Consider the following 56798-nt stretch of genomic DNA (forward strand, 5'->3'; position numbering starts at 1 on the left):
GCCAGCAGTTGGCCGGCCGGGTCCATCGCGACCTCGTAGCTGGCCATCACACTCGTGGTCTCGGGGATGCGCTCCAGCTCGACGACCTCGACAGGCCGGTTCGTGTGCCCGGTCCTGCGCGGACGGCGAGGCGCTGCCCGCAGCGTGGTTGGCCAGACGGCGGAACAGCTTGCCCGGCCACCAGAACCACCGGCCCAGGTCCAGGGCAAGGGCCGGGACCAGGACCGTACGGACGAGGAAGGTGTCCAGCAGGACGCCGATACCGACGAGCACACCCATCTGCGCCATGGTCACCAACGGCATCCCCGCGAACACCGCGAAGGTGGCGGCCAGGACGATGCCGGCCGAGGTGATGACACCTCCGGTGCTGGTCAGGCCCTCCAGGACGCCGCGGGTGTGGCCGAGGCGGACTGTCTCCTCTTTCACGCGGTGCATGAGGAAGATGTTGTAGTCGATGCCGAGCGCGACCAGGAAGACGAAGCCGAGCAGCGGGATCGACCAGTCCACGCCGGCGAAGCCCAGGACGTGCTCGAAGAGAACGTTCGAGGCGCCCAGGGCCGCGAAGTACGACAACACCACGGTGGCCAGGAGCAGGAGCGGGGCTACGAGGGCCCGTAGCAGCCAGACCAGGACGCCGAGGACGACCAGGAGCACGATCGGGATCACCGTGGTCAGGTCGCGGTCGGCGGCCCGCTGGGTGTCGAGGGTCTGTGCGGTGGTGCCGCCGACCAGGGCATCCGCGTCCTCGACCTGGTGTACGGCGTCACGGAGGTCGTCGATCGTGTCCTTGGCGGCCTGGCTGTCCGGGGCGTACTCCAGCACCACGGAGAGTGTGGTGAGTTGGCCGTCTGGGGTGCGGTCACCGCCGTCCTCGACGCGTGCCACGCCCTCGACCGCGGCTGCGGCCGTACGGACCTCCGCGGCCTGGTCGGTTCTGGTGATGATCTCTGCGGGGTCGGAGGCGCCCGACGGATAGTGCGCCGAGATCCGCTCCTGTGCGACGACCGACTCGGGCTTGTCCTGGAACATCTCGGCCTGCGTCAGGCCCATGCTGATCCCTGTCGCGCTGAGGGCGAGGACACCGGTGACGGCGACGGACATCATCCACGACCAGCGCGGGCGGCGGGCGACGGCCGTTCCGATGCGGGACCAGACCGTGCGGGGCTTGCGGGCCGGCGTGCCGTGGTGCGATACGAACGGCCAGAACACCCACCGGCCCGTGATGACGAGCAGCGCCGGAAGCACCGTGACTATCGCGAGGAAGCCGCAGATGACGCCGACCGCGCCGACCAGACCCAGCGAGCGCGAGGAGTCGATGTCGGCGAAGGCCAGACAAGCCAGGCCAACGGCGACGGTGCCGGCCGAGGCGAGGATGGCCGGGCCGGAACGGGCGAGCGCGATGCGCATCGCCTCGTGACGGTCGGCGTGGCGGTGCAGTTCCTCGCGGTAGCGGGCGATGAGCAGCAGCGCGTAGTCGGTGCCGACGCCGAAGACGAGCACCATCAGCACACCCGCGCTCTGCGGATTGACCGGCAGTCCGGCGTGCTTGGCCAGCAGGTAGGCGGTGACCTGGGTGAGGACGGCCGCGAAGCCGACGGAGAGCAGGGGGAGCAGCCAGAGGATCGGACTGCGGTAGGTGATCAGCAGCAGTGCGGCCACGACCAGGGCGGTGGCGATGAGCAGGGTCGAGTCGAGGCCGTCGAAGACCGCGACCTGATCGGTGAGGGAGCCGGCCGGCCCGCCGACCTCGACCTCCACACCCGGCGGGGCATTCGCTCCGGCGATCTCGCGCAGCTTGTCAATCGTGTCGGTGATCTCGTCCTCGCTGTCCAGCGGGACGACGGTCATCAGGGCCTCGCCGTCCTCGGACGGGATCGGCTGCGAGACCTCCTCTCCCGCCGGGGCGAACGGCGCGAAGGCGTTTCGGTCGGCGGCCGCCTTCGCATCCGCACCGTCGCCGGTGTAGACGACGACGGCGGGCATGACCGTGTCCGTACGGAACTTCTCCAGCTCGGTGTTGACCCGCGCGGACTCGGCGCCGCGCGGCAGGAAGGCGTTGGCACTGGAGTCCTCGACGTCGCCGAGCTTTCCGGCGAGCGGGCCGAGTGCGACGGCCACGATCAGCCAGGCCGCCAGGACCAGCCATTTGCCGCGCCGCCCTCCGGGCGCACGGGTGACGCGCTTGAGCAGCGCACGCATGAGTAGTCTCCTTCGTGGGAGCGCGCCGCCACCAGCCGCGTCGGCGACCGGCACAGGGCGCACGGGCCCGGCACCACGACGTATGAGGTGTGACGACCTGCCGTGGCGTACGGGATGGGTGTGTCCGGGGGCGTGCTTCTCGGTACGGCCGGGAGTTGGCGCTCCCGGCCGTACACCTACGCCAGCTGCTATTCGATCTCGCGCATCATCTTCTCCATCGAGCCGACCGCCAGCCGGGTCTGCGTCAGCTCGTCCAGGGTCTGCCGCTGTTCCTCGACGGTACGGCGCTGCAACTCCACGGTGTCCTCGAGGAGATGCGCGTACTTCGCCGCAAGCTCCTTGTACTGCTCCTCACGCGCGGCCAGCATCCGGGCCCGCCACGTCGCGGCGAGCTGCCAGACGATCACGATGAGCAGGGCGAAGACCCCGGCCGCACCGACAGCGCCGACCAATGCCTCCACCTCGGATCCGTCGGCGGCGAGCCTCACCAAATCCTCATTCACTTCGCTTCCTCTTTCGCGGTCCGGTCAGCGGTCTCGGTGATCGTCGCGGCCGCCCGTGCGATGACGGTGGGTGTCAACTCGTAGAAGAACGGGGCGACTTCGAAGTACTTCATCGCCTTGCCGTCCTCCGCGAGTTCGAGCGTGCCGACGACCAGGCCGGCGGCCTCCAGCCGTTGCAGGTGCATGTGCAGCAGCGGTCGGCCCATGCCAATCTCGCGGGCCAGCGCGCTGACGTAGTTCCGGCTCTCCATCAGCGCCGCGACGATCCGCATGCGGTGCGGATTACCGAGCGCGGAGAGCACCTTCAGCAGCTCGTCGCCCGTCCCTGCCGGAGGCGGTACGCCGTTGTCGTCGGCGACCTCGGGCATCGCGGCCCCCTTTCCGTCGCACCTGTCAGAAGAGGCTGACAGCTGCTTCGGGCACCTGTCAAAGATTCCTGACACGTCTCGGGGTGAGATGGGGGACGTCTCAGGGTCGGTTCGGGGATGCGCGCGGGCACTCCCGCTGTCGTATGCGCCCACTTCATCGAGACCGACTCCCGTACCCATACGCTCGTCCGCTCCCCGGAGCCGGAGAAACTGAGCGAGATGCTGCAGGCTCTTTGGGGAGTCTCTGATGGGCCTGGAGCGGTGGCCGTATCTCGTGCTGTGTGAGGTATGCGGATGGGGCGAGTTGACCGTTGCGGGGCGTCAGCGCCGGAAAACGGGACGGATGCGGGCGGCCGAGCTGTTCGAGCAGAAGGAAGACGCCGAAGCGATGCAGCGCCTCATCGTTCCACGAGCATCGGTGACGCTCAGTAGCTGTCGGTTTCGCTGGTGAGCTGGGGCTGCCGCGCCAGTCGATCCACCGGTCGTCGTCCAAGATGCTGCCAGGAGCGTGAACGCTCACCTTCTCAAGGAACACCCCAGGTCGTGGTCGCTGTAAGCGGTGCCAAGGATCGCGTCCACACCGCAGGAATGCACAGTGACTCTCCGGCCCCCCCGAACCGGAGAGCGGTTGTACGACGATCGGCGCGCTACTCACGTGACCCAGCGTGCACCGCCTACGAAGGTGCGGCGAGCCGACTGCAACTGCCCATGACGCTGGTCCGGGTGTATCGCCGGAATAGTAGAGACGGCACAGCACGCCGGCCCAGGCGCGCGGGGCTCGCCGGGGCGCGGCCGCCCGGCCACCGCCCGAGCTCGGTCGACTTCTTCGGCTGGCCAGCCGTGAATGTCCAGCAGCAGGCCGTCCACGGCCCGCCGACCAGATCAGCGTTGGTCCGGTGCGGGAGCGAGCCGGGGTTAGGGTCGTCGTGCTCCACGTTGTAGAGGCCGCGCAGCCGCTGCTCGTCGCCGTTCATCCGAACAGACTCGCAGCCGCCACCGACAACCCGGGCTTGCCCAGGTTCACCTTGGGCTCACGTGCGGCGGCCGCGGCTTGCCCGGGTCAGGTGCGGAAGGAGGCCAGCCAGCCGCCGGCCTTCTGCTCGTCAGGCTGCTCCGTCGCTAAGTGACAGCACTTGTGCACGGGTTCCGACGGCAGTCGATGATCAGCTCGCCCCAAGTTGTTGACGGAAAGGACGGCACTGCCAGCCGGTCCCCGGCCTGCGTCAACTCTTCGCTGTGGCGGGATAAGGACCGTCCGGACGCCGGCGCCGAGGGCGAGGCCCTGGTTGGCGGGCGGCCCCCGGTGGGAAGCCGTATGGATGTCCTACGATGCGACTGGTGAAACACAAACGTCGCGTCCGAATGCTGCTGGCCTGCTGCGTCGTCGCCGTCGCTGCGTTCGGGTGGTACGCCAGCACGGCCGTACGTCCTCCTGACTGCGAGGTCGCTTTTTCCGCATTCGCCGATGGTGATGGACAGCCCCTCCCCGAGAACGGGAGGAAGTGACCTGGGATGAACTGACCGAACGTGCCTACCAGGACATGGTCGCGTCAGGACGTTGCGAGCCGCCGGCAGCCCGCTGGCGCCACTGGGTCAGCTGAACCGACGTGCAGGACCGATCTGCGTGCGGCTCCACCGCAATGCAGGACGCTCCAGGCACACAGTCCGCCACCGTCACGCCGTGCTTGCGCTCCATCTGGGCATGACCAGTACCTTTCACCAGGACCATCCCGATGCTGCCAACTCGACTTTGCACAGCACCTGCAGCTCTGCAGAAAGCGAACAGTTCATGACTTCAGGCAGCACGAAGGCCCCTGCCGAGAGTTCAGCAGGGGCCCCGCTGTGGAGAATCGCAGTGGGGACCTGTCCTCCATGAGCGGCATGCCGCCGACATCAGCTACCGTCTGCTGCCGGTCGACGGCCCGGCCTCACTTCAGATGTCGGGTGAAGAACTGGGCCGCGGCGTCTCCCGCGAACTGCGGGACGCCGGTGTGCCCGCCCATGCTGGCGTGCAGGGACTTCTCCTTCGAGCTGAAGGCGTCGAACAGGTCCAGGGCCGCCTGCCTGTCGTTCCCTTCATCGTCCCACTGCAGTAGGACGTGCAGCGGAATGGTGACCTGGCGGGCCTCCTCGAACATGGCGCGAGGCACGAAACTCCCGGCGAAGAGACCGACGGCCACGATGCGCGGCTCGACCACCGCCAGCCGGATGCCGACGGAGATCACTCCCCCCGAGTACCCGACCGGACCGCCGATCTCGGGCAGCGACAGGAGGGCGTCCAGGGCGGCCTGCCATTCCGGGACCGCCTTGTCGACCAGCGGCAGGATGAGGGCGTCGACGATCTCGTCGCTGACAGGCTCGCCGGCCTCCATCGCCCGGCGCAGGTCGGCGCGGGACTGTTCGGCAGCCGGCCAATGGGGCCGGTCGCCGCTTCCCGGGAGCTCGATGGTGGCCGTGGCGAAGCCCTCCGCCGCGGAGTGCCGGGCTCGGTCCACCAGTCGGGGGTACATCCTGCGCAGCCCAAGGGGAGGGTGGCCGAGCAGGATCAGCGGCACCGGTGCGGAAGCGGATGCGGGTGTCCACACGATGCCGGGGATCTCGCCGAGGGTAAATTCCCGTTCGAGGACGCCGTCGTCGAGGCGCTGCTCGGAAGTGAAATGCATGGTCGTGCCTTTCGGGAGTGCGCTGGAACGGCGCTCCCGGACGACATGTCTATCGCCCGACCGTGACCCCGAAGGGGAGCACCCATGTCGATACTGCGTTCACGGGTACCACCTCCTCGATCTCTCGCACGGCCTCCGGAAATGTAGCAATGGTCGCCTCGTCCGCCTAACGGCTTTTTGCGGAGTCTCCGTGGCCGGATGCCACAGAGGTGTCACGCAGAGCTGCTTCGGGTGTCGTCGCGACCTTCCGAGTGCGGCTCTGCGGCGGCGGGGGTGCACTGGCGCTGTCGTTTCTCAGGTCTGGCTCACTTTCCGTGTAGTTGTTACGGAGAGTTGGTGCGCGAGGTCATGCCGAGTTGGCGGCCGATCGCCCTCCGCCTCAGTCCGGAGGCCAGCAGTTCGTGGACGGTCGCGTGCTTGGCGCGGGTGCGGTCGGCAAATCGATGTCCCGTAGGCCACGGCGAGCCGGACGGGTCTTCGAACTTCTCCAGTTCGGGCGCAGGCTGGGCTGGATCTGGCGCCAGCACCCGCGGCGGTCTGCGACACAACGCTCGGCGGCTTCGCTCAGGTTGTGCCAGAGGTGCCACCTGTCCGCCACCTGCACCGCCCGGGGGGTGCCCCGGCTGTGGCGCCTTCGGCGAAGAACGGTGCCCGATCGCGGCATACCACCTCCCGCCATGAATCTCGTTGCCGTCCGCAGCACTGATCGCGCCGGCACTGTGGGCCGCTTCGCGAGTCAAGCGGCCGGGCTGGATGCCTCCCGGTCGGGCAGTAGGTCCACCGGCCTACGGCTTTCGACGTCGACCGGGACAGTCCAGTATCGGCAGCGCCACCACACCGCCGCTCGAGGACCGTGTGCCTGGAGCCGTTCGAGGGTGGTGAACAGGATGAGAATGGCGTCGGCGTAGTTGTAGTAGCCGGCCAGGTTCCCGACGCCGATGCCCATGCGCTCAAAGCTGCCGGACCAGATAGCGCGGGTCTCGGTCATGACCGCGTTCGTGCGGTTCTTCAGCGCCTGCGATCCCATCCTGGCGCCCGGATTGAAAACCACGACGACCGGAAGGCGGCTCTCGCGGCCGGTCGGCGGGAGCGCGCCCGAGGAGCGCGTCGCCGTGAGGGCGGCCCACCGGGCGTCAAGGCCTGCCAGGACTCGTGCTCTCCCGGATGATTAGGTCATGGCGTGCGGTCACTTCGCGGGGAGCCGCGCGCCGTTGAACAACCGAACGGGCGCCGTGGATCTGGATTTCGAGCATCTCGACGGCGACCCGCGCGACCTGTTCCTTGTCCGGGCGGATCGTGGTCAACGTCGGTGTGCTGTAGCGACCGTCCTCGATGTCGTCAAATCCCGCGATCGCCACGTCTTCCGGAACCCGCAGCCCCGTCGAGAGCGCTGTGCGCAGTGCTCCCAAAGCCAGGAGATCGTTGCAGCAGAAAACGGCGTCCGGGGGCTGCGGAAGATCGAGCAGCTGCCGCATCAGGCGTGCGCCGTCGGCACGGTGGTAGTGCGACGTCGCGGGTGCGAGACGCTCGTCGTAGGCGATGCCGGCCGTCGCGAGGGCCTCTTGGTAGCCCGCCAGGCGCAGATGGGCGGTGTTCGCGTTCGGATTGTCCTGCTTTCCGATTGCGGCGATCCGGGTGTGGCCGAGGGAGAGCAGGTGCTCGGTAACCTCTCGGGCGGCCCGCTGGTTGTCGACGGCCACATGGTGGGTAGGGCCGTCCAGTACGCGCTCGCCGAGCAGCACTAGCGCGGTGCTGTCCTTGCGGGCGGACAGTTCGTCCGCTCCCACGGTGATCGGGCTGAAGATCAGTCCGTCGATGCGTTGCTCGCGTACCCCGTCCAGCACTTCCCGTTCACGGGCGGGAAGGCCGTCGGTCTGCTCAATGAGGACGGTCCAGCCGCGTTCCGCCGCCGCCTCGATCACGAAGCGGCTCAGCTCCGCGAAGTACGGCGCGTCCAGCTCGGGCAGGGCGAGCGCGATCACGCCTGTCCGCCCCTGCCGGAGGTTGCGGGCGGAGAGATTGGGCCGGTAGTCGAGCTGGTCCAGCGCTCGCTCCACCTTCTCGCGCGTTTGCGGCGTTACGTATGTGTAGCCATTGACCACATTCGACACCGTCTTCACGGACACACCGGCCAGCGCGGCGACGTCCTTGAGACTCGCCCCCACCCTCATCACCTCCACCGCGCCCCTGCAGGCGCCCTGAGCCTGCGTGATCGCGTGCATGTCCCACCGTTGCTCAGTGCCTGCGGGGGCCGCCGAAAGCCCCACCGGCCATGGTTTGAAAATTTTCCGGAGAAGTCTTGCCGCTGCCTATTTACGACGCTGTTTCAACGATGTAATCGTACCAGTGCGACGGCAGCCGACGCCTCCTCGGTCTCTTCGGCCGGCCGTCGCCCTACCCTCTCGCGGCCCTTCTGCCTCACCGCACCTACGTCCAGGAGTCCAGCTTCATGCCCACCGCCCGCCTCACTCTCGATCCGGCTTTCCGGGTCGGCTCGGTCGACCGGCGACTGTTCGGCTCGTTCGTCGAGCACATGGGCCGGTGTGTGCACACCGGCATCTACGAGCCCGGCCACCCCACAGCCGACGAGGAGGGTTTCCGCACCGACGTGCTGGAACTGGTCCGCGAACTCGGGATCACGGTCGTGCGCTATCCGGGCGGCAACTTCGTGTCCAACTACCGCTGGGAGGACGGCGTAGGCCCGCGCGAGGACCGCCCCCGGCGACTCGACCTGGCGTGGCGGAGCGTGGAGTCGAACGCTGTCGGCCTCAACGAGTTCATGGCCTGGGCCGCTAAGGCCGGCGTGGAGCCGATGATGGCTCTCAACCTCGGTACCCGCGGACCCGCCGAGGCTCTGGACCTGCTGGAATACGCCAATTACCCCTCCGGCACCGCCCTGTCGGACTTGCGCCGCTCCCACGGCGTCGAGGAGCCACACGGCATTCGCATGTGGTGCCTGGGCAACGAACTGGACGGCCCCTGGCAGATGGGCCACAAAACGGCTCACGAGTACGGCCGGGTCGCCGCCGAGACGGCACGCGCGATGAAGCGGTTCGACCCCACTCTCGAACTGGTCGCCTGCGGCAGCTCCAACGCCCATATCGACACTTTCGCCTCCTGGGAGGCGACCGTGCTGGAGCACACATACGACTTCGTGGACCACCTATCCCTGCACGCCTACTACGACCCCGGCGACGGGGACATCGACTCCTTCCTCGCCAGCGGTGCCGAGATGGACCGGATGATTTCGGCGATCACGGCCACCGCCGACCACGTCGGCGCCAAACTCCGCAGCAAGAAAAAGATCAAGCTGTCGTTCGACGAGTGGAACGTCTGGTACCAGAGCCGATTCGGCGGGGAGGACTCGCTGGACTGGCGGCCAGCCCCAGAACTGATCGAGGACGTCTACGACGTCACCGACGCCGTCGTGGTGGGCAGCCTCCTGATCACCCTGCTGCGGCATGCCGACCGGGTCGGCGCCGCATGCCAGGCACAGCTGGCGAACGTCATCGCGCCTATCCTGACCCGCCCCGGCGGACCCGCCTGGCGGCAGACGATCTTCCATCCGTTCGCCCGCACCGCACGGCACGCGCGGGGAACCGTCCTGCGGGTCGAGCCGGACTCACCGTTGATCGAAACCACCAAGTTCGGCGACGTGCCCGCCCTGTGGTCGGCGGCGACGTACGACGAGGAGAGCGGCAACGTGGCGCTGTTCGCAGTGAACCGGGGACGCGGCGAGGAACCGCTTCGCCTGACCGCCGACGTCCGGGCCTTCTCCGGCGCCCGGGTAGTGGAGCATGCAGTCCTGGACGACGCCGACACCTCGGCCGTCAACACGGCCGAGCAGCCTGACCGGGTCCGCCCACGTGAGGTGGCGGGGACGAAGACCGATGACGGGACGCTCACCGTCGACCTTCCCCCCGTCTCCTGGACCATGATCCGCCTCGCCACCCGCTGACCACGATCCGACCGTCCCCGGGCCCGGCCTCGGGCCCACCCCTGAGGAGCAACGAATGCGCACTTCCTCTTCAGCCGGAACGCCACTCCCCCGCAGAACCCTGCTGGCCGCCTCGGCAGCCGCCGCGGCCGGAATGCTCACCGCGTGCAGCGGAGGCACCAAAATCGGGGCCGAACAGGGTGACGGTGACTCGGCACCGAGCTTCAGCGGCGACGAGTACAAGGGACCCAAGGTCACGCTTGAGTTCTGGAACGGCTTCACCGGCGGCGACGGACCGCACATGAAAGCGATGCTCCGTTCATTCAACGAGCGCTACAAGGGACGGATCGAGGTCCGGAACACCACCCGTCAGTGGATCGACCTCTACCCGGCCCTGCCCACCGCGATCGCCGCAGGCAAGGGCCCCGACGTCGCGGTCATCCACAACGAACAGATCGCAACCTTCGCGGCGCGCAACACCCTCATCCCCCTCGACGACGTGACCTCTGCCCTCGGCCTCAGCGAGAGCGACTTCGTCCCGGCCGTCTGGCAGGCCGGGGTCTACCAGGGCAATCGGTACAGCGTGCCACTCGACGTGCACTGCTTGGCCGACTACTGGAACGCCCGGCAACTGTCGAGGGCCGGCATCGAGGAAGCCCCCCAGGTCCGTTCCGCTTACGAGGACGCCCTGCGCGAGGTGAAGGCATCCGGTGTGGCGCACCCGTTCTGGATGCCCAACAAGTGGCCGGCCCACCTGATGTTCATGACCCTGCTGTGGCAGTTCGGCGGCGAGATGTACAGCGAGGACGGCTCCAAGGCGCTCTGGGGGTCCGACGCGGGCGCCGAGGCGCTGAGCTGGATGGTGCAGCAGATCCGCAAGGGCTACAGCCCTGATCAGGTGGCGCAGGACGCCCAGTACAACGCGTTCAAGAACAACAAGGTCAGCTTCACCTGGGACGGCATCTGGCAGATCAACGATCTGAAGGAGAACGCCACGAGCGTCGACTGGCGCATGTCCGCCGTGCCCCGCATCGGCGACCGGGAAGCGGTGTGGAGCGCGAGTCACAACTTCGTCCTGACCTCCCAGGCCGGACGGGACAAGAACAAGGTGCAGGCCGCCAAGTTCTTCATCGACTACATGAGCGAGCGCTCCACGGAGTGGGCGAAGGCGGGCATGATCCCGGCCCGCAACAGTGTTCGCGCCGAGGCGGAAGTGGCCGGACTGCCGCAGACGCAGCTCGCGAAGAACGTCGACGTCTTCCACTTCCTGCCCGCCCTCCCCGGACTCGGCGACGTGCAGACCAAGGCGCTGGAGCTGGCCGTGCAGCAGGCGGTGCTCGGCAAGGCCTCCGTGACCAAGGCCCTGGAGGACGGCGTACGGACCGCCGACCAGGTCCTGGCCGAGAACAAGCAGAAGTACGCGAAGTGAGGCAGTCCCGGTGGAACAGCGGTTGACCGAATCGTCCACCGAACGGCAGCCGCGACGGGGCTCGGGACGTACCACGGCCCGAGCCTCCGCCCGGCACCAGTGGTGGACGCCCTACGCGTTCATGGCGCCGTACTTGGCGCTCTTCCTCACCTTCGTCGTAATGCCCATCGGCTACGGCCTGTGGATCAGCCTTCACGCCTGGGACATCAACGTCCCTGCCAAACCGTTCGTCGGCCTGGACAACTACCAGGAACTGTTCGATCCGAACGGCGTCGACGGCCCCCGCTTCTGGCAGGCCATGCGCGCCACAGGCATCTTTACCGCCCTGTCCCTGCCATTCCTGCTCGTCGTGCCCCTGTTCGTGGCCCTGCTGATGAACCGCCGGTTCCCCGGACGCAACCTCTACCGCACGGTGTACTTCGCCCCGTACGTGCTGGGCGTGGCCGTCATCGGACTCCTCTGGCGATTCCTGCTCGATGGCAACATCGGCATGGTCAACCATTACCTCGGGCTGATCGGCATGGCCGACGACATCCAGTGGACCACCAACACCCCGGCGGCATGGTGGGCGCTGGTCCTGGTGACTGTCTGGTGGACGCTCGGCTTCAACGCCGTGATCTACCTGGCGGGGCTGCAGGACATTCCCGCCGAGCTCTACGAGTCCGCCCGCGTCGACGGGGCGGGCGCCTGGCACCGGTTCGTGCACGTCACCCTGCCAGGACTTCGGCCGGTCGCGTTGTTCGTGGTCAATTCGACGCTGCTCGCCTCGGCCAACATGTTCGGCCAGTCCTATCTGATCACCGCCGGCGCGCCGGCGGACGAGACGAAGACCGCGATCTTCCTTATCGCTGAGACCGGACTGCGCCGCTTCGATATGGGTTCGGCGTCCGCGATGAGCTTCATCCTCGCCCTGGCACTGATGGCGGCCAGCGCCCTGGTCTTCCGGGTCTTCCGTGAGCGACAGGAGGAACGATGACCGAGACGGACATCCGTCCCGCCGAACACCCACAGGCTTCGGCGCACGACCGTGCCCGGCTATTCAAAGCCGCCGACCCCACGTCCGCCGCCCACCGGCGCCGGCTACGGCGTTCGCTGCTCCATCTGGTGCTCGCCGTGGTCGCGGCGCTTTACGTCAGCCCGCTGCTGTACATGCTGGTGACGTCGTTCAAAACCGGCACTCAGGCGGGCATGACCGATCCCCAGTGGATTCCGTCACCGGTGACGGTCGACGCCTACCGCACCGTGCTCGGCGCGACCGACAGCCCCGTGCTGCGCTGGTTCCTCAACAGCGTGCTCGCCGCCGCCGCGCACACCGCGCTGGTACTGCTCACGGCAACTCCCGCGGCGTACGCCCTGGCACGCATGCGCTTCAAGGGGCGCACCCTCGTCTTCGCAGCGGTAGTGGCCACGCTCTTCGTTCCGCCGATGGTGCTGCTGATCCCTAACTTCCTCGTCGTCAACGAACTGGCGTGGGTGGACAGCCTGCCGGCGGTGATCGTCCCTGGGGCGGCGAGTGCATTCGGCGTGTTCTTCCTCAGGCAGTTCTTCCTCACCCTGCCCGCGGAACTGGAGGAGGCAGCGGAGTTGGACGGCTGCAACCGCTGGCAGATCTTCCTCAAGGTGGTCCTGCCGCTGACCAAACCTGCCCTGGCCACCCTGGGTCTGCTGTCCTTCCTGGCTAACTGGAACGACTTCCTGTGGCCCCTGTACGTGCTGCTGAGCCCCGAGGCACTGACTCTCCCGGCTGGCCTGGCCAACTTCCAGAGCGCGAACAACATCCGCTACGACCTGCTGATGGCCGGCGCAGTGATCGCCAGCCTCCCGGTACTGCTGCTGTACCTGGTGGCCCAACGATGGGTGATCGAAGGAGTGTCGCGGTCCGGGCTGAAGGGGTGAGTTGATCAAGGCAGCTGCACGGCACGAATCGGCGTCGCACCCCATCGGCGGTCCGAGCAGCCGTAGACCCACTCTCCACCACCTTGTTCGACCCAGAAGGTCTGCCCTCGATACAGCGTGCCCATCCACGCTCCGTGGGCGGCGGTGACCCGGACGAACAGTTCTTGGGCGCAGACGGTTTCGCACCGTACGCCGACCGGTCAAGTGATCGCCGGCGTGGTCCCGTCAGGCAGCGCGCCGGCATCGCCGGCGTAGAGGAGACGGGCCGTACCTGCCTCCGACCGGTGCCCGCCCTGACGTGGGGCCCTCCTGCACCGCGGTCCGGGAACACTTGGCCGCCAAGCCCTTGACCAGCAATGGCCGCAGTTCTCCGTCAGCAACCGGACCGTCTCGCAGGACCGGGCGGCCCACCCACCCCGAGCCATCAACGGCAGGTCGCTATCAGTCGCACCCTGTCCTCCGGGACCACCAGCATTGTTGCGGGGTCACCTGCTCGTCGTCACCGGGGAGGGCGACCGGCGCTGCGCACTCCGTCCGTCTCAGCGTGCGCTGGTGGGGCTGGTGCACCTGCGTGAACACACCACCCTGGCAGGGGTCGCGGCTGGGTTCGGAAATGAGCGAGTCCACCGCCCACGCCTGCACGAACGCGGTCTTCCACCTGCTTGCCGGGCGGGCGCCGGGCCTGCTAAAGGTCCTTCGCGAGGTCGATGCGGACTTCGTCCTAGCGGACGGAACTCTCGCCGAGCGTGCCGAGCCGCGCGGGCGGTGGCTGGGGCTCTCACCCGCGCTACCGGGCCGCGCCCACGGTCTGACCGCGGCCCGCACGCACCGGACCCTGCGCATCTGCGAGCGCCAGGGCGTCCCATCCTGGCCGACCTCGCCTACCAGGGCGGCGGCCCCTGGCTGACCACGGGTATCAAACGCAAGTGCTTACGGAAGTCTCCGCCACCGAGAAGACCCTCCACCGGGCCCTGGCCGCGGCACGGCACCGGTCGAGCGCGTCGTCGCACGCCTGAAGTCCTGGCGCATCTTCCGCAGATCCGGGTGTAGCCCCTACCGCATGCCGTCAAGCGCCAAGGCAGTGCCCACCTGCAGCGGCACGGCTGAAGAAGCTCAGTAGAGCTCATTGCGTAACACTGCGCGGGGAGATCGGCGGCGCGAGTTTTAGTGACTGGTGGGGGTATCGGCGGAGTGGGGACGGCGCTCATGCGGCACCGGCAGCGCCACACGGTCACCGCGTTCGAGCAGGACGCACGGCAGGCCGGCCAGGACCTGGTCACTTGCGCCGGTCCACCGGTGGCTGCGGACGGCTCGCGGGTGGCTTGCCTTCGTACGGCGGGTGCTGTCCGGGTCCGGTGGAGTTGTCGGCCAGCGGGGTGGGGGACAGCGCAATGTCTTCTTCCCCGGGTTCAAGGAGGGTGTCGGCTGCGCCGATGATCAACGGGTCGGGTCTGCCGACCGCTTCAGGGTCCTTGCGGGCGTAGTCGATGCGGGTGAGCAGGTGACGGATGGCCTCGAGCCGGGCACGTCGTTTGTCGTTGCTCTTGACCACGGTCCAGGGTGCCTCCGTAGTGTCCGTGGCGCGGAACATGGCAACCTTGGCCTGCGTGTAGGCATCCCACAGGTCGAGTGAGGCGACATCGGTGGGGGACAGTTTCCATTGACGGACCGGATCGACCTGGCGGATCGCGAAACGCGTCCGCTGCTCCGCTCGCGAGACGGAAAACCAGAATTTCACCAGGCAGATACCATCCTGTGCCAACATCCTCTCGAATGCGGGGCATTGTGTGAGGAAAAGGTCGTACTGCTCGCCAGTGCAGAACCCCATGACCTTCTCCACGCCGGCCCGGTTGTACCAGGACCGGTCGAAAAAGACGATCTCACCCGGGCCGGGCAGATGGGCGACGTAACGCTGGAAGTACCACTGTCCGGCTTCCTGAGCGGTTGGTTTGTCGAGTGCCACGACACGGGCCCCGCGCGGGTTGAGACGTTCGGTAAAGCGCTGGATCGTCCCGCCTTTGCCGGCGGCGTCACGGCCTTCGCAGATAACGATCAGCCGCCCACCAGTGTCCTTGATCCATCGTTGCAATTTCAGCAATTCGATCTGCAAGATCCGCTTGGCTCGCTCGTACTCACCGCGGGGCACCTTGCGGCGGTAAGGGTAGTTCTCCTGCCAAGTCCGGATCGGCATGCCCTGGGCGTCCAGCAGCACCGGCTGCTCGGGACGCCTGCCGTCCACGCTCAGCCCTGCCAGCAAGTCCCCTTCATCGCCCACGGCTGACCTCCTGCCCGGCCGACACTCCCTGTCACCATACGCCCGCGCCGCCACGACTCGCGTGTTGTCCAGGCCTTCCCGGAGATCGAAACCGTCGAGGTGACACACCTGTCGGATCACGGGGAGGAAGACGATGATGCCGCTGGTGGGCCCATCCGGATCTCTCGGGACGTCCGGACGGGATCCTGGTGCGCATGGCGGCACCTGCTGGTCAGGAGTTCTTCATCGAAATATCCCGGACCGAGACCGAGCCGAAGAATTAACCGAACTACTTCGCCCGTGAGGTTCTGTGGCTTGGGCAGCTCCTGCCGGTCTGGCAGGGGGCCTCGTGCCCGTCGCCGATCGGGGGCGATGCCGCGATCTCTTGCTTTCGTGCCAGTACGCGACGTGACCCTCTCTCGGGTAGTGACAGTGGACAGCCCCCTCTCTGCTCACACGGCGACACGAGCCGGGCAGCCACAACGTCCCTCCGCCCCGCAGCGCTCTGAGACGGCCTCTGGCCACTCCCCGCACCGGACCCCGGCCCTGCAGAGGCCCGGGGTCCGGTGCGTTCACCGGGTGAGGCGGTGCCAGAAGACACAGCTCTCCAGGCTGGCCAGTGAGGGCCGGCGCAGCACGGACCGGGTCTGCTCGGGTCCCACCAGGACGACGGGCATCCGGCGTCGCCTACAACCACCACCGGCCCGGGGCGCCGGGCGAGTTCGTTCTCGACAGCCTGCTGCGCGTCGGCCAGCTGTTGCGGCCGGACACCGAGGTGCAGAGCGGCGTGAAAGGCGTCCAAGAGCGCCGCGAGGTTGCCCGGCACTGCGGTCCTGACCACTACGGGGTCGGCCTCCTCGCAGCAGCTGAGCGCAGCCTCCACCACGGCCTCATCCTGGACGTCTTGTGGCGCGATGACGCAGAGCAGTAGTGCACGAGTCTCAAGGGTGTAACCCAGGTTGTCGTACGACGCGGCCGGCGTCCGCTCCTCTCGGGCATCAAGCGGTGGATGACGTTCCAGGCGCGTCGTCGGTGAAGACATCGCGCGACTCCCCGGTATGCGCGAGTGCGGGGCCCGGGCGCGCCGTGTTGCCCCGGCCCCAGCCCCGCATCCCGACCGGTCCCAGGGACTCCACCCCGGGGCCTGTGCAATCCTGCGGGGTCTTTACGGTGGCCGGGCCCTTGTGGGGGGCGTCTGGTGGTCAGTTACGGCGCTTGGACAGCGTTGTGAACCGACCGGGTGCTGCCGGGACAGGTCCGCCCGGCAGCCAGAGCAGTGGCGGCCGTCTTCTGCGGGGACGTCGTCGTAGCGGATTCCCGGCTGCCCGGCCTGAGACTGCCCGCACCTCTCGCACAGCTCCGGAGCGGGCGGCACAGGCGGCTTGGGCAGCGCGCGGCGGGCAGCTGGTCCAGGCGCTCCTGCAGCGGCACCGGCTGCGGCTCGGTGGCCGACTGACTCCCGCTCACTGCACGCCCCGGCTGTCGGCGCTCGTGTTCGTCGCCGCGTTGACAGCGGCGTTCCTCGGAGCGCTGGGGCCAGCCGCCCACGGTCGTGTGGGTCTGCCCGAACGTGGGCGGATGGGGTTCGGCGGTGACTCTGGAAGGAATTCCGGCGGCGTTGCGCTCCTTGCGCTCGCCGGCCGGGAGGTCCCGGGCCGCGCTCGCGCGCGGGGTGCCGGGGTGCCGGGGCTCCGGTGTGAGGGTGCGGGCCGGTCGGTCAGCGGTCGAGGAGAGCGATGCGGATGGCGCGCTCCACGTGGGCGGCGGTGCTGGCGTGGCCTTCGGTGTTGGGGTGGACCAGGGTGACACGCTTGTTGATGGGTGCGCAGTTCAGCAGCGTGCCGGGGAGCTTGGCGGGCCAGTAGTCGGCGGCGTCGCCGCAGATTCCCTCGACCCACTTGGTGTCTGCGCTCTGGCAGGCGTCGTGACCCACACTCGAGGAGTAGACGTCGACGTAGGAGTCGCCGAAGAACGACGTGACCCGCTGGATCGTGCTGTTCAGCGGCCCCAGGACGTCGTCACGGAGCCAGTCGACGTCGGCGTGGGTGATCGAGCCGAGCTCGGTGAGAGCGAGGCGGTTGCAGTCGCTGCCTTCCTCCGGCAGGACGGCCGGGTAGCCGACCGTGATCACCTTGGCGTTGGGCGCGGCCTGGTGCACGTTGGCCAGCATCTCGATGTACTCGTCCTGGACCCGGGCGAGCTTGTCCTGGAGGCTCTCCTCCCCCTCCGGGGGGTTGGTGTAGTGGTCGCGGCAGGATTTGCCGCTCGCGCCCTGTTCGAGGCACTTGAGGAGCATGCCGCCGAAGGGCAGGCTGTTGCCGCCGCCACCGATGGTGACGACGTCGGTCTGGTCGTTGAGGCCGGCCCGCTTGATCTGCGGGTCCACCGCGGGCCAGCCGTCGGCGGGGGGCTGGACCGGGCTGATCGGCGTCTGCTCGGTGTGGGCGATGTTGTCGATGGTGGCGTTGCCGCAGCTGACGTTGATCAGGTTGACGTACCTGCCCGGCGGGAAGTCGGCGAGCTCCCGCTCGACGACGCCGGGGTAGGCGTCACTGGTGCGGTCGCAGCCGTCCCGCGACGCAGCACCCAGCGCGGGCTGCGGATCACCGGCGAAGCCCCCGGCGGTGTACGAGTCGCCCAGCGCGGCCCACTCGTACTGATCGGCCGCACCGGCAGAGCCCGCGGGCACAAGCGCGGTCGCAGCCAGCGCGAGCCCGACGGCCATAACTCGCGTGCGCAGGGGGGAAACGGGATAACGCATGGATCCTCCAGGACTGGCCGGCAGCGGGGCTGTTGAGGCGAGGGCCGCCAGCCGGCGCATGAATGCCGGACGCAACGCATCCTCGACCATCCCTCACCCCATGTAGTAGCGTGACTACTCTTTGAAGCTAGACGAGGGCATACGGCCGCCCGGCAGGTGCACCGGGTAAACCACCCGCTCGTATAGCGCCGAGGCTCCATGCCGCGGCGAGTGCGCCGGGCGGCCACCCCAGACATCACCTGAACGGCCTACACGCTCCCGCATCGAACAGGCGCCGCTCCCCTCACGCCAACCCCTCCGGACCAGGAAGTCTGCGCCACCGCATTCCCGTGATCACCGACTGGGTCACGCCAGGCTGCGGGTGGCGGGGCCTCGTTCGGTGCGGTGCAGTCTTCATCGTCGGTGTGGGATCTCACCATCCGTTTCCTCATTCCCCGTTCATGCGCGCGCCAGTACCCGCTCGTGTCCTGCCGCGCATGCCGTAAGGGTGGTGTTCGGCACGTCTGGCCGGTGCTTTTAGCCGCGCTGGTGGGGCAGAATCGTCCGCGCACGCCCCGCCCCGCCCCGCCCCGCCCCGCCCCGCCCCGCCCCGCCCCGGGGCAAGCCTAAGCGCAGTCGAGGAGACGGTGACCGACATCGAGAACGCCAGCCAGCCCGCCCGGCTTTTTGCCGAGCACCGCGTGGTCGACGGCATCCGTGTCGTGGTTCTGTGCGGCGAGATGGACCACGACGTCAAGGCCGTGCTCAGCGAAGCTCTGCGAGTCGGGGTCGACGCTCAGCGGCCGCGGATCGTGGCGGACCTCAGCGAGGTCTCCTTCCTGGACTCCAGCGGCATCAACGTCTTCGTCGCCACCTACCAGCAGGTGAGTGCGGCGGGCGGCTGGGTCCGCATCGCCGGGGCTCAGGAACCTGTCCTGCGGGTGCTGCAGCTGGTCGGCATCGACGCCATCATCCCCTGCCGTCCCACCGTCGAGCAGGCCCTGGCCGACTGACCGCGTCAGCCAAACCGCTCAGCGCCGGCCGGGCCCGAACGCCGGGGCACGGCATCCTGGAGCGCGCGGTCCCTAAGCCTTCGCGAGAGCCTGGGACATTTCACCGTCGATACGCATCTCAAATCGCATCGACTTGGCTGCTCCCACCGCGTCCGGCTATGCCATCCCGACCTGTCCTGACCATTGCCACCATGGCGTTCGCCGCCCCTTCGAGCATCACCCGGAGCAGGTGAAGACCACTTATGGCCAGACGGCCAGCACGTGGTCGGTGTCGTCGGCGAGCGTGATGCGGGCGTCGGGCATGCTGCCGTACTTGCCGACCCACCGCCGGAACTTGTCACGCGCGGTCTCCTCACTCCCCCATCAGCCGTGCTGCACCGGCCGGCCCCCCGAGGCGAGCAGCACAAGCAGCAGCCCGCCGAGGTCGCCCGCACCGCTACGGCCCCGTACTGGAACGGCGAACTGACGGACGACGCACTACAAAGTCGTGTACCGCAACAACGACGAGGACTGACCGAATCAGGAGGCTATGACGCGTTTTATCACTATCTTATGGGTACCTGGTGATCGAACAACGGGCTCTCACACAGGAGACGATCGTGACTCACACCCGTCCCACCATGGAATCGCATCCCGACATCCTGGAGATGCGTGCTCGCCACGAACGGGCAGCCACCACCCCACGCGCACAAGCCATCGAAGCCATGGGCGTGATCACCGGCCTGTACCTGGCCGCTTCACCCTGGATCGCAGGCTTCAACAACCTCTCCACCCTGGCCGTCACCAACTTGATCACAGGTCTGGCCTATGCGCTGCTCATGGGCGGCTTCGGCCATGCATACGAGCGCACCCACAGCATGGCTTGGGCTGCCGCCGCACTCGGTGCCTGGACTGTCATCGCACCGTGGGTCGTGGCCGGTGACGTGGACACCACACGAACCATCACCAACAACATCATCACCGGGTTGATCGCACTCGTGCTGGCCCTGGCCGCCGCCTCCAGCGCGAGCATGCGATCCGATCGCGGGACGCGCGGTGCCTCATCCGGATACGGCGGTCGCACCTCTTCCTAGGGTGGATCCCGAGGTGGCGACGCTCACTTGGTCATCGAAGAACCACCAGCCGGCGCCGACCGAAGGAACGCCGCCTTGCCATGAGCGCCGCCTAGCATGACGAAGTCGAGCGTCGCCGTCGAAGTCGTCGGGCAGCTTGCGGGCCGCCGTGCCACGGACCGTTAAAAGCGGACTGCCGCGACGGCCACGGCAGCGGCGAGTGGCGCGCTTGATCCTGCGTGGTGGTGGACGACCTGTGAGCGACCTATTGAGCTGGTCGACTTCGCTCTACGACGCGCGGCGGCGGAAATCGCCGGTCTGGCACGCTGCCCTGCGCCCCGGCCGCCGGTCCGCCTCGGACCGCGGGGAAGCGGTCCGGCCTCGGACCGCTTCCCCGCGGAGAGGCCAACGGCCGGTGAACTGCGGCCGCAGGACGTCGGCCATGGCATCACGGTGCGGGCAGCAGCCTCCGGGGGAAGTCGGCCCGCTGAACAGAGGAACGACTCATGGGGAAAGTGAGCACTCCAGCACGATGGGATCCGCTTGGGGTCTCACACGGCGTATTCAACATCGTCGGCGGACTGTGGCCGTTGGTGCACCTGCGCAGCTTCGAGTGGGTCTTCGGACCGAAGACCGATGTCTTCCTGCAGAGGACGACCGGTGGCTTGCTGGTCTCCGCAGGGGCGGCGCAGCTCGCCAGTGCAGCGGGGCCGCAGGGACGGGCCCATGCCCGCCGCATCGGCCTGGGAACGTCTGTGACCTTGCTGGTGATCGACCTCATCTATGTGCCCAAGGGGCGGATCCGGCCCACATACCTCCTCGACGCCGCGATGGAGACCGGTTGGATCGCGTCCTGGGCGCGCTCGGGCCAGGGGGGATCCGCGGAACGTAGATGCTGCAGACGCTGAAGCATCCGTTGCGGTCAGTCTTCATTCCGCTTTCTGGCCCGATCGCGTGGGGGACCCGGCATTGCATCCGCGCGGATTGACGTGCGCGGCGGCGTGATGCCGGCCGCTGCTTCGTCGTGGCTGCGTTCTCGAGCCTTGTGCAGAGCTCAGTTTGGGGATCACGCCGCTCCGGCTGCCCCCGCACGTGCGGCTCAGAGGGCACCCGCGTGAACACGTCCTTCGCGTCGATGCTGCGCCGGATGTGTGTGAACTCGTAGCGTTCCTCCGCACGGGCGTGTTCCTGGACGTCCGTGCGCAGCGCCTGCAGCCGGGGCAGGAACTCGGGGTCGTCGGTGTCCATGCCGTCCAGCTCGGAGAGGGTCTCCTTGGCCGCGCGTTCCTCGGCGAGGCGGTCATCGACGACCTGCTCCCCACCTGCCAGAGCGCGCCGGGCAAAGGGGGGACGACTTCCTCCTCCGCGGTCTCGTGGACGGCCAGCAACCGCACCAGGCGACGGAAGGCGTCCCGCGCCGGTCGACGCCGCACGAGGAGTGCCGCCTGATCCGACGGGGCACAGTCGCGAGGTTGAGTCACAGGCGTCAGCTGTCTCAATCCGCGGCGGCGGCCGTCGGGTTCGTCGAGTCGGCAGTGCGGCGGTATTCGGCGTTGAGGCGTTGGGCTTCTTCGAGCTGGTCTTCCAGGATCACGATGCGGCAGGCGGCCTCGATGGGAGTGCCGTGGTCGACGAGTTGCCGGGCGCGTGCGGCGATGCGCAGCTGGTAGCGGGAGTAGCGGCGGTGTCCGCCGGCGGAGCGCAGCGGGGTGATGAGGCGGTGTTCGCCGATGGCGCGGAGAAAGCTCTGGGTGGTGCCGAGCAGTTCGGCGGCCCGGCCCATGGTGTAGGCGGGAAAGTCGTCGTCGTCGAGACGGCCGAAGGTGTCGTCTGCTGTCATTGCACCTCTCTGATGGAACGTGTGGAGGGGCCCTGGCGCCATTGGCGCCAGGGCCCCGAAGGAACAACTACACCATCTGCCGGCCCTGGTACTGCGCCGGCCTTCTGTTTCCGCTGACCCGACCAGGCTGCTGCCGGGGGCGCGGGGATCGCGGTTGCTTGACCGGAGACCACCTCACTATCGATGTCCTGCGGTACCCGGGCTCAACACTCCGCCCGGGCGATCCTGATGGCGCTCGGCCCCTCCGTTCCTCCCTCTTGATCAACACCTGCCAACTGCGTACTGCCGGTACTGCGCACTGCTCTGTACTGCTGGTGATGCGAACTGCTGGTGACCTGACCAAGCGTCACCTTTCGGCAGCCAGCCCCGTTGCCTGTCCTGCGTCTGTTCTGGCTTGGAACCCCACTGCCGAACTTCCCGGTGCGCGCGCCCGCAGCCGACGCCTTCACCGAGGTGCTGCTCACCGACTTCACTGCTGGGTTTGGCGAACTGCACTTACTGAACTGCTCCTGCGGTACTGCTCACGGCAGCCCCTGATCACTGCGGGCCACCCGGTCCGGTCGTCAGTCCCGTCACCTGTCCAGCAACAACCCTGGCTTCGGAACTCCACCACCGCACCGTCCTGCGCACTGCACCTACGGGTACTGCGGATACTGCTGCCGGCAGTTCATCTCTGCCAGGCCCTGCTGTCTTCCTTGGCTACGACGGAAACCATAACCACACCACCGCCCAATGTCTACTCCAGCCAGCATAGATTTTCTTCGGGTTCGAAGGGGAGGTAATCGACCTCGAACAAGGAGTGGGGGTGAGCGTGCGAGACGTCATCCCCGGACAGCGGGCCACGACAAGGGCACAAGCATTCCCGCAGAACCAGGCGTCAGGCGATCCGGAGAGCGGGGTGACCCGATGGACACGATGAGCATCGACATACTGCTCGCGACGACGCCGACCCGGCCTGCCGGCAGAAGCGTTTACGTTCAGAAGGCGTCACTGTGTGGCGCTTTACGTCACGCTATGAGTCGTCCCTGCCAGGCCGAGGAGCCTGGCCGGCCCGGTTCACATCAGACGGCCCGTCGGATATCCGCCGGGATCATCGGCCAGCACTATGGAGACCTTGACGCGCTTGCCCACCGTTTCACGCCGCAGCTCGAAACTGCGGCACACCGCCGTCACGATCTCCAGACCGTGCTGCCCGACCCGGCCCGATCAGCAGGACAGGCCGCCGGCAGCGCCGGATCGGTGTCCCACACAGTGCACCTCGACGGGGCGTTCCTCGGCACGGCCTACAGTCTCCACGACCTGACCGTTTCCCTGCAGCACGCAGGCCTGGAGGGCTGGGACGACCTTGACGTGGCGGCCTGGGAGCAGATCGAGTGGCGCGCAGGCGGGCCCGACATGTGGACACCCTGAACAGCGAGCGCCCGTTGCCCGACCCGGCACTCACGTCGTGCGAGCCTTGGCCTTGCCGCATGAAGAGGCAATCTGCTCTCTGTCGGGGTCGGGGCGGTCGCGTGAGGGTGGCAGGCGACAAGCGTGCGGCCCTGCCCGGCCCCCTATGGCGCTGCGCTGACAATGCGGTCCACGCCTGTTCCGGCTCGGCACCGCTAACGCGCTGATCGCATGCAGCGCGTCGCCGCAGGTCCTCACCTTATGGGCGGGGACCCGGCGAGGGAGACGCTGTGGGAGTGTGGGCGTCGCGGGCGGCGCGCCGTGCAGCGTCGTTTCCGCTCGGTCAGTCGGCGCGGGAGGCTTGTGGACGGTCGGGCAAGGACGTGGCGGGGGCGGCGGCCGACTGCTCGAGGCCATGGCGCGTGGTCATCTGTACCTCCGCTACTCTTCGCTGCGCCGCCTGCAGCGCTTCGGGGTCCTCGACCAGTGCCGGAACTCCTCACATGAGGCGGCAAGGGCCTCACCTGCCGGGCGCTCATCGGGATCGGGCTGCGGGGCACTGGGGGCAGGGCTGTCGTCCATGCCTTGATGCGGCTCACTGTCCTGCGGCGTTCCGTGTTGCGGGTTCGGTGCCGCGCCTTTGTGCTTTCAAGCACCACCAGATACCGGCGGACCGCACCGAGGACCTGCAGCAGCGCCCGGTCACCGAAGGGGCGGACGGACTTCGCCTGACGGGGCCGCGCCTGCGGCAGCAACGTGCGCCCACGATCGGGGGCCGGACCCCTGCTTCCGGCCGTCGGGGTGGCTCCTTCGCTTCGGGCCACCCTTGAAGGGTGGCCGAAGCGAAGGAGTAGTGTGCACGGGGCCTTTGTCCGCATTCTGACCGGTCGCCGGTAACAGGCGTGGCCAGAGGGAAGCACGGTCGTGGTCGGAACGTGGCCCGACCGCGCTTGGACAGGGGCATGGTCGGGGCGGACCGTGCTCGACAGGGGCCCTGCAGCACCAGTTCGCCCAAGCCTGGAGTGCAGAGGGCCGATCTCCAGGCCTACGTGTTATCCCGTGATGGCGACTGGGGCATCCCAGGCGTTGCGGTCGACAGTGATGGTGTGGCCGCCACGGGTCTCTTTGCTGTTGGCGGCGTACTGGTGGGCGCGGCTGTGGGTCGTGTACAGGTTTGGGTCCCAGGGCCAGTCGGCGGTGGTGGTGTTCTTGTTGTTCCACTGGGCGTACCAGAGGTTGCCCGGCAGGTCGGTGCGGTTGGTGGCGGTGGCGATGGCCTTGGCGCTGGAGCTCGCAAAACCGTAGAGGCCGGCGCGGTACGTCTTGGCCCGCAGGGTCTTGGTGAAGGAGCGCACGTATGTCAGGGTGGCGTCGTTGCACGCCTTGTTGGTGATGTCGTACGACTCCATGTTGAGGTAGATAGCACTGCCGGGCTTCATGCCGAGCGCAGAAGCCTTGGCGACGGCGTCGTTGGCGTTGCTCACCCCGACAGAGGCCGCCGTGGAGGCGGTGAACCTCTCCGGGTTCCTGCTGGTCTGACAGGGCGGCTGAGCTCCGACATAGAGCGGGATCAGCTTCCAGCCGGCAGCGCTGACCGACTTCACCCACGGCGCCGTGAGGTTGGGCTGGGCACAGCCGCGGTTCTTGCCGCCGATGTAGACGGCGACGGCACCGTAGGCACCGGTGTTCCAGGCCTTCATCGCGGCGAGCGAGGGCGCTGTGCAGGTGTCGAACGCCCGTCCCGTGTACGTCTTCTGCGCCGGCCAGCTCGGGGCGGCCATGGAGGTCTGCGCCGCGATGCCGGCGCCGGCGACGACTACGGCGCCTGTGGCGCCCCACGCGATGTAACGGCTTCTCTTGGACAGCCGGTGTCTGGACATTCCCCACCCCATTCGGATCGCGGCCCCGCGGCCGCATCAGTACGCCGCCGACGGAAGATGCGCGAGGCCGGTGCACGCCAGAAGTCGTGGCCGCACGGCTCGACGTCCTCCGGCGACGGCGCGATTCAGCTCCTGCAAGCGGAACGCACCGCACCTTATCCAAAAAATGACGCATGTCAGTGCGCGATCTACTGCCAGGACGACGGTGACGTGGTGCGGATGCCGTGCCGGTCGGAGCCGCGGTGTCGGGGGGCACGATGCGCCAGAGGGAGGGGAAGCGCCGGCGTTCCCGCGTCGTCTATGGAGCCGGAAATGCGACTCCGATCGGACTGAACCGCCACGCCGGAACATACTCTTCCGTATTCGTGACGTTACGTATTGTGTTCAAGATCACGCAGCTGTGGCCGCGCAGCAACTGTCCGTATAGGGGCGTTAGGTGATCTTGATGATCTTGTGTCCTTGGATACTTTGCCATTCGTTCACTGTTCTTTTGCATATGACAGACAGGGATGATTCGTGAGATCGGAAAGAGAGCTGCCTCCTCCGGATGAGAGAGGGTGGATCTGGCATGAGAAAAGCCCTAGTTTGCGATGGATCGCGGCTGGCCTTGCCGTGTTGATGTCGGTGTCGCTGATGCAGGGCGCAGCCGCAGCCGCTACCCCTGCCCAGACGCCGACGGTGCAGGGCAAGCCGAAGGGGACTTCGGCAGCGGTGGACGTCGCGTCAGCCAAGGCGGCGGCCCGCTTGTCAGGGCACCGCGTGGAGGCGCTCAGCGAGCGCACAGAGACTTCGACGACGTGGGTGAATAAGGACGGCAGCCTGACGACGGAGCTGTCGGCGGGGCCGGTACGGTTCGAGCGCGACGGCGCGTGGGTGAATGTCGACGTCGACCTGCGCGCGGTGCCGGGCGGCGTCGAGCCGGTTGCGCACCCGGGCGGGCTGCGGCTGGCGGGGCGGACGGGGACCCCTGCGAGGTCGCTGGCGGCGGCGCGGCAGTCGAAGCCGGTCGACCTGGTGACCCTGGGCGAGGGCGACCAGCAGATCCAGCTGCAGTGGAAGGGCGGTCTGCCCGAGCCGAAGCTGGACGGCACGCGCGCGGAGTACGTCAACGCGGTGCCTGGCGCGGACGTCGTGGTGGAGGCGACCCGCACGGGCTTCGAGCAGTTCGTGGAGATCAAGCAGCGTCCCGCCACGGACAACTATTCCTACACGCTGCCGTTGAAGGCCAAGGGCCTGAAGGTGAAGCAGCTGGCCGACGGAAGCGTGCTGTTCACCGACCGCAAGAACCGCAAACAGGCTGTCATGCCCGCGCCAGTGATGTGGGACGCGACCGTCGACGAGACGTCGGGTGAGCACACGCGCCGGGTGCCGGTCGCGATGAAGGTCGTCAAGAAGGGCTCCGGGGTCGATCTGGTCATCACGCCGGACGCCGAGTTCCTCTCGGACCCCAAGACCAAGTTCCCGGTCACGGTCGACCCGTCGACGTCGGCGCTGAGCAACGTCTTCGATACGTACGTGCAGCAGGGCGAGACGGTTGACCTGTCCACGGATACCGAACTGGACTGGGGCAACCCGGGCACGACCAACGGTGACGGCACGCCGCGAACGGCGCAGTCGTTCATCTCGTGGAACTCCACGCCTCTCCAGGACGCGCTGGTGACCAGCGCGAAGCTGAGCCTGTGGAACTTCCACTCGGGCAACCCCGACTGCAAGGCCTACCCGTGGGAGGTGTGGGCCTCCGGCGCCGCGTCCACCTCCAGCCGCTGGACCAACCGTCCGACGATGACGGTGAAGAAGGCGACCTCCAGCGAGACCCGCGGCAACGCCGGCTGCGCCGCCCAGCCTGACGGCTGGATCAACGCGGACGTGACGACGCTGGTGCAGGAGTGGGCGTCGGCGAAGGCCACACGCGGGCACATGGGCCTGCGGGCGACGAGCGAGTCGCTGACGACGCAGTGGAAGCGGGTCAACTCCGCCAACGCGGCGTCCAACCCGCCCAAGCTGGTCGTGAACTACAACTTCCGGCCGAAGACGGGGACCAAGCAGGAGGCCGGTCCGCCGTTCTTCTCCTACAGCGGCTCCTACATGGTGAACACCACCACGCCGACTCTGCGCGACACGTTCGTCGATGCTGATGGCGACAAGGTCAACGGCACTTTCCAGATCTTCGACAACGCCACCAACACGCAGGTCGGCGACGTCATCGTCTCCAAGTACGTGGCCAGCGGCTCCGCGGCGTCGGTCACCGTTCCGGCAGGTGTGCTGACGAGCGGCAAGACCTACAAGTTCCGCACCAGCCCCTACGACGGGACGCACTACAACAACGGCTGGTCGGCGTGGAAGACCTTCACCGTCGACACCGCCGCGCCCTCCTCCCCCGCCTCCATCACCTCCACCGACTACCCCACCGGGCAGTGGGTAAAGGGCGCAGGCCAGGCGGGCACCTTCACCGTCACCCCACCGGCCTCGGACCACAACTGGCTGGAGTGGTCGCTGGACGGAGTGGCCTGGACCAAGGTCGCCACCGGCGGTGCGAGCACGGCCAGGAGCATCAGCCTCACGCCGCCGAAGGACGGCACGCACACCCTGCAGGTCCGCTCGGTGGACAAGGCCGACAACAAGTCGGAGCCCAGGGAGTACATCTTCCACGCCGGCCCAGGCGGCTTTCTTCAGCCGCTCGAAGGCGAGCGCACCGCGCGCCGCCTTCCGCTGGCGGTAGAGGCCGAGGCAGGCAAGTTCGACCAGGTGTCGTTCTCGTGGCGGCGTTCGGAGGCCGATGCCTGGGCCAGGATCCCCGCCGCTGACGTCACCTCTGGCGGCGAAGTCCTGGGCGCGTGGCCCGTGCCCCTGGTGAGCGGCAAGAACGCGCCGCTGGTGTGGAACGCCACCAGCACCGTCGACCCGGACGGCACGGTGCAGATCAAGGCTGACTTCACCGGACCCGATGACGCCTCACGCAGCACCGACCCCCTGACCGTTGTCATCGACAGCAATGCGGACGCCGCGGCAACGACGGAAGTCGGGCCCGGCTCCCTGAACCTGCTGACCGGCGACTACACGCTTTCCGGCGAGGACGCCTCCTTCTTCGGCATGAGCGTGACGCGCAGCATCTCCTCGCGCACGCCGGGCGAGGGCGCCAAACAGGAGGGCCAGGCCGCGATCTTCGGCGCCGAATGGGTGTCCGGCACGGTAGCCGAGACGTCCCAGTCCGACTACACCTACCTTGAGAAGGTCTCGGACACGGCCCTGCGCGTGGTCACACAGGACCAGGACAAGCTGAGCTTCACCGCGAACGCTGCGAAGACCGGTTGGATTCCGGAACCGGGAGCCGAAGCCCTCACTCTCAAGGGCAGCTTCTCCGGGTCGTTCTCGCTGACCGACACCAGCGGCACCGTGACCACCTTCGCCAAGCCGACCGCGATTGCGACGACATGGCAGGTGACGAGCTCCCTTCTCGGCGGCCTGAGCAACACCGCCACGACGGTCTCCTCCGAAACCGTCGTAGTCGACGGCAAGACCCTTGCCCGCCCCAAGCGCATCATCGCCCCCACCTCAGCCGCCACCGCAGCCGCATGCGAGGCGAACCCGGCCACCAAGGGCTGCCGCGTCCTGGAATTCGTCTATGCGACGTCGACCACGGCCACCGGCACGCAAAACGATGCGGACTTCGGTGACTTCACCGGCCAGGTGAAGCAGATCAGGTTGTGGGCCACCGCGCCCGGGGCATCCGCCGCGACCGCGACCGCCGTCACGTCCTACCGCTATGACTCCGAGGGACGGCTGCGCCAGACCTGGGACCCCCGCATCGGCCAGCAGGCAGAGACGCAGTACGCCTATCACGAAGGCCGGATCACCTGGCTCGACCCGGCCGGGCAGCTGCCGTACACGTTCACCTACGGCAACGCCGCCAGCGGCTCGGCCCCCGGCAGCGGCATGCTGCTCAACGTCTCCCAGCCGCGTCTGAAGCAGGGCACCGCCGACCAGACTGACGGCAACGCCGTCTCCACCGTGGTCTATGGGGTCGCGCTCAGCGGCGCCAAGGCACCGAACGCCATGAACGCCGCAGCCATCGGCGCGTGGGGGCAGAGCGACGCCCCCACGGACGCCACCGCAGTTTTCCCGCCGGACTCCCTGCCGGCCTCGAACTCGGGCACCGACCTGGACAACAGCGACTATCAGCGGGCGACCGTCCACTACCTCAATGCCTCCGGCAGGCAGGTGAACACTGCCGAGCCCGGCGGGCACATTGCCACCGTCGAATACAACCACCTCGGCAGTGTGGTCCGTGAACTGGCCGCAGGTAACCGGGAGCTCGCACTCGGTGCAACGGCCGCGCACCGGGAGACACTTACCGACCTGGGCATCATCGCCCTGCCCTCGGCCGAGCGGGCACACCTGCTGTCCTCCACGCAGCTCTACGACGAGTCCGGCGCGCGCCTCGAGGAGACGCTCGGCCCGATTCACCGCGTCGACCTGACAGGGGACCTCAAGGACGGCACCACCGTTCTGGCCGAAGCCGGCTCCTCGGTTCCGGGACGCTCCTGGACGGTCCACGAGTACGACGAGGGCCGCCCGACCGACGGCACAGCCGTCGCGAAGAACCAGGTCACCATGACCATCACCGGAACCCGGGTCCGCGACTACTACTCGATCATGGGAGACAAGCGGGTCACCGAAACCCAGTACGACTGGGCCAAGGGCCTGCCCACCCTCGTCATCGAGGACTCGGGAGGCCTGAACCTCACCACCACCACTGTCCACAATGCGGAGGGACGGATAACGGACATCGTTCCCCCCGGCGGGACGGGTGAGGACGCGGCGTCCAGGGTCACCGCCTACTGGAAGGCGACTGGTACCGGGTGGTGCGAAGGCCGCCCCGAGTGGGCCGGCCTGGAGTGCTGGTCCGGCCCCGCGGGCACCATCACGGGTGGCGGCAGCAACCCGAGTGAAGTACTCGGTGCGACCACCGAGTACAACTACTGGGGCGACGTCGCCAAGCGGACAGAGGACGCCAACGGCGTCACCCGCACCACCGTCGTCGACTACGACGACGCCGGGCGACCCACCACGACCACGATCACGGGCGACCTGGGAACGCCGGTACCCGTTTCCACCGTCACCTACGACCCGGAATCCGGCCAGGCGATCAGGACCAGCTCGCCCACCGGCGGCACGGTCACCAAGGCCTACGACGCCCTCGGCCGGGAGATCTCGTACACCGACGCCGACGGCGGTACCACCACCACCGAGTACGACCAGCTCAACCGGGTCGTCAAGGAGACCGACAGCGTCCCGTCCACGGTGACGTACTCCTACGACACCACCATCGACCCGCGGGGCCTGCCGACCAAGATCAGCGACTCGGTCGCCGGTGACTTCCACGTGAAGTTCGACGCCGACGGAGCCGTCACCACAGAGCAGCTGCCCGGCGGCTACACCCTGAACGTCGCAACAGATCCCTCCGGAGCGGTTACGAGCCGCGCCTACACCCGCGACAGCGACGGCATCTCCGTCTACACCGACACCGTCGCCCGGTCCGCCCACGGCCAGGTGCTGCGCCACGCCGGATGGTCCGAGCAGACCTACCGCTACGACGCGGCCGGACGGCTCTCCACGGTCGACGACACCATCGGCAACGTCTGCACCCGGCGTTCCTACACCTTCGACAAGCGGGCGAACCGCACCTCACTGACGACCGCCACCGCCGCGCCCGGTGCAGCATGCCCGACCACGGGAGGAACGACCAAGACCCATACCTACGACAGCAGCGACCGCATCACGGATGCCGGCTACGCCTACGACGCCCTGGGCCGGACCACCGCGGCACCTGGCAACGGCACCATCGGCTACTACACCAACGATCTCGTCAGACAGCAGGTGTCGGGCAACAAGCGCCAGACCTGGTCCCTCGACGCGCTGCACCGCTTCCGCGGCTGGACACTCGAGACCTCGGCCGACGGCAGTACCTGGACGCGCACCGCGTCAAAGCTCAACCACTACGACAGCGACGGCGACAACCCCCGCTGGATAGTGGAGGACACCACCACAGGCCTGCTGACGAGAAACATCCGTTCCGCGAGCGGCGACTTGGCCGCAACCAGCACCAAGACAGGCGACACCGTCCTGCAGCTGACCTCCGTCCACGGAGACGTCGCGCTCCAGCTTCCGCTCGACACATCCAAGGCGCCTGTCGCGTTCGACAGCGACGAATACGGCCGCAGCAGGGCGGGACAGGAATCCACCCGATACGGCTGGCTGGGCAACCACCAGCGTTCGTCCGAGACGGTCAGCTCCCTGATGCTCATGGGTGTCCGCCTCTACAATCCGGACACCGGCCGCTTCCTGTCCGTCGACCCGGTCTACGGCGGCAACGAGAACGCCTACGAGTACTGCGGCGGTGACCCCGTCGCCTGCACCGACACCACCGGAAAACTGCGGGTGCGCTGGTGGAAGCCGTGGTGGTCGCCCAAGTACTTCATCAGGCTGGACCTGAACCGCTCGGAGACCCGTTGGGTCGCGTTCGGCACAGGCAGCGCCGCCGGTTTCCTCAGCTGGGCCAAGGACATCAAGTGGATCCCGAAGAACTGGAAGCACGCGATCACCGCCGTGCGCGGGTACCTCTGGTACTTCACCGTGGTAGCCGGATACGCCGTAGCTCGTAAGAAGTGCACTTCGGTGATCTCCGGTGCCCTCAGACTGGGAGGCAACGTATTCATTCCCATTCCGCCCACGATCTGGACGCGCCGATGCTGAACGAACGCCCCACCGACACGACCAAGCGCCGCTTCGCGCTGAGCCTGGAGATAGCTGCCGCCACGACGCTGGGGGCTCTCGCCATCGCCCTCGGCGTCCAGCAGGAGACCGCGCTCGCCGTGGTCATGGCTGTGGGCTGCGCTTCCTTCACAGTGGACGCGCTGCGACGTGTCCGTAGGACCGACAGAACCTGACACCCGCTCCGACATGTCGCCCAACTGCACTGGGTGAGCGGCCCCGTACACGTCAATGCTGAGGAAGGCGTTGGCTGACCTGGGCCCTCCGGTGGTCCCGCCGCTCCATTGCGGCGGGACCATCTGCGGCAGCGCAGCAGCCGTGGCCATCTGTCCATCTGCCGATGCTGATCCTGCACCGATGCCGGGAGGGCCGCGAAGCCCCCGCGCACTTATCGCCTCGCGCGCGAGCGTCCTGCGGGAAGACGTCAATTAGCAGGCGCGACAGCTACGCCACAGTCGTTCAGCGGCGAAGGCTCCTACCGGCTGACCGGTTTGAGCGAGATCGGACAGAACATCGGCCGGGATGACCGTCACAACGAGGAAACCGCCACCCGTGAACGAGCACAACACCGAGGAACGGTACGAAGAGTCCTTGTCCTTCCAGGACTGGCTGCGCCACCTGTACGACGTGCTGGACTTCCCCGCCCCCGCGGCCCCGCCCGCATGGGTGCGGCAGGTGTTCGAGACGAACGGTGGTCTTCCGGCGGACGCGTTCGCGCAGATGGCCTTCTCACGGAGACTGGAGAACATCAAGGAGGCCTTCGCCCGCGTTGCCGGGACGGCCCGCGCCCGGACCGGCATCGAGGTCCCGCTCGACTTCGAGATCGAGGAACCGTCGGACGAGTTCCCGGTCGGCCTCGCATCCTTCGCGGGCTCGGCCATCTGGGCCGCCGAGCCGCCGAAGGTCCATGTCGATGTCGCCGAGGCCGTCCAGACCTACCTCGCGGACCGCCACCGGAGGCGAACAGGCGTGTAGCGCGCACGCACAGCGGTGGCCCTCGCCGGTCGGCGGGTCGACGACCACGACCGGGGGCGTCATGCCCCAGCCTGCCAGCGTGTCGAGCATGGTGCTCCCCGGGCGGCCGCCCGGGCCGGAGGCCGGACGGCGCCGGGAGACTGAGAAAAGATCTTCCGGGCGGTGTAGAGAACGTGTCATCGGCTCCGACGTTCGCTGTGGGTGTGCATCTCAGTCCCGCACCCGCGGGATCAAACAGGAGTAGACCAACATGACCACTGCTGCTTTCGACTACGTCATCACCCGCACCCTGGAGGCGCCGGTCGAGCAGGTCTGGGCCGCCTGGACCCGCGCCGACCAGTACGGACGGTGGGCCAGCGCCGAGGAGGTCGTCCTCGATGTCCGGCCCGGCGGCGCCTGGAGCTCCGTCATGGTCATCCCCGGCGGCACCCGTGTCCCGCTGTCCGGCCGCTAGACCGAGGTCGAGGCCAACAAGCGACTGGTGATCGGCATGAGCATTCCGGGCCGCGAGGACCTCGCCCTGATGACCGTCGACCTGGCCGCCGACGGCGACCACACTCGGACCACCCTGTCCCAGACCTTCGAGAGCGCCGAGGACCGCGACCAGTCCGAGTTCGGCAGCAACATGCTCCTAGACGGCCTCACCACCTTCCTGGCGGCAGCCTGAGCTTTCCGCAGGCCGGCCGCCGTCCGGCTCGCACCAGGGCGGACCGACCGGTGCGACGACATCACACGTAACCCATAGGTTACGCTTTTCCCGTGGACGAACTGACCGACGTGGCCGCTGCCGTCGCCGATCCGGTGCGCCGGGAGATCCTGGCCATGTTGCGGCACACCCCGCTCGCGGCGGGCGAGATCGCTGCCCGGTTCTCCATCAGCCGGCCGGCGGTGAGCCGTCACCTGCGGATACTGCGGGAAAGCGGACTGGTGCGCGACGAGCAGCACGGGCGCCACCGGCGCTACACGCTCGTCCGCTTCCCGCTCGGCCGGCTCACCGAGTGGCTCCTCCAGTTCGATGTCCGTCAGGCCCCGGACTGGTCCCGCCAACTCGCGGCACTGGACACCGAGGTCCACCGCGCGCGCCGGGAACGCGGCCGGTCCGAGCCCGCCGGCACCCCGAGCACAGCACGACAGAAGGACACAGCATGACTCTCGAACCCTCCGGGCAGCTCGTCCCCACCGCGACAGGCCATGACCTGATCCTCACCCGCACCTACCGCGCCTCCGCCGACGACGTGTGGGCGAGCGTCACCGAGCCGGAACGCACCGCGCGCTGGTTCGGCCCCTGGCGCGGCGAGGGGGCTGCCGGCCGCACCATCGAAGTACAGATGGTGTTCGAAGAGTCGGACGACTGGATCCCGGTCCGTGTCGACGCCTGCGAAGCACCACGCCGGCTCGCGGTCTCGACGCAGGACGAATCCGGCTCATGGTCACTGGAACTGCTGGTGACCGAGAGCGACGGCGTCACGGAACTCCGGCTGATCCACCACCTCACCTCCACGGAACACCTCGGTGAGACAGGACCGGGCTGGGAGTACTACCTGGACATGCTCACCGCGGCCCGCACAGATGGGCCCCGCCCCGACTTCGCGGACTACTACCCCGCACAGAAGGCGTATTTCGAGTCACTGGGCTGACCCTTCCCGCCCATCGGCATGTCGCGGCGCGACGGCGAGCGGGGCGGCGCACTGACGTCCGCATGACGTGACTGGCGAGGAGTTCCCTGCCAACGGTCACCTTGCCCGGTGCCATGCTCGCCCGTCAGCAGCGGGGGTTCGGGGGGCGGGCCGGTTCCACGGCGCGTCCGACCGCGGAGCGCCAGGGGACGGAGGAACCCGTCAGGGTGAGCCCGGCGGAGGGCATGACCGCCCGTACCGGCTCGCGCAGCGGCCTCAGTACTGACCTCGATGCCGGGCATCGGCGTCAGGACCGGAGCACGCATCCTGATCGAGGTCGTCGACGGCAGCACCTTCCCAACCGCCGGCCACCTCGCCGCCCCACGCAGGTCTCGCACGGCGACCCGGAGCTCAGGCTCCTCGACTCGAACTCCTCGCTTCCGCTCGGCCGCACCTCTCGCACGCGGAAGGAACGATCTTCATCGGGCGGCCGTCGGCCGCACCCCGCAGGAACGCCGCGACCGCAGCGGGGACACCTCGCCAACTTGATCATCAGCATGCACGGACACATCGTTCCAGACGCCCCGAACCAACACCCGACCAACTTCACCACACACTCAGGGACCCGACCAGGGCAGAGATGACGGCGCACACGGAGCGCGTCATGGAGGCGAAGTCCGTCCCGCGCGAACTGGCACACCGCGTCATTCCGAAGAAATGCGAAACTCGAATTCGGGGCGGTCCCACACCACGGCGGGCGGATTCGCGAGCGCGGTCCCGATCCGCACTGCACCGACGCGGTGGTAGAAGTCCTCGGCGGGAATATGCGACACGACCATGACACGGTGGAGCCCGGCGGCACGGGCCTCGGACTGCATGTGCGCGACCAGCAGTCGACCAATACCCCGTCCTTGCGCTTCGTCGGCGACGAACAGCAGATCGAGCTCCGGTGGAGCGAGGACGAGTGAGTAGAACCCGAGGACCCGACCTCCAGGCTCGTCGGCGCCGACGGCGACGAAGGCGCGGTGGGCCTCGATGTAGTCAGGACCGACCCGGTAGCCCGCGACTGCGGTTGCGTACTTACCCTCGTAGGCGCCCGAGCTACGCACGAGCCGCGTGAGCCGTTTGGCATCCCGCGCGACGGCCCTCCGTATCGTGATCGCCTGACTGATCGGCGAATTGCGTGAGCTCATCGGGAGAGTATTTCGCACGGGGGAGTGCCTTCATGCGGCGGGTCGGCTGCTTGGGCAGGCGTTCCTGCACCGCCCCCAGGCCGCTGGTTCGAAGCCTGCCTCAGTCACCGCGTCTCTCGGCACCTGCCAGAGCAAGCTCCGGCAGTGGCGCGGCCTGTCCGTCCGCTATGACGAGACCGCCACCATCTACCTCGCCGGACTGCACCGGGCCGCCATCTTCATCTGGTCAGCGAGATGATCCGAAAGAGGCGTTGCGCGATGCGCGGTCACAGCGACTTCCTCAGTCGTCGAACCACACGACGAGGCGCACGTTGTCGTCACCGTGCTGTTCTGCGAGTGCCTCCATGGCTTTCCAGGCGGCTTGCCACTCGCCGGTTTCGGTGACGGCGTCTCTGCGGCGGATGGTGACCGATCTGTAGAGCGTTTCCCCGACGAGCCACTCACTTCCTTCGGGCCACTCCCGAACTTCGCCTTTCTCCAGACCGACGACCTTGGCGAATGCAGGACTCCAGGCGGACTTGCCTGTCATCCTGAGCCCGTTCGGAGTCCGGCGGTACTCGTGAAGCCGGCTGTCAGGCTTCTCTGCAGGCTCGTCCCAGTCGACCGCCTTCAGCTCGGCCCACGTGATCCACGTGGTGCCGTGAAAGCCATCCTCGCCGTACCACTCGGACAACTGCGCGAACCGCGCACTCGCGGCAGCCGAGGCGTCGGCGGGCAGACCCCGGCACGCAGCCAGGGGGCGGAAGTTGGCGTAGTTGCGGACCCCGAAGAGGCAGCCGAACGCGTCATAGTTGCGGATGTCGTTCAGGGAGTCGAGGTCGTGCGCGGTGTACCAGGCTGCCTCCCGACCATCCTGCGACGCTCGATACTCGAGAAAGCCGCTCATGTCTGTACCCATGCGGAACATTCTGCCGATCCTGTCAACACGTTTCACCTGCCATTGATCGATGCCCTGCGCAGACGATGCCGTACTTGCCCACCCCACCGCCTGAAGTTGTCGCGGGCTACCTCCTCACTCCCCCACCAGCCGTGTTGCACGGGCCGACCACCGGCCGCGAGCAGCGGGTGGTAGCAGCCGGGACTGTTCAGGCGAGGCGGATCCCTCTCCATCGCCCCGGTTTGCGCACGATCGCCGCCTTCGCTTCCAGCTCGGCCAGCCGGCAGTGGACCGACGCCCTGCTCCGTATGCCGACGGCCTCCCCGAGTCTGCTGGATCGTCGACGCCTGGCCGTGATCGGCGATGTGCTGGCGGATGCGGCACAGGAGGCGCTCCTGGTTGTCGGTGAGGTAATCGACGCGCCGACCCCGCTTCTGCGCTGCCCCACCGCCTCGCGCACCTCAAGGCCCAGACGGAACAGGGCCGCCAGCTGACCAAGAGAGCCCGATCCAGAACAGAGCGGTGCAACGATGCCCTGCATGAGCAACGTCACGGACGACACAAGAGATTTGCTGGCTGTCTACGACAAACAACTGCGCGGAGTCTTCCCGAACCCATCGGCCGGAGTCAGCTGGGAGCAAGACGGGCCGCTGCTGCGGGTCGTGGGCCGTACCCAGGGCCTCATCACTGGACCACGTGATGTCGGAGTACGTGGATCCGACCTGCAACACATGATCAATCGGCAGCGTGACTACTTCGCGGAACGTGAAATGGCCGTCGAGTGGCGCACTCACCATCACGACGAACCCGAAGAGCTCCCTGCTTACCTTCAAGCGGCCGGCTTCGCGTCCGAGGAAGCAAAGACAGTACTCATCGGCCATACCGCTGAGATCGCGGCAGAGACCGCACTCCCCAACGGAGTCACACTACGCCGTGTCACTGCGGACGCCGACATGCACCGAATCGCCGCGATGGAAGCAACCGTCTGGGGGGACGGCTGGGAGTGGCTCGGCGACCACCTGATCGCACGCATCGCCGCAGCCCCGGCAGACACCGCCGTCCTGGTCGCTGAAGCCGGCTGCGAAGTCGTCTGTGCCGCATGGCTCGTCATCAAGCCAGGCTCTGACTTCGCCGGACTCCGGGGCGGCACGACGCTGCCCGAGTGGCGCGGCCGCGGAGTCTACCGAGCACTCGTCGCTGCGCGAGCCAAGATCGCCGCGGCCCGCGGCCTCACCTACCTGCACGTCGATGCCTCCGACGACAGCGCCCCGATCCTGCGACGTCTCGGCTTCCATGCCGTGACGAGCACTACGTCATACGTGTGGACACCGACACGAACTGACAACTGAGCACGCCCTGCCGATACAAACTATGACCCGGCCCCGTTCCTCCAGTACGACCCACAGCCACTCTGGGTGTAGCGCGCAGGGGCGGCCGTACGAGGGTCTACCGCATGCGGGCACGCGGGTCCGGTCGTACGGTTTTGGTATGTGTGCTGTCCCGGACAACGGCGACATACGGCCGCACAGCTCCCTCCCAAGCGCATCCCGCCAGGTCCGACGGCCGGGCGAAAACGGTCCGCCTGTGGGATTCAGCCGTAACGGCGGTGTACGAGGGAGCTCTGCTTCTTCTCGGCCCCCGGCGGGGAGAGGCCGCGTCACACTGGTGCGCTCGGGCGGCACGCTCGTCAGCGACGCCGTTCGCAGTGCCCGGCCCGAGCGGGCCTGAAGTGGCCGACGACGTAGCTGAGCGGGTCGGTGTGGTGCGGGCCCTCGGGCCGCTGGCCGGAGCCGCGCTCCCAGTAGGCGATGACGAGCCAGGGGGCGCCGTCGTCGGGAGCCGTCCAGCGGAGCTCTCCGTCGGTCACGGCATGGGTGATGTCGGTGACCGTGGTCCGGTCGAGCAGGACGGGACGGGCGGCGACGTCGGTGATCCGGATCGCCTGGACCAGCATCAGTTGCTGCTGCGTGACGCCACGCTCGGCCCGACGACGTCCTCCAACTGGTACGGCGGCGAGGACTACGACGCGCGGCGGGAGGTCCCCGGCTGGGACGAACCGGGCCGCGACCGCTCGTCCTGGGCGCCGGCCGTCGCCCCCGGGCGCCCCGGCGGCGGCGAGGAGCCGGCCGCGCTCAGCGCCCGCGAGACCGAGCCGGTCCGGGTGATGGAGACCCTGAAGGGCACCGAGGTGCCGGGCGCCGACGGCAGCCGCGTCTTCGACCTCGGACGCAACATCGCGGGCTGACCGGAGATCACCGTCACCGTAACCGCGGGCACCGCGGTGCGGATCTACCCGGCGGAGAGCCTGAAGGACGGACACGCCTTCCAGTCGATCAGCAACGTCGGTGCGCCCCTGTGGGACACCTACACCACCAAGGGCGGGGGCCGCGCCGAGACCTGGCACCCCCGCTTCAGCTACCACGGCTTCCGCTACCTGGAGCTGACGGGCCTGCCCGCGGGGGCGACGGTCTCCGTACGCGGCAAGGTGTTGCACACCCACAACACCAGCGCCGGGAGCTTCACCAGCTCCAACGAGCTGATCAACGGCACCCACGGGCTGATCCGCCGCGCCCTCCAGGGCAACATGATGACGATCCTCACCGACTGCCCCAGCCGCGAGAAGCTCGGCTGGCTGGAGCAGAACCAGCTCGTCTTCCCGACCCTCGCCGCCAACTACGACATGCGCGCCTATCTGAGGAAGATCGTGCGTGACATGGCCGACGCGCAGACCACCGAGGGACTGATCCCGAGCACCGTCCCCGACTACGTCGAACTCGCCGGTGGCTACCGCAACGACGCCAACTGGGGCGGCGCCTTCGTCCTCGTGCCCTGGCAGCTCTACACCACCTACGGCGACGAGGAGACGCCGCGCACCTACTACCCGCGGATGAAGCAGTACGTGACGTTCCTGGAGCAGAAGGTCGGCTACTGGCGCGTCGTCGACGGCCTCAGCCGTATCGCGCGCGTACTCGGTGAGGACGACGACGCCGCGCTCTACCGGGAGAAGGCGGACACGAGCGCCAAAGCGCTGTCGGACAAGTACTACGACCCGGCCACCGGAACCTTCGGCGGCGGAGGCCACGGCGCCGAGGCGCTCGCCCTCGACATGGGCGCCGTGCCTGAGGGTGAACGAGCCCGGCTCCTGGACCACTTCACGCGGTCGGTCGTCGCGGCGGACCACCATCTGATCCTGAGTGAGATCTCGCTGCCCACAGCGATCCGCGTGCTGTCCGAGTCGGGTCGCGACGACATCGTCTACGGGATCGCGACCTGGACGACCAGCCCCAGCTACGGCCACCAGGTCCTGGCCGGCAACACCACGCTGGGCGAGACCTAAGACGGCGGTCCCGGCCAGTCGCAGAACCACTTCATGCTCGGCGCGATCGACGCCTGGTTCACCGGCCGCCTCGCCGGGATCCAGCAGCGGCCCGGCTCCGTCGGCTACCGCGAACTGCTCATCGACCCGGCGACGGTGGGTGACCTGACGTCGGCGGCGGACTCGTACACCACCCCGTACGGAAAGGTCCGCACGAAGTGGTCGCGTGCGGGTTCCACCTTCCGCCTGGAGGCCGCCGTCCCCGCCGGGTCGACGGCGGAGATCCATGTGCCGGCCGGCTCCGGCAAGGTGCGCGCAGACGGTGATGCGCGTCTGCTGCGCAGGGAGAACGGCACGGCCGTGTACGAAGTCGGTTCCGGTACATGGACGTTCGTCTCGACGACGGTACCCAACGGAAGCTGAACCGGTCGGCGCGGGTCACACGCATCAGCACCGGGTCTCGTTCGCCGTCCTCGGGCGCCGTCCTCGGGCGCCGGACGCAGTCCGGTGACGACCTGGTCGAAAGGTCGAGGCCGACCGGCTCCTGCAGGCCGATGTCGTGGTGGTGCCGCAGCGTCGTCACGCACAGGTATGTCATGAGTGCGCAGTTCGACACGAACCAGTCGTACTCCCTGTTCGACCAGCCCATGACCATGCCGGAGCACGCCGACGCCCAGCAGTTGGGGCCGAGCTCGGTGAAGGACGTCGGGAGCGGTCCTGAACGGTCGCGGGCAGGCTGCTGAGTTTCGGCCCCGTGAGCCGGGTCGGCTCCCGGGTCGCGGACGAGCCAGCAGGCCGGGCGGCGCATGCTCGCGTACACCCGGCGGGCCTGAAGGTGCCGTGCTACTCAGTCACTTGAGGGCGAAGGCAACGGAACCGTACCGGTGGTCTCCGAAGGAGAGGAACGGTCGAAGCGGGGCATTGTCAGGCCTCCGTCACCATGGATGTCCCTGAGGATCAACACGGCAACGGCGGCCGAACCGACCAGCTCCAGAACTGACTGGAGCGTCCCGAGGGGGACTTGAAGGAGATCTCCCGAGATCACCGAGCCGCACAGCTTGAAGGCGGCGGTCGGCAGCATGAACACAGCGAGCCCCAGAGAGAACCCGGTCGCGGTGGGCCTGCGGCGCCCGACGAGTGCCAGGCCCACACCGCACAGCACGGTCAAGCACGCCCACTGCCACGGCGAGGAGACCGCCAGCACCGCCTGACCGGTGCCCTTGCCGGCGAGCAGGTCGGCGAGTGTTCCGGGGCCGACTTGAATCGCCGTCACGACATTGCGCAGGATGTAGACGACGTTCAACAGAACAAGCAGCACGGAGGACACCGCAGCGGTGACCTTCACCGGCCGGAGCCCGTCGGACAGGACCTCTTCCTGCTCCGACGCCGCCCGATGTTCCAGCTGGCGCGCCTGGAACAGGAGAACCGCCTGGGCCACAGCGACGACGACTATCACCGCACAGGTGCTCCCCGCAGCGGTCAAAGACGGCCCTTCGAGATCACCGAACCATGGGTCGGACGGTGAGTCCAGGATCCAGTACCAGACCACCGGTCCCCGGAAAAGGAGGGTGGCCGAGCATGCGACAACCAGTACGCCGCCGGCACCTCGCACCTGCATCAGGGCACCGAAGCCGGCCGCCAACTGCAGTGCCGCCAGCCCGATGTCCAGCGAAGTCGTGGCCGCCAGCCCCGAGGCAGGGCCGGTCGTCCAGATGGACCACACGTCGAGGATACCTTGATCGAAGACATCGTGGCCGAACCAGAATGCTGTATGGGTGAACAGCACCAGGCTCAATACGCCAACGGCTGCCCGTATGCGCTCGATCGATATCTCTGCACGGTCCATCACTCACCTCAGACGCGGAACTGGAAGAGCAGAACTGGCTGCTGACGGACAGTGGGCCGCAGCGGCAACACAGCGCCCACACAGTACCGGATTCAACTAGCCGCGTTGGGTGTTGCGGGGGTCAACCTGCCTGAATGCGCGTCAGGGTTCGATCGGACTGGCTACGCGTCTTCCACCTCCTCACTCAATCCGTCCCTTGCGTCGTGCACTTGGGCGACACATCGACAATTCCCGACGCCCTGGTGGCGCAGGTGTTCCGCTCGCCGCGGCGCTCCGCGTCAGGTCCTCACGCGAGGTTCACCCCTGTGGCCATTGGCATTCCCCGTTCCTTTCGTGCGGGCTGATGGGGCGTTGCGGGTGATGCATCGCAGGCGTATCGAAATCCGCATACGGCGCCGCAACGGCCCTCCCGCTCCTATGGAGGCATGAACCACGACGTGTCCCCCACCTCCCCGCCCAGCCGCACTCGCACTCGCACTCGCACTCGCACTCGCACTCGCACTCGCACTCGCACGATGCTCCTGGGTCTGGGCATCCTCGGCATGGCGAGCATCGCGGCCGTCCTGCGGCGGCCGCTCATGACGTCCGCTCCGATGTGCCTGGCCGGGCGGTAACACGGTTGCTCCAACACGTGCAACAGTGTGGTACTCATGACGCTGGTCGCGCTGCCGTTGGCCGCACCGGTGGTGTGGGCGCTGTCGCTCCGTCGGCGTGCCGTCGGCGGCACGACGGCGTGGCGGATGTCGCTCGCCGAGGTCGGCGTGGTCCACGGCACGTTTCCGTTCGGGTGGTTGACCATGATGCGAGCGGCGGGGCCGGCGTAGTTCCCGCCCGGGAACGACGGCAGCAACCTCCCAGAGTTCATCAGGAACCAGACGCTTCGGTAGATCAGCACCCACAACCGGCATCATGCCGCACGAACATCAAGTCTTGTGAGGCAACCTCTAAGAGGTCGCACAGATAGGCGTGTGGGCGCCCCCGACAGCAGAGCAGGCACAGGCCTTGGTGATCATGGAGTTGCGACGCTCTGTGATCATCGAGGAAACCTGTGCCTGTCCTGCCATCATGGCTGACCGAACCGCTGTGGGACCAATTTTCGGTGCTGCTGCCCGAGCGGCCGCGCTATCACCCGGATCACCCCCTGCGATGCCACCGTCCGCGCATCGACGACCGGATCGTGTTCGACAAGCTCCTGCATCTCCTCCGCTTCGGCTGCTCCTACGAAGCGATCGCCGACACGACCTGCTCGGCCAGCACGATCCGCAACCGGCGAGACGAGTGGATCCAACTCGGCGTCTTCGCCCGGCTCAAACAGATCGCACTGGAGTCCTATGACCGCATCGTCGGTCTGGTGCTGGACCGGATCGCCGTCGACGGCTCCATCACCGAGGCCCCCGGCGGCGGCGAGGCCACCGGACGATCCCCGGTCGACCGTGGCAAACAAGGCCTGAAACGCTCCGGCATGACCGATGGGTACGGCATCCCACTCGGCCGTGTCCTCGCCGGGGCGAACTGCCACGACTCCCCCTCTGCTGGCCCCCACCTTGGACCGCCTGGACGAGCTCGGTCCGCTGCCCGACGACATCACCGTGCACCTGGACGCCGGCTACGACTCGAACAAGACCCGCACCCTGCTCGACGAACGAGGCCTGCACGGCCGGATAGCGCACAAGGGCGAGAAGGCCCCGATCCAGGCGAGCCAGCGCTGGCACGTCGAGCGAACCCACGCCTGACGAACGCCTTTCACCGCATCGCCCGCTGCTACGAACGCCGTGCCACCGTGATCGACGCCTTCTTCGACTTCGCGGACACGATCATCACCGTCCGTAGCCTCATCCGACAGCCTGGACCACCCACCGCTGGGGACAACCGCCCGAGGCGACGCCCGTGAGCCCATTTCTCGGCCAGCCTCTTATCCCGCTTGCTTGATGCTCTCGATGATTCGGGCGAAGCCTTCCTCTCCGTGGCCTGCATCAATCTGGCGTTGGATGAGCCGCTGGACCATGGCGACCACCTCAGCGCTGACTCCCTGGTCGGAACTGGCGGCCAGGATGTGACTGAGGTTGGAGAACTCGAGACTCTGTTGTCCTTCGACGGTGTAGTCCCCGCCATCGATGACTGCGGCGAACCCCTGGAAGCCACCGGTCATGGCGGTCAGCCATGGTGCAGCCATAGCAGCGAACTCGCCCGCCGTCACGCCGGCCGGTGCAACCATGGCGGCCCCGTGCATGAATCCCGCGAACATGACGTACATGCCCGCGAGTAGGGCGAAGTCGTACAGGGACGCCAGCCCGGCATCCTCACCGAAGTAGGTACTGGTTCCCCACAGGTCGAGCAGCGGCTTGTACTGATTGAAGACATCGGCCGATCCGCTGTAGAGGATCGATGACCCGGGCTGGCCGATCATGTGCGGTACGGCCATGATGCCGCCGTCCAGATACGCGACCCTGGCATCGGCAGCCCAGGCGGCCAACTCCCGTGACTGAGCCGGTGACGTCGTGGTTACGTTGATCAAGGTTCGTTCGGCCAGCTCATCGGAGAGCGGATCAAGCACCTCGTGGACCGACGCGTGGTCCAGCAGGCATGCGATCACCAGCCGGCTGGCCCGGACCGCGTCGCCGGCCGTAGCGGCGGCCTCCGCGCCCTGCGCGACGAGGTCGTCCGCCTTCCCCGCTGAGCGGTTCCAGACTGTTGTCGCATATCCGGCCTTCACCAGGGCGCCTGCGAGAGCGTTACCCATGGCGCCCAGCCCGAGAACGCTCACCTGCACGCTGTTGTTGGTTGTCATTTTTGGGGCTCCCCGTCATGTTCGTCGTCGGTTGGATCCTCTCCGCTGCCGGTAGGGTTGACCAGTACTGACTAGTTAGTCGGGTACTCACTCGTGGGTAAGTAGGTCTTGGAGGGGCGGATGGCTACATCAGCACGACGTGGTCCCTACTTCTGCGGCATCGACGCGGCGATGGACGTAGTCGCCGGCAAGTGGAAATCGCTGATCCTCTGGGAGCTGCACAACTACCGGACCCGCCGGTTCGCCGAGCTTCGACGCGGTCTGCCGGGCGTCAGTGAGAAGATGCTGATTCAACATCTGCGGGAGATGGAAGAAGACGGGCTTGTGCATCGTGAGGTGTACCGTGAGGTGCCACCGAAGGTCGAGTACTCCCTGACAGAGCACGGCGTCTCGCTCAACGCCGCCCTGGCCCCCTTGGGAAAATGGGGCACCGAACGCATGCGGCGGATCGAGGCCGAAAAGGTCTCCGCTAACGCTGCCGCGACACCTCAGCGATAGAAGCGGATGGGCCAGATCCCAGACCGGGCTGTGGCACCAGTACCGCGAATTGGTCCCAGAGGGGATCAATCAGCCATGACCGCAGTGCAGGCACAGGTCTCCCTAGTGATCACAGAGCGTCGCAACTCCGTGATCCGCTAGTCCCGTGCCTCTTCTACTCCCGGGGTGCTCCATCGCCCCTATCTGTGCGAGCTCTTAAGCCTTGAATGGTACGGCCGATCTGGCGGCCTGCTCGATCTTCGCGCAGTAGGCTGCACGGGCTTCCTCGTCGATCTGCTTCTCGTGTTCGGCGCGCAACCCGGTCCGGCCGTCGAGGCCCTCGCGCAGGATATCGGCGTGCCCGGCATGCCGGATGGACTCGCCGAGGACATGGACCACGATGGCGAACAGGTTCGTGTCGGCATAAGGCTCCGGCCACCACGGCACGTGGCCGGGGGCATCGAGGGGAAGCTCGTCGATCGTCGCGTCCGAGTGTTCCCACGCGCGCCGGTAGAATCCGATGATCTGATCGCGGGTCTCGTCCTCGGTCGCCCACAGATCGCTGCCGTTGGAGTCCTGCCACCGGGGCAGCGGTTCCGGGGAAGGGCGGCCGAAGACCTCGCCGAAGTACCTGGCCTCGACGGTAGCCACGTGTTTGACCAGGCCGAGGAGATTGGTCCCGGTCGCTGTCAAAGGTCGGCGGGCGTCGTATTCGGACAAGCCGTCGAGTTTCCAGAGCAGCGCCTTGCGGTCCCGCCGCAGTCTCCCGTGCAGGTTGTCTTTCGCGAATTCGTCGATCATGCGGCATGAGCCTGCCATGGGCTGCTCGCGGTCTCAAGATCAAACGTACGTGGTCCGCAACGACTGGCAGATCCGAGGCCTGGCATGGCCGCCGCCCTGACCTACTACAAGAAGCTCGCGGAACTTGCCACGTGTGACAACCTCTAAGTGACAGATCCACAGATTGGAAATCAGCATGACCCGGGGGTTGCGCGCCTACCGACACCGGAATGCAAGAACCTTGGTGGAACAGGCCGTCACGACGGCTCTCCGCAGTGGGGACGGAGAGACGGTCCGTCTGTACGTAGCCGCCTGCGCCGAACGCATGGCGCCACTGTTTGTGGGGCTGCGGGTGGGCGGAGCAGGCCGGGAAGGCGACGTGGATTTCTACGTGGAGTCCGTACGCGACCTCTGGCATGCCGACCGCCCCCTCTCAGACGCCGCGGAGCGCGTACGTGTGCTGGAGCGGTTCCCCGAGCTGCAGCCGACGGATGACGCGGTCGTCACCGACGTCGTCGGCATCAACACCTTCTTCGCCGCCTTGGTCCTGCGCTATGCCCTGCTGGCCAACCGCTCCGGGAGCGCTGCTGAGGCGGTGTCCTGTGGCCATGTGGCGCTCACGGCGATGGGGATGCTGGACCAGCATATGGGCGGCGCCGCCTACCTTGCGCAGGAGCACGGGCTCCAGTCCCTCTCGGTGTCCGGTGACGCCGCAGGGCTATGGGAAGCAAGCACCGAGGCCGGGCGGGAACGGTTCCGCGCCGTACTCGGCCGTGCGCCGGCAGCTTGGGCCGCGGGCACAACTCCTTGACGTCAACGCCGCCTATGCTCCCGCGGTATACGTGGTGAGCCATGTACTTGACCACACGGGCCAGGTGGCGTCCAGCGCCAGCGGCTGCCCGAAACGTCGGCGTGCCCCACCCAGGGGGGAGGGTGGGGAGCGAAGAGCAGGTCTTGATCGCCTGTGGATAGGTTCGGGCCATGACTGGTGACTGGCGGATGAACCGCATCGGAGCTGCTCTGCGGGGCGAGAACCCAACCGTGCTGCGGCGGCTTACGGCGGGATTTGCGGTGATCGGCGAGGTTCAGTTCCTGCAGGGCAACGCTCCTGCGGTCGGGCCGGAGAGTGCGAGGACTACGTGAGGGTTTCACCCAGCCAGTTGCTCTCCAGGAGCGCTTTGGGAAGGTACTCGGACTCGACCGTGATGGCCATGCCCGCGTCGTGCGCGAAGCAGGCAATGGCGAGGGGACCGAGAGCGACAAGGCCCGAGGCCTGGAACGCACGGCTCTCCTCGGCCCAATACTCCCTGTGCCACTGGAGGGCGTTGGCGAGTGCCCGGTTGAAGCCTGCGTTGTCCTCGCGGATGAAGCGGTGGAACAGCTCCATGGGCGGGTAAAGCAGCTTGACCGCAGTCTCTGGATCGGTAGCCACTGACGGGTCCGTGCCAGCGACCGCCGCCACAAGCTTCGATCCAAGGTCGGGGCCACCACGCCAGAAGGTCTGGAGGGCATCGATCCAGGCGTAGTGGTACCCGTCGAACTGCGCCCCGTTTGCCCGGAGCAGGGAAGGAGGAACCTGACACAGGGCCGTGATCCTGTCGCCTTCCCGGCAGACCACGGCCAGGTAGAAGGCGCTGATCCAGCTACCCGGGTTCACGTACCACTGAGGGCCGGTGGCCTGGAGCGTACGGGCTTTGTGCGCGATGCGGCACTGGACCTGGTTCTCGTTCGCGGTCGCCGCGGAAAAGACTGCGGAGGCGACCTGCATGGCCGTGATCCAGGCATCCCAGGTGGGGAAGACCGATGCCCGCGGGTCGACCAGGCAGCGTGACTGGGCCAGGGTGAGCGAGATGCGCTGGGCATCGCCCAGCCTCGTGGAGCGTTCCTCCAGGCCGTCGATCAGCGCCTGGGTGTTTTCCTGGAGCACGGCGATGCCCTCTTCCGCCCTCTCCATGGGCAACGGCGGGCGGGGGATCGTCGAGACCAACGCCTTCTCCTTGAACATGCGGGTGGGTGTGAGCAGGCGACGTTCGCTCCCTCCCGGAGGAATTCTGCAGCGCCATCAGCGACGATGGCTCCGCGTTCACGGGACCATGGACGCTGTCGTCCGCAATGGGCGCCGCCATCATCCTCAACGCCGCGGTGCTGAGGCAGGACCGGGTCACATGACCCGCCTGGCACGACGGGATGTTGCACCCCACCCTTCCACTAATCATTTGTTAGCTACTTACGTATGCTTTGGGGTGGTCGCGCCTGTGCACCATGATCACCGAGCGCACGAACGACGCGGGCCGAGCCCCGCGACCGTGCAGCGTTCCACAGATGGGCAGGCGCCAGGTAAGAGGAATCATGCGTTTGAAGGTCATGGCGAAGGCAGCCTCGGTTGCGGCACGGCTGGCCGCTGTCAGCACTGGCGTGGCGACCCCGGCCTCGGCCGCTGATGCCGGCACGGCTGCCACCACGATCGACTGGGGCAACGCCTCGGCCTCGTTCGACAACAACCCGGGCAACGGCTCCGAGAGCTGGCTGTGAGGCTGGTCCGGCAGCGGCGACAAGCGTGTCGACTACCAGCACTACGACGGCACCGGCGGATCCATGTGGATCGGGTCGGGATCAGCCACGTCGATCAATCTCAACATGGACATCTGGCGGATCCGAGGCTGCTACTGGGACGCCCGGAGCATGGCCTGGGGCTGCCACGGCTGGAGCTGAATCGCCACACGCTGACGGATGAGGCTTCGGACCCTGCAGCCGACACCTCCAACCGGAGCCCGCCCCGCTCCGACTGACCATGTCGAGGCGGGGCATGTGCGACCGAGCCCACCTCCCGATAGGTGCGGAGGACTTGCCAGACGTGGCCGAAGCGCCGATTTCGTTGCTCTTGCCCGGGATCTGGCACTGGGCGAGCATGACCCCCGCGCAGGACAGCGCGGCCAGCAGGTGCGGCGCCGAATCACCGGCGCTCTCGGTTCCCCCAGCTGGTCTTGCCGTCCACCGCGACCTGCGGCAGCCGCGGTTGGTGCCGGCTCCTCGTGCTGGCGGCCGCCGACGCTGACCTCGCACGACCTGGTGCGCCTGGCAGCGGGCACCATGTCCCCCCTCGTACCGAGGGCATCCCGCTCGCAGTGGCCGCTGCCGGCTGCAACCGCCAGGCGGCATCTCCTGCTCCCTCACTCGTGGGGACTGCACCCGTGGCCAAACGTCCGAGCCGGCCCAGCAATTGGCCGTGCCCTGCTCGCCGATCGCGGCTCACACCACCGCGCCCAGACGCATAGCGAGGCCCACCACACAGCGGTGAACGACCGCTGGGAACAACGCGACAGCCCGCACGAAGTCATCGTCGGCCTCGCCACCACCGCCATGTAAACGAGCGGTCGCCTTCATCGACGGTGGTCACATCCGGCCCGCACACATGGCAGATTAGCCCGACGCGTTCGCGTACCACACCGCCGTGTCCGGTGGGAGCACCTGAGCGGCAGCCGGTAGCGGCGCACTCGAGAGCAGCGGCCGGCTCCCCGGCTGCACGGGCACCTCGTCGGCGGAGACGTTGACCACGCAGCGCAGGGGGCCGACGCCGAAGTCCAGGACGCGCGAGTCGGACTGTTCGTTCCACTCCAGTTCGCTGTCGGCCGGGACTGCGCGCCGGAGGCGTGTGGCCCTGCGGTAGAGGTTCAGAGTGCTGTCCGGGTCCCCCCTCTGGGCCTCGGCGGACAGCGCGGCGAAGGCGGCGGGCTGGGGCAGCCAGGGTGCGCCGGCACCGAAGCCGTACGACGGGCCTTCGCAGTTCCAGGGCAGCGGCACCCGGCAACCGTCGCGGCCCTTGCGAGCTCCTCCGGAGCGGTGGCGAACCGGGTCCCGGAGCACTCCGTCGGGCAGCTCCGCCACCTCGGGCAGACCCAACTCCTCGCCCTGGTAGAGGAATACGGCACCCGGCAGGGCCAGCAGCAGGAGCGCGGCGGTACGGGCGCGGCGACGGACCGCGTCCGGGCCGAGCGACGGCGCGGTACCCGCGGAGAGCAGCCAGGCGTCCGGGGAAGTGCCGGGCGGCAGCAACAGCCGGGAAGCGTGCCGGACCACGTCGTGGTTGGACAGGACCCAGGTGGGCGCAGCGCCCGTTGCGCGGGGCAGGGCGAGCGACCGGTCGATGGTGGCGCGAAGTGCCGCCGGGTTCCAGGCTGCCTTGAGGAAGTCGAAGTTGAAAGCTTGGTGAAGTTCACCGGGACGGGTGTAGAGCGCTCGTCGGTCCAGCGCGGCCCACGATTCGGCGACGGTGGCACGCGGCGGGGTGTAGGTGTCGACGACTTCGCGGAAGCCGCGCAGCAAGGTGTGCACGTCGTCCCGGTCCCAGAATGGGTGCCGGCCCTCCCAACCCTCCCCGACGATGGAATGGTGCACCTGGTCCGGACCCAGGTCGCGCAGGGGCTCGGCCAGGTCCTTGGCCATGCCGTGGGCGACGTCGAAGCGGAAGCCGTCGACGCCTCGGTCGAGCCAGAAGCGCAGGATGTCGTGGAACTCGGCGGTGACCTCGGGGTGGGACCAGTCGAGATCGGGTTGCTCGGGGGCGAACAGATGGAGGTACCACTGCCCGTCGGGGACGCGCTGCCAGGCTGGGCCGCCGAACACCGACCGCCAGTCGGTGGGTGGCAGCGCGCCGCCGTCACGGCCGTCGCGGAAGACGTATCGCGCACGGGCCGCGCTGCCGGGTCGCGCGGCCAGCGCCTCCTGGAACCAGCGGTGTCGCACGGAAGTGTGGTTGGGGACCAGGTCGATGATCACCCGTAGGCCGAGGTCGTGTGCGCGGGCGAGCAGGGAGTCGAAGTCGGCGAGGGTGCCGAAGAGCGGGTCGACGTCGCGGTGGTCGGCGACGTCGTATCCCGCGTCGGCCATGGGCGAGCGGTAGAACGGCGTCAGCCACACGGCGTCCGCTCCGACGTCGGCGATGTGGTCCAGGCGTGCGGTGATGCCGGGCAGGTCGCCGACACCGTCGCCGTCTCCGTCGGCGAAACTGCGGACGTAGACCTCGTAGACGACGGCGTTGCGCCACCAGGCGCAGGTTTCGGGCATGACGGGTCCTTGGAGTGGGAGCCGGGTCCGGCTGGAGGGAGCATGGGCGACGGCGGGCCCCCCTGTCAGGGGCGTAGTGCGGCGTACTCGTCCGGGCTGAGGGTGCGGACGCCGCGGTGCTGGGCCAGGAGCAGGTGGATCCGGGCCGTCTCCTCCACCTCTACGGCGGCTTGGATCGCGGTGCCGAGATCGGCCCCCATGGTCATCGATCCGTGCTGTGCGAGCAGGCAGGCGTGGGTGTCCGGCGACAGGCGGTCGGCGAGTGCGGCGAGCCTTTCGCTGCCGGGCGGCGCATAGGGCAGGAGGGGGACGGCGCCGAGCCGCATCACGCCGTAGGGCGTGTAGGGCGGAAGCACCGATGCGTGCTCGGCCGGTTCGAGGCAGGCCACGGCGACCGCGTGGGTGGAGTGGAGGTGCACGACGGCCCCATGGTGCGGTAGCCGCGCGTAGATCCGCAGGTGCAGCGGAGCCTCCTTGGTGGGCGGCGGCCCGGCCCGGTGCCGCCCCGAGGAGTCCAGGACGCTGATGTCCTGTGCCGTGAGCGCGCTGAGCGGGAGACCGGTCGGGGTGGTCAGGATGCCGTCCGCCGTGCGGACGCTGGCGTTACCCGAACTGCCCGGGCTCAGCCCGAGCGCGGCGAGGTCGCGACACGCTGCGGCGAGGGCGTCGGCAGTGTTGGCAGGGGGCGCGGTCACAGGACGTCCTGCGCGGTGGTGAAGAGATCCTCGGCGCCGAAGTTGCCTGACTTCAGCACCAGGTTGAGGGTGCGGCCGCCATGGGTCGCCTCGGTCCAGGACACGCCCGGGGCGATGGCGGGGCCGATGCGCAACCGGGACACTCCCAGGGCCTCGACGACAGCTCCGGAACTCTCCCCACCGGCCACGAGGAAGCGCCGCACGCCTCGGCAGGCCAGTGCCCGGGCGCAGTCGGCGAGGGCCCGCTCCGCAGCCTGGGCGCTGCGCTCGACGCCGTAAGCCTCTTGGGCCGCGCGCACCTGCGCGTGGTCGTCGGCGGAGTACATCAGGACGTCGCGGCCGGCGTCGAGGTGCGCGGCCGCCCAGGCCACGGCGTCGGCGACGGTGGCTTCCGGCGACCGAACGAGGTCACCGACGGACAGCAGCCGGTGCGGCAGCAGTGACCGGGCGTGGCGGATCTGCGCGAGGGTGGTGTCGGAGACACTGCCGGCCAGTACGGCCAGGGGGCCGGGTGCCAGGCGAATGCGTGCGGCGGCGGCACCCGGGCGCACGGGCGGCAGGGACAACGCCAGTCCGGATCCACCGGTGATCAGTGGCAGGTCGCGGGTGACTCGCTCGATGACCGACAAGTCGTCGCCGTGCAAGGCGTCGGTGACGACGACGCGTACTCCCTTGGCCACGAGGGCGGAGACGTGGTCACGCGCCGTCGTCTCGCCCGCCCGCAGCACGCGGTGCGGCAGCAGGCCCACCCGGTACCGGGACTGCGCGCCCATCACCCGCACCAGGTCCGGGTCGGTCATCGGGGTGAGCGGGTGGTGCCGCATACCGCTTTCGCTGAGCAGCCGGTCGCCGACGAACAGATGGCCCTGGTACACGGTGCGGCCGCCCGCGGGGAAGGCGGGGCACGCGATGGTCCACGGCGCTCCGGTGGCCTCCAGAAGGGCGTCGGTGACGGGACCGATGTTGCCGCGTGCCGTGGAGTCGAAAGTGGAGCAGTACTTGAACCAGATCCGGTCGCAGCCGGCGCGTGCCAGCTTCCGGTGGGCGTCGAGACAGGCCGCGACGGCCTCCTCGGGCGGCACGTTACGGGACTTGAGCGCCACCACTACGGCATCGGCGTCCTCCGGCGGCCGGTCGTCAGGGCCGACGGTGACCACGACGCGCCGCCCGGTGGCCGCCAGGTTGCCTGCCAGGTCCGTGGCGCCGGTGAAGTCGTCCGCCACACAGCCGAGTCTGCTCATACCCGCTCCTCGCGTGCGGTCACGCCGGCGAGCTGGGCGGCTCCGCCGCGCGGCGAGGAGAGCACCGGCACGGTGATCCGCCCGGCCGAAAGCCGGTCGACGACGGTGGCCATCGAGGCCTGTGCCAGCACCAGGACGTCGTGATCGGCGGCCAGGCGCACCGCCTCCGCCGCGATCAGTTCGTCGTGCCGGTCCGGGTCGCCCGAGGTGCGCGCCTGGTAGGCGCCGGGACAGGTCGTGGTGGTGACGGTGACGTCCGTTCCGGTCCGTGCCGCGTGACGGCGGACGAGGTCCGCGGTCGGGCGCAGCGTCGAGTCGAGCGTGGCGAGTACGGCGATGCGCGGTCCACGCCGCACCGCCTGGGACGCCATCGGCTCGTCGACCCGCAGCACGGGGATGTCGACCAGGGGGCGGGCGGCTTCGGCGAAGGGACCGACCGACGAGCAGGTGACGAGGACGGCGTCCGCGCCGGCCGTCTGGGCCCCGATCACGTACGAGGCGAGGCGGGCGGCGGTGCGGGGCAGCGGGCCGAGGGCCACGGTGTCGTTGAGCAGGCTCTCGTCGACCACGTGGTAGGTGTCCACGCCGGGAGCGAGTTCCCGCACCAGCTGCTCGAAGAGGGTGGGCAGCGCGGTGACGGTGTGCAGGAGGCAGACACGGGGCCGGGTGGCGGGCATCAGACACCGGTCCTCTCGGCCTCGGCCGTGTTCCACCAGGGCCGACCGTGCGTGTCGACGATGTCGGTGAGCAGGCGCAGCCTGTCGGCGCTCGGGCCGCGGAGGGCGGCTACGGGGTCCTCGGCGGCCAGGGCGTTGCTCCACAGGGCGCGTCCGGCGAGGAATCCGGAAGCCCCGGCGCGGCACGCGGCCTCGACGGCGCGGGGGAAGTCGTCGGCGGCGACGCCCTGCGAGAGAACGACCCAAGGGACGTCGACGACCGCGTCGATGCGCTCGGCCTGGGCGGCGAGCTCCGCGACGGTTCCCTTGCCGCCGTCGGGGACCTGGCACTTGTAGAGCGAGGGGTTCGAGGGCGCGAGCTCTCTGGCGGCTTCCACGATGGAGTCGTTCAGGCGGAACGTTCCGGACGCCTCCTCCTGGCGGGTCGGGCGGGCGACAGGTTCCAGGACGGAGGCGAGGCCGGCGTCGCGGCACAGCCGAACGAAGCGGTGTGCCAGGGCGACGCGTTGCTCGCGCCGGTCGTCGCGGCGCCAGATGACGAGGAGTTTCAGGCCGCGAACGCCCTCTGCGGCGGCGGCCTCGATGTCGGCGTCCTCGTCGAGAGACGTGTCGTGCACTGCGCCGCCGGGTGGCTGGTCGAGGTAGTCGACGGCGAGGATGGGAGCGCAGCCTCGCGGCAGGACGCCCGCGGCGGTCACCTGGTGGTACCCGTAGTCACGGTCGAGGAGCAACGCCGAGGCGTACGGGCCCAGTTCACGGGCGACAGCGAGTTTGAAGTCGGTGAGCCGCTGGTCGGGCACGGCCTCGCCGGGGACGTCGGCGCGCTCGGCCATCATGGTGCGCAGTGAGTCCCGCTGGTCAGCGGCGACCATGGCGAACGTGCCCGACGGGCGGGCCAGGGCGGCCGGTGCGACGGAGCCCCCGGCCAGGGTTTCAGGGTGGCGGACGGCGGTCATCGGGGTTCTCCTCGTTGGCTGTTCCGGTCACCTGTCGTGGGCGCGTTCGGCGCCACGCACGGCAGGTGCGGTGACGTAGGGCAGGAACCGGCGCCGGTGTACGGCGCGGTAGGCGTGGGCGGTGTCCGCTTCCGGGACGAGTTCGGTGGCGCTGGCCCGCAGGACGGCGGGATCGTGGCCGAGTGCGGCGCCCGACCAGGCGGCAGCACCCAGCGCGGGGGCCTCGGCCTCGTGGCACACGCGGGTGGTCCAGGGGCTGACGGCGGCCTTGAGGGCGGTCCACGTGTGCTGCCGGGTCGAGCCTCCCAGCAGCGTCACGAAGGCCGGGGGCCGGCCGGTGAGGGTGGCCTGGGTGTCGGTCATCCACCGCGCGTGGTGCGCGGCTCCTTCGAGCAGCGCCCGGGCCAGGTCGGCGAGGCCGTGCCGAGGCCTCAGGCCGAGGATGTCGCAGTGGGCGTCCGGGTCGGGTTCGGGACTCGACCGCCCGTCCGGGTAGGGCGTGAACAGCAGGCCGGTGGGGCCGTCCGGGGCCGTCGCCACGAGGCGGGCGAACGCCTCGTAGCGCTCGGCGCCGGGCCTGCCGGCCAGGCCGAGGTACTGGTCGCAGAACCACTCGACGAGCGCGCCGGAACTGCGCATTCCGGCCAGCACGATCCAGTGGGAGCCGTCCACGTGGCGGCCGAAAGACATGCCCTGCCGGGCCGCGGCCGCCGCGTCCGGCGCATCGGTGCTCACGGTGAGCACCGCCTCCGCCGTGCCCATCGAGTCGGCGACCTGCCCGGCCGTACGCGCTCCCGCCGCCCAGGCTCCGACCAGGTGGTCGTGGCCGGCGACGACGACCGGCGTCCCGGCCTTCAGGCCGGTGGCGGCGGCCGCGTCGGCGGTGACACGGCCGACGGGCCGCCCTGGCGGGTGCACCGGCGGCATGTGGTCCTCCGTCAGCCCCGCCTCGGCCAGCAGGTCGGGCTGCCAGGATCCTGTGTGCGGGTTCCAGGCAAGTGTGCGCTGCGCGAAGGTTGCGTCCGTGCCGAGGCTGCCCGTGAGGGCGTGCGCGACGAGGTCCACGGCTCCTGCCCAGGCCGCGGCGCCGGCCCGGACCTCGGGGTGCTCAGCGGTCAGCGCGCACCACTTGGCCAGGGGCACTTTCGCGCTGGGCAGGACGCCAGTGCGGGCGTGCAGGGCGAGCGCCCCGTGGGTGGTGCGCAACCGGTCGGCCTGGGAGGCGGGCGCGGGATCGGACCAGGCTAGTACGGGGGTGAGCGTGCGTCCGTCCGGTGCGAGCAGCGCGCCCGCCTCGGCCATACCGGTCAGGCCGACGGCCGCTGGCGCCCGACCCGCCTGCCGCACGCAACTGGCGAGGGTGTCCAGCGCCGCACAGAGGAGCTCACCCGCAGGGTGGGTGTGGCCGGCGGGGTCGCGGGGGGTGTCACGCTGGGCGCGGGCGACGACCGTACCGGAGAGATCGGTGAGCAGCGCCTTGCAGTGGGTGCTGCCGATGTCGACGCCTGCGAGGAGTGGGGTGCCCGCGTGCCCGCTCATGACGCCTGCCCGGTGGGACGGCCCGGTGACAGTGGCGCGGCGGCGTACGGCCGCCGGTGCTCGCTGCGTTCGCCGGTGCGGGCGCGGGGATGATCACCGTCGGGCCGGCCGTGCCGTCCCCCGGCCGGCGGCCACCGCCTCGGTGTCCACCTGCCGGTGTGCCGCTCGGCGAACGGCGTATGTGGACGCGGAGTTGGGACTCTTCCGTCGCGGCACACGCACACGTGGCCCATGGAGGACGGTCGTCGCCCTGGGCTCACCGGTCCGGCTCCCCGGTGGTGAGGACGCCGGGAATGGCGCCGTCCGCCGCCGCCCGCGCGTACCAGTGGCCGCTGTCCTTGACCGTGCGGCGCTGCGTCGCACGATCGACGTGGACGAGGCCGAAGCGCGGCCAGTAGCCCATGGCCCACTCGAAGTTGTCCATCAGCGACCAGTGGTAGTAACCCTCGACCGGCGCGCCGAGTGCCAGCGCCTCGTGGACCGCCTTGAGGTGGCCGTGGAGGAACTCGATGCGGCGCCGGTCATGGACGGCGCCGTCCGCAGCAGGTTCGTTCCCGTAGATCGCGCCGTTCTCCGTCACCAGCAGGGGCACTCCGGGGTAGTCGGTGTGCAGCCGCAGCAGCAGATCCCGCAGGTCGTGGGGCACGATCTCCCATCCCAGGTCGGTGCGCGGCACGCCGGGGCGGCCCTCGACGACCCGCCACGGCCAGGGGCCGTCGCCCTGGTCGGCGCGGACGATCCGGCGGGTGTAGTAGTTGACGCCGATGAAGTCGCTGCCCGCGGCGATGGTGCGAAGGTCGCCGTCGCGGACGAAGTCGAGCGCT

Annotated in this window: 46 protein-coding genes and 9 pseudogenes (1 of these 55 running past the window's edge); 27 read left to right on the forward strand and 28 right to left on the reverse strand. The window is 68.4% G+C overall.

The window, feature by feature from the left end; translation table 11 throughout:
- From gvpO to AB0O67_RS01170, 4 genes and pseudogenes are all read right to left on the reverse strand, one after another.
- Positions 1-275, reverse strand: a 275-nt coding sequence (gvpO, locus tag AB0O67_RS01155; RefSeq protein WP_365444385.1) for a gas vesicle protein GvpO, incomplete at its 3' end; no start/stop codon positions are given.
- A pseudogene (locus tag AB0O67_RS01160) lies at positions 160-2199 on the reverse strand (MMPL family transporter); the annotation flags it as partial. The pseudogene AB0O67_RS01160 and the gene gvpO, both read right to left, overlap by 116 nt.
- 188 nt (positions 2200-2387) lie before the next feature.
- Positions 2388-2702 (reverse strand): hypothetical protein, encoded by a 315-nt coding sequence (locus tag AB0O67_RS01165; RefSeq protein WP_365444094.1) that lies wholly within the window; start codon positions 2700-2702, stop codon positions 2388-2390.
- Entirely contained in the window at positions 2699-3070 is a 372-nt protein-coding gene (locus AB0O67_RS01170) for a winged helix-turn-helix domain-containing protein (RefSeq protein WP_365444097.1), read from the reverse strand. The genes AB0O67_RS01165 and AB0O67_RS01170 overlap by 4 nt, the downstream gene beginning before the upstream one ends.
- 247 nt (positions 3071-3317) lie before the next feature.
- Here AB0O67_RS01170 and AB0O67_RS01175 point away from each other — a divergent pair, with 247 nt between their 5' ends.
- Positions 3318-3521: a hypothetical protein gene (locus tag AB0O67_RS01175; protein WP_365444100.1), complete on the forward strand. Its 204-nt coding sequence runs from the start codon at positions 3318-3320 to the stop codon at positions 3519-3521.
- Positions 3522-4998: 1477 nt separating this feature from the next.
- Here the strand turns inward: AB0O67_RS01175 and AB0O67_RS01180 are convergent.
- The 3 genes from AB0O67_RS01180 to AB0O67_RS01190 form a co-directional block, all read right to left on the reverse strand.
- Complete coding sequence (locus AB0O67_RS01180) at positions 4999-5733, reverse strand: alpha/beta hydrolase (RefSeq protein ID WP_365444103.1); 735 nt, start codon at positions 5731-5733, stop codon at positions 4999-5001.
- Between the two features lie 736 nt (positions 5734-6469).
- On the reverse strand, positions 6470-6721 hold the full coding sequence (locus AB0O67_RS01185; protein ID WP_365444106.1) for a hypothetical protein: 252 nt from the start codon (positions 6719-6721) through the stop codon (positions 6470-6472).
- Positions 6722-6866: 145 nt separating this feature from the next.
- Complete coding sequence (locus AB0O67_RS01190) at positions 6867-7955, reverse strand: LacI family DNA-binding transcriptional regulator (protein ID WP_365444109.1); 1089 nt, start codon at positions 7953-7955, stop codon at positions 6867-6869.
- A 227-nt stretch (positions 7956-8182) separates the two neighbouring features.
- Between AB0O67_RS01190 and AB0O67_RS01195 the strand changes: the two genes are divergently transcribed.
- From AB0O67_RS01195 to AB0O67_RS01215, 5 genes and pseudogenes are all read left to right on the forward strand, one after another.
- A complete protein-coding gene (locus AB0O67_RS01195; protein ID WP_365444112.1) occupies positions 8183-9691 on the forward strand; it encodes an alpha-N-arabinofuranosidase in 1509 nt (502 codons plus the stop codon).
- 55 nt (positions 9692-9746) lie between these two features.
- Positions 9747-11099: an ABC transporter substrate-binding protein gene (locus AB0O67_RS01200; protein WP_365444115.1), complete on the forward strand. Its 1353-nt coding sequence runs from the start codon at positions 9747-9749 to the stop codon at positions 11097-11099.
- Between the two features lie 133 nt (positions 11100-11232).
- Positions 11233-12075, forward strand: coding sequence for a sugar ABC transporter permease (locus tag AB0O67_RS01205; RefSeq protein ID WP_365444118.1), 843 nt, complete (start codon positions 11233-11235; stop codon positions 12073-12075).
- A complete protein-coding gene (locus AB0O67_RS01210; RefSeq protein WP_365444121.1) occupies positions 12072-12995 on the forward strand; it encodes a carbohydrate ABC transporter permease in 924 nt (307 codons plus the stop codon). Before AB0O67_RS01205 ends, AB0O67_RS01210 begins: the two co-directional genes overlap by 4 nt.
- 474 nt (positions 12996-13469) lie before the next feature.
- Positions 13470-14115 (forward strand): annotated as a pseudogene (locus tag AB0O67_RS01215) (transposase family protein).
- 156 nt (positions 14116-14271) lie between these two features.
- Here AB0O67_RS01215 and ppk2 read toward each other — a convergent pair.
- Both ppk2 and AB0O67_RS01225 read right to left on the reverse strand, forming a co-directional pair.
- On the reverse strand, positions 14272-15270 hold the full coding sequence (gene ppk2 / locus AB0O67_RS01220) for a polyphosphate kinase 2 (protein WP_365444124.1): 999 nt from the start codon (positions 15268-15270) through the stop codon (positions 14272-14274).
- Between the two features lie 1696 nt (positions 15271-16966).
- Positions 16967-18010, reverse strand: a complete 1044-nt coding sequence (locus AB0O67_RS01225) for an SGNH/GDSL hydrolase family protein (protein WP_365444127.1) — start codon at positions 18008-18010, stop codon at positions 16967-16969.
- 626 nt (positions 18011-18636) lie between these two features.
- Here AB0O67_RS01225 and AB0O67_RS01230 point away from each other — a divergent pair.
- From AB0O67_RS01230 to AB0O67_RS01240, 3 genes are all read left to right on the forward strand, one after another.
- Positions 18637-19002: an STAS domain-containing protein gene (locus tag AB0O67_RS01230; protein WP_365444130.1), complete on the forward strand. Its 366-nt coding sequence runs from the start codon at positions 18637-18639 to the stop codon at positions 19000-19002.
- A 620-nt stretch (positions 19003-19622) separates the two neighbouring features.
- Positions 19623-20075 (forward strand): SPW repeat protein, encoded by a 453-nt coding sequence (locus AB0O67_RS01235; RefSeq protein WP_365444388.1) that lies wholly within the window; start codon positions 19623-19625, stop codon positions 20073-20075.
- Positions 20076-20560: 485 nt separating this feature from the next.
- Positions 20561-20962, forward strand: a complete 402-nt coding sequence (locus AB0O67_RS01240; RefSeq protein ID WP_365444133.1) for a hypothetical protein — start codon at positions 20561-20563, stop codon at positions 20960-20962.
- A 220-nt stretch (positions 20963-21182) separates the two neighbouring features.
- On the opposite strand, the pseudogene AB0O67_RS01245 reads toward AB0O67_RS01240, so the two are convergent.
- From AB0O67_RS01245 to AB0O67_RS01260, 4 genes and pseudogenes are all read right to left on the reverse strand, one after another.
- Positions 21183-21553, reverse strand: a pseudogene (locus tag AB0O67_RS01245) (hemerythrin domain-containing protein); the annotation flags it as partial.
- Complete coding sequence (locus tag AB0O67_RS01250; protein ID WP_365444135.1) at positions 21550-21894, reverse strand: MerR family transcriptional regulator; 345 nt, start codon at positions 21892-21894, stop codon at positions 21550-21552. The pseudogene AB0O67_RS01245 and the gene AB0O67_RS01250, both read right to left, overlap by 4 nt.
- 1056 nt (positions 21895-22950) lie before the next feature.
- Positions 22951-23147 (reverse strand): annotated as a pseudogene (locus AB0O67_RS01255) (ATP-binding protein); the annotation flags it as partial.
- 1188 nt (positions 23148-24335) lie between these two features.
- Positions 24336-25163, reverse strand: coding sequence for a glycoside hydrolase domain-containing protein (locus AB0O67_RS01260; RefSeq protein ID WP_365444138.1), 828 nt, complete (start codon positions 25161-25163; stop codon positions 24336-24338).
- Between the two features lie 618 nt (positions 25164-25781).
- Here AB0O67_RS01260 and AB0O67_RS01265 point away from each other — a divergent pair.
- The 7 genes and pseudogenes from AB0O67_RS01265 to AB0O67_RS01295 all read left to right on the forward strand — a co-directional run.
- Positions 25782-31916, forward strand: coding sequence for a DNRLRE domain-containing protein (locus tag AB0O67_RS01265; protein ID WP_365444146.1), 6135 nt, complete (start codon positions 25782-25784; stop codon positions 31914-31916).
- Complete coding sequence (locus AB0O67_RS01270; RefSeq protein WP_365444149.1) at positions 31910-32110, forward strand: hypothetical protein; 201 nt, start codon at positions 31910-31912, stop codon at positions 32108-32110. Before AB0O67_RS01265 ends, AB0O67_RS01270 begins: the two co-directional genes overlap by 7 nt.
- 376 nt (positions 32111-32486) lie before the next feature.
- A complete protein-coding gene (locus tag AB0O67_RS01275; RefSeq protein WP_365444152.1) occupies positions 32487-32909 on the forward strand; it encodes a hypothetical protein in 423 nt (140 codons plus the stop codon).
- A 250-nt stretch (positions 32910-33159) separates the two neighbouring features.
- Positions 33160-33576 (forward strand): annotated as a pseudogene (locus AB0O67_RS01280) (SRPBCC domain-containing protein).
- Positions 33577-33668: 92 nt separating this feature from the next.
- Positions 33669-34058, forward strand: a complete 390-nt coding sequence (locus AB0O67_RS01285; protein ID WP_365444155.1) for a metalloregulator ArsR/SmtB family transcription factor — start codon at positions 33669-33671, stop codon at positions 34056-34058.
- Positions 34055-34546, forward strand: coding sequence for an SRPBCC family protein (locus AB0O67_RS01290; protein WP_365444158.1), 492 nt, complete (start codon positions 34055-34057; stop codon positions 34544-34546). Before AB0O67_RS01285 ends, AB0O67_RS01290 begins: the two co-directional genes overlap by 4 nt.
- A 258-nt stretch (positions 34547-34804) precedes the next feature.
- Positions 34805-35074: pseudogene (locus tag AB0O67_RS01295) on the forward strand (transposase); the annotation flags it as partial.
- A 155-nt stretch (positions 35075-35229) separates the two neighbouring features.
- On the opposite strand, the gene AB0O67_RS01300 reads toward AB0O67_RS01295, so the two are convergent.
- Together AB0O67_RS01300 and AB0O67_RS01305 are read right to left on the reverse strand one after the other, a co-directional pair.
- The gene (locus tag AB0O67_RS01300; RefSeq protein WP_365444161.1) at positions 35230-35718 is read right to left on the reverse strand and encodes a GNAT family N-acetyltransferase; all 489 of its coding nucleotides are present in this window, start codon (positions 35716-35718) and stop codon (positions 35230-35232) included.
- A 280-nt stretch (positions 35719-35998) separates the two neighbouring features.
- A complete protein-coding gene (locus AB0O67_RS01305; RefSeq protein WP_365444164.1) occupies positions 35999-36616 on the reverse strand; it encodes a hypothetical protein in 618 nt (205 codons plus the stop codon).
- Between the two features lie 518 nt (positions 36617-37134).
- Between AB0O67_RS01305 and AB0O67_RS01310 the strand changes: the two genes are divergently transcribed.
- Positions 37135-37944: a GNAT family N-acetyltransferase gene (locus tag AB0O67_RS01310; protein WP_365444167.1), complete on the forward strand. Its 810-nt coding sequence runs from the start codon at positions 37135-37137 to the stop codon at positions 37942-37944.
- Positions 37945-38282: 338 nt separating this feature from the next.
- Here the strand turns inward: AB0O67_RS01310 and AB0O67_RS01315 are convergent, their stop codons facing one another.
- Positions 38283-38549, reverse strand: a complete 267-nt coding sequence (locus AB0O67_RS01315; RefSeq protein ID WP_365444170.1) for a hypothetical protein — start codon at positions 38547-38549, stop codon at positions 38283-38285.
- Between the two features lie 3 nt (positions 38550-38552).
- On the opposite strand from AB0O67_RS01315, the gene AB0O67_RS01320 reads away from it, so the two are divergent.
- The 4 genes from AB0O67_RS01320 (at position 38553) to AB0O67_RS01335 (ending at position 40654) form a co-directional block, all read left to right on the forward strand.
- Positions 38553-38840, forward strand: a complete 288-nt coding sequence (locus AB0O67_RS01320) for an alpha-L-rhamnosidase N-terminal domain-containing protein (protein WP_365444173.1) — start codon at positions 38553-38555, stop codon at positions 38838-38840.
- A gap of 6 nt (positions 38841-38846) precedes the next feature.
- A complete protein-coding gene (locus tag AB0O67_RS01325) occupies positions 38847-39932 on the forward strand; it encodes a family 78 glycoside hydrolase catalytic domain (RefSeq protein WP_365444391.1) in 1086 nt (361 codons plus the stop codon).
- Between the two features lie 33 nt (positions 39933-39965).
- Positions 39966-40334, forward strand: coding sequence for an alpha-L-rhamnosidase C-terminal domain-containing protein (locus AB0O67_RS01330; protein WP_365444176.1), 369 nt, complete (start codon positions 39966-39968; stop codon positions 40332-40334).
- A 173-nt stretch (positions 40335-40507) separates the two neighbouring features.
- A complete protein-coding gene (locus AB0O67_RS01335) occupies positions 40508-40654 on the forward strand; it encodes a hypothetical protein (protein WP_365444179.1) in 147 nt (48 codons plus the stop codon).
- Positions 40655-40758: 104 nt separating this feature from the next.
- On the opposite strand, the gene AB0O67_RS01340 is transcribed toward AB0O67_RS01335, so the two are convergent.
- Entirely contained in the window at positions 40759-41757 is a 999-nt protein-coding gene (locus AB0O67_RS01340; RefSeq protein WP_365444182.1) for a hypothetical protein, read from the reverse strand.
- 650 nt (positions 41758-42407) lie between these two features.
- On the opposite strand from AB0O67_RS01340, the gene AB0O67_RS01345 reads away from it, so the two are divergent.
- Positions 42408-42581 carry a hypothetical protein gene (locus AB0O67_RS01345; RefSeq protein WP_365444185.1) on the forward strand — a complete coding sequence of 58 codons (174 nt, stop codon included), beginning with the start codon at positions 42408-42410 and terminating at the stop codon, positions 42579-42581.
- 224 nt (positions 42582-42805) lie between these two features.
- A pseudogene (locus tag AB0O67_RS01350) lies at positions 42806-43686 on the forward strand (IS5 family transposase).
- On the opposite strand, the gene AB0O67_RS01355 reads toward AB0O67_RS01350, so the two are convergent.
- Entirely contained in the window at positions 43670-44545 is an 876-nt protein-coding gene (locus AB0O67_RS01355) for an NAD(P)-binding domain-containing protein (RefSeq protein ID WP_365444188.1), read from the reverse strand. The pseudogene AB0O67_RS01350 and the gene AB0O67_RS01355 overlap by 17 nt on opposite strands.
- A gap of 120 nt (positions 44546-44665) precedes the next feature.
- Between AB0O67_RS01355 and AB0O67_RS01360 the strand changes: the two genes are divergently transcribed.
- Complete coding sequence (locus tag AB0O67_RS01360) at positions 44666-45043, forward strand: helix-turn-helix domain-containing protein (protein ID WP_365444191.1); 378 nt, start codon at positions 44666-44668, stop codon at positions 45041-45043.
- Here AB0O67_RS01360 and AB0O67_RS01365 read toward each other — a convergent pair.
- Positions 45044-45137 (reverse strand): annotated as a pseudogene (locus AB0O67_RS01365) (IS5/IS1182 family transposase); the annotation flags it as partial.
- A 101-nt stretch (positions 45138-45238) separates the two neighbouring features.
- Positions 45239-45823, reverse strand: a complete 585-nt coding sequence (locus tag AB0O67_RS01370) for a DinB family protein (RefSeq protein ID WP_365444194.1) — start codon at positions 45821-45823, stop codon at positions 45239-45241.
- 304 nt (positions 45824-46127) lie between these two features.
- Between AB0O67_RS01370 and AB0O67_RS01375 the strand changes: the two genes are divergently transcribed.
- Positions 46128-46613 (forward strand): hypothetical protein, encoded by a 486-nt coding sequence (locus tag AB0O67_RS01375; RefSeq protein ID WP_365444197.1) that lies wholly within the window; start codon positions 46128-46130, stop codon positions 46611-46613.
- Positions 46614-46783: 170 nt separating this feature from the next.
- Positions 46784-46903 (forward strand): annotated as a pseudogene (locus AB0O67_RS01380) (diadenosine tetraphosphate hydrolase); the annotation flags it as partial.
- A gap of 34 nt (positions 46904-46937) precedes the next feature.
- Here the strand turns inward: AB0O67_RS01380 and AB0O67_RS01385 are convergent.
- Positions 46938-47807: an immunity 49 family protein gene (locus AB0O67_RS01385; RefSeq protein ID WP_365444200.1), complete on the reverse strand. Its 870-nt coding sequence runs from the start codon at positions 47805-47807 to the stop codon at positions 46938-46940.
- Between the two features lie 344 nt (positions 47808-48151).
- Between AB0O67_RS01385 and AB0O67_RS01390 the strand changes: the two genes are divergently transcribed.
- A complete protein-coding gene (locus tag AB0O67_RS01390; RefSeq protein WP_365444203.1) occupies positions 48152-48334 on the forward strand; it encodes a hypothetical protein in 183 nt (60 codons plus the stop codon).
- A gap of 888 nt (positions 48335-49222) precedes the next feature.
- Here the strand turns inward: AB0O67_RS01390 and AB0O67_RS01395 are convergent.
- The 7 genes from AB0O67_RS01395 to AB0O67_RS01425 all read right to left on the reverse strand — a co-directional run.
- A complete protein-coding gene (locus AB0O67_RS01395; RefSeq protein WP_365444206.1) occupies positions 49223-50866 on the reverse strand; it encodes a glycoside hydrolase family 13 protein in 1644 nt (547 codons plus the stop codon).
- Between the two features lie 65 nt (positions 50867-50931).
- The gene (locus AB0O67_RS01400) at positions 50932-51561 is read right to left on the reverse strand and encodes a class II aldolase/adducin family protein (RefSeq protein ID WP_365444209.1); all 630 of its coding nucleotides are present in this window, start codon (positions 51559-51561) and stop codon (positions 50932-50934) included.
- Positions 51558-52802 carry a 3-oxo-tetronate kinase gene (gene otnK / locus AB0O67_RS01405; RefSeq protein WP_365444212.1) on the reverse strand — a complete coding sequence of 415 codons (1245 nt, stop codon included), beginning with the start codon at positions 52800-52802 and terminating at the stop codon, positions 51558-51560. The genes AB0O67_RS01400 and otnK overlap by 4 nt, the downstream gene beginning before the upstream one ends.
- Positions 52799-53479: an aspartate/glutamate racemase family protein gene (locus AB0O67_RS01410; RefSeq protein WP_365444215.1), complete on the reverse strand. Its 681-nt coding sequence runs from the start codon at positions 53477-53479 to the stop codon at positions 52799-52801. Before AB0O67_RS01410 ends, otnK begins: the two co-directional genes overlap by 4 nt.
- Entirely contained in the window at positions 53479-54435 is a 957-nt protein-coding gene (locus tag AB0O67_RS01415) for a hypothetical protein (RefSeq protein ID WP_365444218.1), read from the reverse strand. The genes AB0O67_RS01410 and AB0O67_RS01415 overlap by 1 nt, the downstream gene beginning before the upstream one ends.
- A 27-nt stretch (positions 54436-54462) precedes the next feature.
- Complete coding sequence (locus AB0O67_RS01420) at positions 54463-55974, reverse strand: FGGY family carbohydrate kinase (protein WP_365444221.1); 1512 nt, start codon at positions 55972-55974, stop codon at positions 54463-54465.
- Positions 55975-56230: 256 nt separating this feature from the next.
- Positions 56231-56798 carry the end of a GH1 family beta-glucosidase gene (locus tag AB0O67_RS01425; protein ID WP_365444224.1) on the reverse strand. Its footprint extends 845 nt past the window's final position, so 568 of the gene's 1413 nt are visible here — the last part of the coding sequence; the start codon falls outside the window, past its right edge; the stop codon is at positions 56231-56233.

It is taken from the genome of Streptomyces sp. NPDC086077 (genome assembly GCF_040686175.1).
Taxonomy (GTDB): domain Bacteria; phylum Actinomycetota; class Actinomycetes; order Streptomycetales; family Streptomycetaceae; genus Streptomyces.

Excerpts from the sequence above, each read along its gene's own strand:
- AB0O67_RS01300 (WP_365444161.1), bottom strand. The coding sequence starts at position 35,718 with ATGAGCTCACGCAATTCGCCGATCAGTCAGGCGATCACGATACGGAGG.
- AB0O67_RS01225 (WP_365444127.1), bottom strand. The coding sequence starts at position 18,010 with ATGCGTTATCCCGTTTCCCCCCTGCGCACGCGAGTTATGGCCGTCGGG.
- AB0O67_RS01360 (WP_365444191.1), top strand. The coding sequence starts at position 44,666 with ATGGCTACATCAGCACGACGTGGTCCCTACTTCTGCGGCATCGACGCG.
- AB0O67_RS01175 (WP_365444100.1), top strand. The coding sequence starts at position 3,318 with ATGGGCCTGGAGCGGTGGCCGTATCTCGTGCTGTGTGAGGTATGCGGA.
- AB0O67_RS01415 (WP_365444218.1), bottom strand. The coding sequence starts at position 54,435 with ATGACCGCCGTCCGCCACCCTGAAACCCTGGCCGGGGGCTCCGTCGCA.
- AB0O67_RS01290 (WP_365444158.1), top strand. The coding sequence starts at position 34,055 with ATGACTCTCGAACCCTCCGGGCAGCTCGTCCCCACCGCGACAGGCCAT.
- otnK (WP_365444212.1), bottom strand. The coding sequence starts at position 52,802 with ATGAGCAGACTCGGCTGTGTGGCGGACGACTTCACCGGCGCCACGGAC.
- AB0O67_RS01410 (WP_365444215.1), bottom strand. The coding sequence starts at position 53,479 with ATGCCCGCCACCCGGCCCCGTGTCTGCCTCCTGCACACCGTCACCGCG.
- AB0O67_RS01190 (WP_365444109.1), bottom strand. The coding sequence starts at position 7,955 with ATGCACGCGATCACGCAGGCTCAGGGCGCCTGCAGGGGCGCGGTGGAG.
- AB0O67_RS01335 (WP_365444179.1), top strand. The coding sequence starts at position 40,508 with ATGAGTGCGCAGTTCGACACGAACCAGTCGTACTCCCTGTTCGACCAG.
- AB0O67_RS01310 (WP_365444167.1), top strand. The coding sequence starts at position 37,135 with ATGAGCAACGTCACGGACGACACAAGAGATTTGCTGGCTGTCTACGAC.
- AB0O67_RS01170 (WP_365444097.1), bottom strand. The coding sequence starts at position 3,070 with ATGCCCGAGGTCGCCGACGACAACGGCGTACCGCCTCCGGCAGGGACG.
- AB0O67_RS01390 (WP_365444203.1), top strand. The coding sequence starts at position 48,152 with ATGCGTTTGAAGGTCATGGCGAAGGCAGCCTCGGTTGCGGCACGGCTG.
- AB0O67_RS01305 (WP_365444164.1), bottom strand. The coding sequence starts at position 36,616 with ATGGGTACAGACATGAGCGGCTTTCTCGAGTATCGAGCGTCGCAGGAT.
- AB0O67_RS01395 (WP_365444206.1), bottom strand. The coding sequence starts at position 50,866 with ATGCCCGAAACCTGCGCCTGGTGGCGCAACGCCGTCGTCTACGAGGTC.
- AB0O67_RS01185 (WP_365444106.1), bottom strand. The coding sequence starts at position 6,721 with ATGACCGAGACCCGCGCTATCTGGTCCGGCAGCTTTGAGCGCATGGGC.
- AB0O67_RS01315 (WP_365444170.1), bottom strand. The coding sequence starts at position 38,549 with ATGCTGGTCCAGGCGATCCGGATCACCGACGTCGCCGCCCGTCCCGTC.
- AB0O67_RS01355 (WP_365444188.1), bottom strand. The coding sequence starts at position 44,545 with ATGACAACCAACAACAGCGTGCAGGTGAGCGTTCTCGGGCTGGGCGCC.
- AB0O67_RS01210 (WP_365444121.1), top strand. The coding sequence starts at position 12,072 with ATGACCGAGACGGACATCCGTCCCGCCGAACACCCACAGGCTTCGGCG.
- AB0O67_RS01250 (WP_365444135.1), bottom strand. The coding sequence starts at position 21,894 with ATGACAGCAGACGACACCTTCGGCCGTCTCGACGACGACGACTTTCCC.
- AB0O67_RS01240 (WP_365444133.1), top strand. The coding sequence starts at position 20,561 with ATGGGGAAAGTGAGCACTCCAGCACGATGGGATCCGCTTGGGGTCTCA.
- AB0O67_RS01260 (WP_365444138.1), bottom strand. The coding sequence starts at position 25,163 with ATGTCCAGACACCGGCTGTCCAAGAGAAGCCGTTACATCGCGTGGGGC.
- AB0O67_RS01180 (WP_365444103.1), bottom strand. The coding sequence starts at position 5,733 with ATGCATTTCACTTCCGAGCAGCGCCTCGACGACGGCGTCCTCGAACGG.
- AB0O67_RS01375 (WP_365444197.1), top strand. The coding sequence starts at position 46,128 with ATGGCGCCACTGTTTGTGGGGCTGCGGGTGGGCGGAGCAGGCCGGGAA.
- AB0O67_RS01270 (WP_365444149.1), top strand. The coding sequence starts at position 31,910 with ATGCTGAACGAACGCCCCACCGACACGACCAAGCGCCGCTTCGCGCTG.
- AB0O67_RS01265 (WP_365444146.1), top strand. The coding sequence starts at position 25,782 with ATGTCGGTGTCGCTGATGCAGGGCGCAGCCGCAGCCGCTACCCCTGCC.
- AB0O67_RS01420 (WP_365444221.1), bottom strand. The coding sequence starts at position 55,974 with ATGAGCGGGCACGCGGGCACCCCACTCCTCGCAGGCGTCGACATCGGC.
- AB0O67_RS01370 (WP_365444194.1), bottom strand. The coding sequence starts at position 45,823 with ATGATCGACGAATTCGCGAAAGACAACCTGCACGGGAGACTGCGGCGG.
- AB0O67_RS01345 (WP_365444185.1), top strand. The coding sequence starts at position 42,408 with ATGACGCTGGTCGCGCTGCCGTTGGCCGCACCGGTGGTGTGGGCGCTG.
- AB0O67_RS01235 (WP_365444388.1), top strand. The coding sequence starts at position 19,623 with ATGGAATCGCATCCCGACATCCTGGAGATGCGTGCTCGCCACGAACGG.
- AB0O67_RS01385 (WP_365444200.1), bottom strand. The coding sequence starts at position 47,807 with ATGTTCAAGGAGAAGGCGTTGGTCTCGACGATCCCCCGCCCGCCGTTG.
- AB0O67_RS01340 (WP_365444182.1), bottom strand. The coding sequence starts at position 41,757 with ATGGACCGTGCAGAGATATCGATCGAGCGCATACGGGCAGCCGTTGGC.
- AB0O67_RS01330 (WP_365444176.1), top strand. The coding sequence starts at position 39,966 with ATGCTCGGCGCGATCGACGCCTGGTTCACCGGCCGCCTCGCCGGGATC.
- AB0O67_RS01200 (WP_365444115.1), top strand. The coding sequence starts at position 9,747 with ATGCGCACTTCCTCTTCAGCCGGAACGCCACTCCCCCGCAGAACCCTG.
- AB0O67_RS01195 (WP_365444112.1), top strand. The coding sequence starts at position 8,183 with ATGCCCACCGCCCGCCTCACTCTCGATCCGGCTTTCCGGGTCGGCTCG.